Raw genomic sequence first — 55,807 nt, forward strand, 5'->3', positions numbered from 1 at the left:
GAACCAACCCAACCAAAGCCAGGCCAGCCACAATCAATAAGAGCCACATCCCCTGACTGAACAAAACTGACATCTGTCAGAATCATTGTCAAAGAAACCGCGACCCAACCACCCCAACCCCAAAAAAAGGGCCAGAACAGAAGAGCCAACGGGGCATAACAAACTAATTCGTCGACTAATCAAACACACTGTTGAGTTCTCAAGAATCAGACGCACTCACATCGTGATCCGGTGAGGATCTCGGTTGCGTGAGGCAACTGGTCAAACTTAGCGAGCGACTTTCTGTCGTGGCAAATCCTCGACTGTTTCGCTCTTCCCCGGTGGTGTCACCGTGACCGATGACCGCTTCGGGGTGTCCTGCCTGGGGCCGGGAGCCCGGCCTGACCGGCCTTGCTCCCCGCCGCTCCCTGGCGACAAAGAGAACATTAATCACGACTGGCAGAACACGCAAATCGAAACGGTGTGACCGCGGGCACATCCGTGTTTTCGCAGGTCAGAGGCCTGTTGTGACGCGTGGGACGAGCTGGGCGGCGTGGCGAAGGGCGTACGAGCCACTCGCCACGCCGCCCGGGACGTGCTGCGTACGAGCGCTCAGACCGCCTCGACGCCGGCGAACTTCTTCTTGCCGCGGCGCAGCACGAGCCACGACCCGGCGACCAGGTCGATGGCAGTGGGCTGGAACTCGGGGTCCTCCACCCGCACGTTGTTCAGGTAGGCGCCACCCTCGGTGACCGTGCGCCGCGCCTCCCCCTTGCTCCGGGCCAGTCCGCTCGCGACGAGGAGGTCGAGGATCCCGGGAAGCGCCGCGGCCGGGACCGTCGTGCCCCCTGCCTCGCGCAGCGCAGAGGCGAGGGTGGCGGGCTGGATGGAGGCGAGGTCGCCCCCGCCGAACAGCGCAGCGGCCGCCGCCTTGGCGTGCTCGACCTCAACGGTCCCGTGCACCAGCGCAGTGACCTCGTCGGCCAGACGCTTCTGCCCGGCGCGCAGGAACGGCTTCTCCTGCGTCTGCCGCTCGAGGTCCTCGATCTCCTCCCGGGTGAGGAAGGTGAAGATGCGCAGCAGCTCGCCGACCTTCTCGTCCTCGACGTTGAGCCAGAACTGGTGGAAGGCGTAGGGCGACAGCATCTCCGCGTCGAGCCAGAGGGCTCCGCCCTCGGTCTTGCCGTACTTGGTGCCGTCGGCCTTGGTGATCAGGGGCGTCGCGAAGCCGTGGGCGCTGTCACCGGTGACGCGGCGTACGAGCTCGGCGCCTCCCGTGATGTTGCCCCACTGGTCGGAGCCGCCGAACTGGAGCGCGACCCCGTGCTCGCGGTGGAGGTTGAGGTAGTCCATCGACTGGAGCAGGACGTAGGAGAACTCCGTGTAGCTGATGCCCGACTCAAGGCGCCGCTTCACCGTGTCGCGGGCCAGCATCCGGTTCACCGGGAAGTGCTTGCCGATGTCGCGCAGGAAGTCGATGGTCGACAGCGAGGCCGTCCAGTCGTAGTTGTTGACCGTCGTGGCGGCGTTCTCCCCCTCGAAGGAGACGAACCGCGAGACCTGGCGGCGTACGCGCTCGGTCCACTCCTTGACGGTGTCGAGCGAGTTGAGCACGCGCTCACCGGAATCACGCGGGTCCCCGATCATGCCGGTCGCGCCGCCGACCAGAATGAAGGGCGTGTGGCCCGCCAGCTGGAGGCGCCGCGCGGTCACCAGCTGGACCAGGTTGCCCATGTGGAGGCTCGGGGCGGTGGGGTCGAAACCCACGTAGAACCTGACGCTCCCCTCGGCCAGCGCTGCGCGGAGCGCATCGCGGTCGGTGGAGTGGGCGATCAGGCCGCGCCACTCCAGCTCGTCGAGGACGTTGGAGCTCGTCACGTCAGTTCCTTCGGGTGGGGTCGGGTTGGTGGCCGGGCACTAGCCTAGGGCGAGCGCGGAGAGGGGACGGCACGTGATCGCAGGCAGGTACAGGCTCGAGCGACAGATCGGTCGAGGCGGCTCCGGGACGGTGCACCTGGCCATCGACGAGGTGCTGGGCCGCCAGGTCGCCATCAAGCGCATCGGGCTCGTTCCCGGCTCCGACGACGGCGAGCTCGAGCGGGCCGAGCGCGAGGCACGCCTCGCCGCCGCGCTGAATCACCCGCACGTCGTGTCCGTCTTCGACCTGGTCAACGAGGACGACGTCCGCTGGCTGGTCATGGAGTACGTCGACGGGGTGACGCTCAGCGAACGCGTACGCGCCTCCGGTCCCCTCGACGCAGCCGACGCGGCCACGCTGCTGTCGCAGACGGCGGACGCCCTGGTGGAGGCACACGGCCACGGGATCGTGCACCGCGACGTCAAGCCCAGCAACATCATGATCGCCCACGGCGCGGCGAAGCTGAACGACTTCGGGATCGCCCGGGCCGACGACGACCCCTCGTTGACGCAGACCGGCCTGGTGACCGGCTCCCCCGCCTACCTCGCGCCCGAGGTCGCCTCGGGGTCGTCGGCGACGTCGGCCAGCGACGTGTGGTCGCTCGGGGCGACGCTCTACCACGCGGTCACCGGAAGCCCGCCGTACGACGTCGGCGACAACCTCATCGGTGCGCTCTACAAGATTGTGCACGAGGACCCGCCGCGCCTGCCCGACGACCACGAGCTGGCCGGGCTGCTGTCGGTGATGATGCACCGGGACCCGGAGCACCGGTGGCCGATGCCGCGCGTGCGCGACGAGCTCCTCCGGGTGGCACGAGGACGGCGCTCCACCGTGGCCGTGGCGCCCGTCGTTGCCGCTCCCCCGGAGCAGACCGGCGTGCTCCCCCTGGCCCCCACTCCCACAGCGGCGGGGCCTGCTGGGCCTGCCAGGGACCGGCTCCGATGGGCGTGGGTGGCGGCGGCAGCCGCGCTCGCGGTCGCCACGATCGTCACGGCGTACGTGCTCGCCGGCCGCGGCACTCCCGAGGCACAGCCCGCGGCGGGCAGCAGCACGTCATCGGAGCCGTCGGGGACGAGCGAGCCGGAACCGAGCGCCAGCCCGGCGTCGGCGGAGGACACCGAGGAGCAGATGGATGCCTTCATCGCCTCCTACCTCGCGACCGTCACCACTGACCCGCGCGCAGCCTTCGAGCAGCTGACTCCTGAGTTCCAGGAGGCCAGCGACGGCTTCGACGGCTACATGGGGTGGTGGGGCAGGGTCCGCTCGGCCGAGCTCGCCAGCGTCAGCAGCGACCCGTCAGACCTGACGGTCGGCTACACCGTCGACTACGTCATGAAGTCCGGGGAGCGTACCTCCCAGCAGGTGCGGCTGCAGCTGAAGCGAAGTGGCGACCAGCTGCTGATCGCCGGTGAGGGCTGAGCCGGCTCCCCCCGCACTGGTCCCCACGGGTGTGCGGAGATGCCCGGGCACGTGCCTAGCCTGAGGCGGAGTCACGAAAGGGGCATCGACGGTGATTGCAGGCAGGTACACCCTCGTCCGGGAGATCGGGCGCGGCGGAGCCGGTGTGGTCCACCTCGGGCACGACGAGGTGCTGGACCGGAGCGTCGCCATCAAGCGGATGGGGCTGCTCCCCGGCACCACGGAGGATGACGTCGCCCGCGCCGAGCGCGAGGCGCGGCTGGCAGCGGGGATCAACCACCCCCACGTGGTGTCGATCCTCGACCTCGTCAAGGACGAGGACTGCTACTGGCTCGTCATGGAGCACGTCGAGGGACGCACCGTCACCGAGCTCGTGGCGGCCGAGGGGCCGCTCGAGCCCACCCGGGCCGCCGGGATCCTCGCGCAGGCCGCCGACGGCCTCGTCGAGGCCGCCCGCGCCGGCATCGTGCACCGCGACGTCAAGCCGAGCAACGTCATGGTCGACGACCGCGACCACGCGAAGCTGGGCGACTTCGGCATCGCGCGGTCGGCCGACGACGCCGCCCTGACCCGCACCGGTCTCGTGACCGGGTCCCCCGCCTACCTCGCCCCCGAGGTCGCGTCCGGGTCGGTCGCGACCACCGCGAGCGACGTCTGGTCGCTCGGGGCCACGCTGTTCCACGCGGTCGTCGGCCGGGCGCCGTACGACATGGGCCAGAACGTCCTGGGTGGCCTCTACCGGATCGTCCACGACGACCCTCCGCGCCTGCCGGACGACCACCCGCTGGCAGCGGTGCTTGCCGGCATGATGCAGAAGGACCCCGCAGATCGCTGGCCGGTCGAGCGGGTACGCGACGAGCTGCGACGTGCCGCGAGCGGCACCGGGGTCGCCACGTCCGCCGGCGCTCGTCCCGACAGCGAGGCGACCCTCACCCTCGGCGCGGTGCCCGGCGCGGCACCATCGGCCACCTCGCCTGCGTCACCACCTACGGCGCCGGTCGCCGCGGCGACGGGCTCCTCGCGGCGCGGCCGACTCCCGCTCGCCCGGATCGCGACCGTCGTGGCCCTCGCGATGCTGCTCGGGCTGGGCGCATGGCTCCTCCGACCCGGCGACGACAGCAGCGACAGCACCGCCGAGGCGCCCACCGGGCAGAGCCAGGAGCCGGAGCCGTCCGACACCCCGTCGGCCGAGCAGCCCACCGACGACCCGACCACCGAGCCCACCACCGACGAGCCGACGCCCGCGGGCGACGCCTCGTCGATGCGGGCGTTCGTCGACGACTACTTCTCGCGCGTCACGTCCGACCCGGAGTCGACCTTCGAGCTCCTGACGCCGGAGTTCCAGGCCCAGAGCGGCGGCTTCGAGGGGTATTCGGGCTTCTGGAGCACGATCGAGTCCGCCACCGTGTCCGACATCCGCGCCGACGTCGACGCCCTCTCGGTCACCTACACCGTCAGCTACGTCACCACGTCGGGCAGGAGGACCACCGAGCCGGGACGTCTGCTGCTCCAGGAGAGCGGCGACGGCTACCTGATCGCCGGCGAGGGCTGACCGCGCGCACGTGCGTCGTAGGGCGGGTGGGGCTCGAACCCACGACCCAAGGATTATGAGTCCTCTGCTCTGACCGACTGAGCTACCGCCCCTCGGTGCGCACCCTATGCGAGGCGGACCTCGACCTCGTGCATGTGCTCGACCACTCGGAAGCCCATCGCGGTGTTGGTGCGGTGCATCGCGGTGTTGGAGGGCGCGGTCCAGGTGTGGACGAGCGTGACGTTCGGCGGCAGGGCGGCGTACGCGGCGGACTTGAGCGCCGCTCCCAGCCGCCGGCCGCGGTGCTCGGGCATGACCAGCGTGTCGTCCTGCCAGGCGTGATCGGCACCGTGGGGCACGAAGAGGAGCGAGTAGCCGCCGAGGACACCGTCGGACCGACGGCGGGCGGCGGCCACCCGGACGTCGTACGAGCGGGCCAGGCGCTCCTCGGAGGCGGCGAGCCTGGCGTCGTCGAGGACCGTGATCTCGAGGTCGAGCTCTCCGACCGGGACGTCGGCATTCATCTGGTTGCGCATCGTGAGATAGGCGGGGCGGTGCTCGTCGGGGCAGCGACCGCGCCACGTGAGGACGTCGTACGCCGGGTCGGTGGCGCACGGCGACACCGGCAGCTCCGCGACGAGGTGGTCCTCGCGGTGCTTCTCGACCGCCCCCATCGCGGCGGCGAACGCGAAGCCCGCCCCGGCCACCTCGAGGTCCACGCTGACCTCGCCCCCCACGCGGGCCCGACCGTCGGCCCGCGCGCGTTCGGCGATGGCGTCCCACAGCGCGCGGCCGACGCCGCGGCGACGGTCCTCGGGCACCACGTGGACCTCGGCCCACCCGAGGTCGGGGTTCTCCGTCAACGGGAGCTCGAGCTCGGCCACGCCGACCAGGCGGTCGCCGTCGTGGGCCTCCCACCGGACGCGGTCGGCGTACGGTCCCGGCTGCGTCGCGGAGACCTCGAAGGCGTCGAACGCCTCGAGCAGGGCGTGTGGACGGTCGGCCCGGGCGGACCCGGTCCTGCACGTCGTACCAGCGGCGGCGGGCAGCAGGGTCGGTGACGTCGAGCTCGCGGATGTCCACCGGCCCATCCGACCCCACCGTCGCGGCCGGGACAACCGGATATCGGTTTCGACTCCGCCCGCGCGACGGGTCGTGGGACAGTGGTGCGTCTCGGGATGGGAGGACCGCGATGGCCAAGGATCGTGCAGAGCTGCTGAGCCCGTCGCAGCGTCACCTGGTGACGCGCTTCGGCTACGGCGTCGACTCCGCGCTCGCCAGGGACGTACGCCGTGCTGGTGGCGCGCAGGCGTGGTTCGAGCGCCAGCTCACCCGCCCCGGTGCGTTCCCCGACCGCGCGGCCGACCAGGTGCGCGGCTGGTGGCCGGACCTCGACCGCACGCCCGCCGACCTCTGGCAGCGCCAGGTCCAGGAGGTCCGCGGCGGCTGGCAGGTGATGGAGGACTACGGCCGCTGGCTGCTCGTGCGGCGCATCCGCACCCGCCGTCCGGTGCTCGAGAAGATGACCGAGTTCTGGGAGGGCATGCTGCACGTGCCGGTGAGCGGCGACGCGCACTTCACCTGGCGCGTCGACTACGGCGACACGATCCGCCGTCACGCGCTCGGCCGCTTCGACCAGATGCTCGTGGAGACCACCACGCACCCGGCGATGCTCATCTTCTTGTCGGCGGCCACCTCCACCAAGCGTGCCCCGAACGAGAACCTGGGCCGTGAGCTGCTCGAGCTGCACACCGTCGGCGCGGGCAACTACTCCGAGGACGACGTCAAGGCCTCGTCGCGGATCCTCACCGGCTGGCACGTCGACCTCTGGAAGACCTGGGCGGCGTCCTACGTCGAGGACGACCACTGGACCGGAGCCGTGCAGGTCCGCGGCTTCCGTGACAGGAACCGGAAGCCCGACGGGCGCCGCCTGACCAAGGACTACCTGCGCTACCTCGCGCACCACCCGGACACCGCGTACCGGATCGCCGAGCGGCTCGCGACCAAGTTCGTGCGCGACGACCCGCCGACCGCGCTGGTCAGGCGACTGGCGAAGGTCTACCTGAAGAACGACACTGCGATCGCGCCGGTGCTGCGGGCGCTCGTGGCGAGCAAGGAGTTCCGGTCCTCGGCCGGGAAGAAGCTGCGCGACCCCAGCGAGGACGTGGTGGCGACCTACCGCGCGCTCGGCGTCGACGTCGGCCGCCCGTCACAGAACGACTCCGGCGCCAACGCGATGCTCTGGCAGGCCTCCGGCCTGGGCCTGTCGCCACACGCCTGGCCACGACCCGACGGCACGCCCGTGACGGACGCGGTCTGGGCCTCACCGTCGCGGGCGCTGGGGTCGATGAGCATGCACTGGTCGATGGCCGGCGGCTGGTGGCCCACCACCGACCTGCGCTACCGCAGACCCAGCGCATGGGTGCCGGCGAAGAAGCCCATCCGGTTCGAGGACCTGGTCGACGACGTGTGCCGCGACCTGCTCCACCGACGGGCGACCAGGGCGATGGTCGAGACCGCATCCCTGGCGACGGGCTGTCGTCGCCGGGAGAAGATCGACCGCGAGCACGACCTCTACCGATGGGGCTTCCCGCGGCTGCTCGCCGCAGTCCTCGACTCCCCCGACCACCTGGCGTGCTGACATGACGACCCACGACTCGACCTCACCTGCCTCGACCTCCGGCTCCACCCCCGCCTGCGGCTGCCCCGACTACGACGAAGCCCGCCTGGCGCTCAGCCGTCGCGCGTTCCTCGGCGCGACAGCCCTGACCGGGGGCGCGATCGCCCTCGGCTCCGGGCTCAGCGGCTCGGGACCGCAGGCGTACGCCGTCACCGGGCGCAGCGCGGCCGGCCTGGCCTCGACGACCGGCTCGGTGCTGGTGCTGCTGTCCCTGCGCGGCGCGGCCGACGGGCTGTCGTTGGTGGTGCCGCACGGCGACCCCGCCTACTACGCCGCGCGCCCGCGCATCGGCGTACCCCACACGGCGCTGCTGGCGCCGGACGCCATGTTCGGCCTGCACCCGGCACTCGCGCCGCTCCTGCCGATGTGGAAGGCCGGCACCCTTGCCGCCGTGCACGCCACCGGCATGGCGAGCCCCAACCGCTCGCACTTCGCGGCGATGGAGGCCATCGAGGACGCAGCGCCGGGGTCGACGACCCGCAACGGCTGGCTCAACCGCCTCCTGGGCGAGCTGCCCGGAGCCTCTCCCCTGCAGGGCACCGCGATGGGCAACCAGGTGCCGACCTCCCTCTTCGGCACCCACCCCGCCTTCGTGGTCGACCGGGTCGACCGGGCAGAGGTGGCCGGCGCGGACGACGACGGGCGTCGGCTGCGGGCGCTCCAGCACGCGTGGAAGGGCCGCTCCCCGATGGGCCGTGCGGTGCGTGACGCGATCGCGGGGGCCGAGACCTTCGGCGCCGCCCGCGACCTGCCCGCCGGCACCCCCGCCACGGCATACCCGGGCAGCCAGCTGGGCAGGGCGCTGTCCGACGTCTCGCGGATCATCCGCTCCGGCGTCGGCGCCGAGGTGATCACGGTGGACCAGGGCGACTGGGACATGCACACCGACCTCGGGACCCTCGAGTGGGGCGAGATGAAGCGCAACGCCGGCGACCTCGCCTCGTCGATCGCCGCCTTCTTCGCCGACCTCGGGCCGGCGGCCGACCGCGTCACGCTCGTGACGCTGAGCGAGTTCGGCCGGCGGGTCAAGGAGAACGACGACTACGGCACCGACCACGGCTTCGGCAACGTGATGTTCGTGGCCGGCGCGGGCGTGCGGGGCGGGCGCTACCTCGGCTCCTGGCCCGGGCTGACCGACTCCCTCGACGCCGACCTGCTCGTGACCACCGACTACCGAAGCGTGCTCGCCGAGGTCGTCACGCGCCGCTTCGGCGTCTCGGTCGGGCAGGTCTTCCCGGGCTTCGCGCCGCAGACCGTCGGCGTGATGGCCTGACGGGGGCAGACACGCGCGGTCGCGGGTGCGATGCTCGGACCATGAGCGACGCACCTCGCCTCGAGCCCCTCCCGGAGGACTGGCAGACCGCCCTCTTCGTGGTCGCCCACCCCGACGACATCGAGTACGGCGCCGCGGCGGCCGTCGCGCGATGGACCGGCCAGGGGAAGCGGGTCGTCTACTGCATGGTGACCAGCGGCGAGGCAGGCATCGACGGCCTCCATCCCGACGAGTGCGGCCCGCTGCGCGAGGCCGAGGAGATCGCGTCCGCGCGGGCGGTCGGCGTGGACGAGGTGGAGTTCCTGCGGCTGCCGGACGGGATCCTGGAGTACGGCGTCGCGTTGCGCGGCTCGATCGCCGAGGTCGTACGACGCCATCGCCCCGACGTCGCGCTGACCATCAACTTTCGCGAGACCTTCGGCGGAACCAACCTCAACCAGGCCGACCACATCGCGGTGGGCCGGGCGCTGCTCGACGCCGTGCGCGATGCCGGCAACCGCTGGGTCTTCCCCGAGCAGCTCACCGACGGCCTCGAGCCGTGGGGTGGCGTGCGGGCGGTGTGGGCAGGCGGCTCCCCCGACGCCACGCACGCCGTCGACGTGACGGACACCTTCGACGCCGGGGTTGCCTCGCTGAAGGAGCACCGCGCCTACATCGAGGGGCTCGGCTGGGAGGGGTGGGACCCCGAGGAGTTCCTCGACGGCATCCTGCGCGGCGGCGGACAGGGGCTCGGCGTCACCCACGCCGCGACGTTCGAGGTGTTCCCGCTCGGGTGGGGCTGAGCAGGCGTCACGCCCTCCGCCCTCACGGGACGATGTGCTCGCTCTCGCGGATGTCGGTGATCGCCATGTGCCCCGGGGCGTGGCCGATGGCGAGCGCGGGCCGGGACTGCATCACCGCGGCCTGCGGGGTCACGCCGCACGCCCAGAAGACGGGCACCTCGCCCGGACGCACCTCGACCGGGTCGCCGAAGTCGGGGTCGTCGAGGTCCTCGATCCCGAGGTCCGCCGGCGACCCGACGTGCACCGGGGCGCCGTGGACTGCGGGGTAGCGGGAGGTGACGCGCACGGCGGTGGCCACCTGCGAGGCGGGCACCGGCCGCATCGACACCACCAGCGGACCCGACAGCGAACCGGCCGGACGGCACGCCACGTCGGTGCGGTACATCGGCACGTTGCTGCCCTGCTCGATGTGGCGGACCGGCACGCCCGCCGCGACGAGCGCGTCCTCGAAGGTGAAGCTGCAGCCGATGAGGAAGGCCACCATGTCCTCGCGCCACCGCTCGACCACGTCGTCCACCTCGGCGATCAGCTCACCGTGCTCGTAGACGCGGTAGGCAGGGAGGTCGGTGCGCAGGTCGCCGGAGAACCGCGGGCTGTCCACCGCGCCCGGCTCGGTGACGTCGAGGACCGGGCACGGCCCGGGGTTGCGCTGGGCGAACAGCAGGACGTCGTAGGCCAGGTCGCGCGGGACCGCGAGGAGGTTCGCCTGGGTCCACCCGGCACACCAGCCGGACGTGGGCACCCGGAGGCCGGCACGGAACCTCGCACGGGCCTCGTCGGGCGACAGTCGCTCGGGACGGTCGGGGTCAGTCATGGCTGGCTCCTGGGGTGAGGGGTGCGGACGGGACGCGTACGAAGGTGATGCGCTGGCCCGGACGCACCTGGGCGGCGAGCGGGAGGTCGGGACCGACGACCACGGCGATGACCGGGTAGCCCCCCGTCACGGGGTGGTCGGCGAGGAACAGCGTGGGCTGGCCGGACGGCGGCACCTGGAGGGCGCCGCACACCATGCCCTCGGGCGGGAGCTCCTCGTCGCGCTGCCGGGCCAGGACGGGTCCGGAGAGCCGCATGCCGACCCGGTTGCTGTCCGCGGTGACGTCGTACGGCTCGCTCACCAGCGCCTCGCGTGCCCCCGAGGTGAACCAGTCGGCCCGGGGGCCGTCGACGATGCGGAGGGTGACGTCGCCGACCACGGGGTGGGCCACCGGAGCCAGGTCGACGCCCGGGAGCGGACCGGTGGGACTGCCCACGAGCAGCGTGTCGCCGGGCGCGAGCGGTGTGGGGCCCAGGGCAGCGAGGGTGTCGGTCGAGCGGGAGCCGAGCTGCTGGGGACCGCCGATGCCGCCGCGGACGGCGAGGTAGCTGCGCAGGCCGGTGTCCGGCGCGCTGAGTCGCAGGTGCGCACCGTCGGGAACCGTGACGACGCCGAACCCCCAGTGCGCCCGGCCGTCGACGGTCATCGGGCACGGAGCACCGGTGAGCGCCACCGTCACCTCGCCGTGGGCGACGACCTCCAGCCCGCCGAAGGTGACCTCCACCGCGGCTGCGGCCTCGGCGTTGCCGAGCAGCCGGTTGGCCAGGCGCAGCGCAGGCGCGTCGGCCGCACCGGAGTGCCCCACGCCCAGGGCACCGAGACCCGTCCGGCCCAGGTCCTGCACCGTGGCGAGCGGCCCGGGTGCGACGACCTCGAGCCAGGCGCTCATCGGACCTCCAGGAACCGGACGCGGGATCCCGGGACGAGGAGTGCGGGCGGGTCGCGCTCCAGGTCCCAGGGCTCGAGGGTCGATCGACCGATGAGCTGCCACCCGCCGGGGGACTCCCTCGGGTAGACGCCGGTGAACTCACCGGCCAGCGCCACGGACCTCGCCGGGACCCGGGTGCGGGGAACGGTGCGACGTGGCACGACCAACCGGTCGTCGCTGCCGACGAGGTAGCCGAACCCGGGGGCGAAGCCGCAGAAGGCGACCGTCCACTCCTGGGAGGTGTGCGCCTCGACGACACCGCGCTCGCCCAGGCCGGTCAGGCGTCCGACCTCGGCCAGGTCCTCGCCGTCGTAGGTGACCGGCACCTCCACCAGCCCGGCATCGGGACGGTGGCCCCGGCGCGGCTGTACGGCTCGCACGGCCCGGGCGACGCCCTGCGGGTCGGCCCGTGCGGGGTCGATGCGCAGCATCAGCGTGCGGGCGGCGGGAACGAGGTCCACGACACCCTCGGGCGGGTCCTCGACCAGCTCGGCGTAGAGCGCCAGGACGTCGCCGAGGTCCCCGACCTCGACGAGCAGGCCGGAGTCACCGCACGGCAGGAACCTCATCCCGCGTCACCGCCGAGGAACGACACCACCCGCACCCCTGCCTCCTCGAGGCGACGGCGGACCGCGGTCGCCATGGCGACCGCGCCCGGGCTGTCGCCGTGCACGCAGACCGAGCCGGCCCGCACCGCGACGAGCGAGCCGTCGGCGGCCACCACCTCGTGGCGCGTCGCCATCCGGACCGTGCGCCCTGCCACCTCGTCGGGGTCGTGGAGCACCGCGTCGGGCTCCCGGCGCGAGACCAGTGTCCCCTCGGGCGTGTAGGCACGGTCCGCGAAGGCCTCGGCCACGGGCACGAGGCCGGCAGCCTCGGCGACGGCGAGCCACACCGACCCCGGCAGCCCGAGCACGGGGAGCGTCGGGTCGTAGCGGCGTACGGCGTCGGCGACGGCCTCGGCCTGCGCCTCGTGGTGCACGATCGCGTTGTAGAGCGCGCCGTGGGGCTTCACGTAGCGGACCCGGGTGCCTGCGACGCGCGCGAAGGCCTCCAGGGCCCCGATCTGGTAGAGCACGTCGTTGGTCAGGTCGTGGGGATCCATGTCGACGAAGCGCCGGCCGAACCCGGCGAGGTCGCGGTAGCCCACCTGGGCGCCGATCACCACCCCGCGCTCGACGGCACGCTCGCAGGTGCGTCGCAGCACCGTCGGGTCACCGGCGTGGAAGCCGCAGGCGACGTTGGCGCTGGTGATGACCTCCAGGAGGGCGTCGTCGTCGCCGAGGGTCCACCTGCCGAACGACTCCCCGAGGTCGGCGTTGAGGTCGATGCTCGCGGACGTGGTCACAGCAGGTCCGCGATCCCGCCGAGGGAGTTCCAGCCGAGATAGACCGTCAGCACCCACGAGAGCGCGCCGACGACCAGCAGCGCCTTCGGGTAGCGGTAGCCGCGGAGGAGGTCCGTGCGGCGGGCTGCGACCCACAAGATGATGCCGAAGCCCACCGGCAGGATGAGGCCGTTGAGGGCACCTGCGAGGACCAGCAACGTGACCGGCGCCTTGCCGAGGGCGAGGTAGACCACCATCGAGAAGACGATGAAGCCGACGGTCACCCAGCTGCGGCGCTCCTCGAGGCGTCGCGAGAAGCCTGCGAGGAAGGACACCGATGTGTAGGACGCGCCGATGACCGAGGTGATGCTGGCGGCCCACAGGATGATGCCGAAGACGCGGACGCCGACCTCGCCCAGCGCTGCCTCGAACGCCGACGCGGGCGGGTTCTCGACGGCCAGGGTCACTCCTCCGGCGACCACGCCGAGCACGGCGAGGAACAGCAGGGCACGCATCACGCCCGTCACCAGGATGCCGGCCACCGAGCCCCGGGTGATCTCCCGGACGCGGTCGGGCCCGGTGATGCCGGAGTCGACGAGCCGGTGGGCGCCCGCGTAGGTGATGTAGCCGCCGACCGTGCCGCCGATGAGCGTCGTGATGATCAGGAAGTCGATGTCGTCGGGCAGCACGCTCTGGCGCAGTGCCTCCCCGACCGGGGGGCCCGACACGATCGCGGCGTAGAGGACCATCGCGATCATCAGGAGGCCGAGCACCACGACGATGCGGTCCATCGCGATCCCGGCCCGCTTGCTCAGGAAGATCGCGATCGCGATGAGGGCCGAGACCGCGCCGCCGACCTTGACGTCGAGGCCCACCATCGCGTTGGCGCCCAGCGCCGTGCCGCCGATGTTGCCGATGTTGAACACCAGGCCGCCCACGACCACGAGCGCGGCCAGGAAGTAGCCGGCACCGGGCAGCACCGAGTTCGCCAGCTCCTGGGCGCGCATCCCGGAGACGCCGACGACGCGCCACACGTTCAGCTGGACGGCGATGTCGACCAGGATGGACACCAGGATCGCGAAGGCGAAGGCCGCACCGAGCTCCGCGGTGAAGACCGTGGTCTGGGTGATGAAGCCGGGGCCGATGGCGCTGGTCGCCATCAGGAACATCGCACCGAGCATCGTGCCGCGTACGGCGGTCCCGGACGTCGTGCCCTGCCCCACCGTCCGGCGCTCGCGTGGTCGTGTCTCGTCGGTCATGTCTCGTCCGTCCGTGTCGGTCCCGGGCCTCGGCATCGGCGTCAGGAGTGTTCTCCGTCACGCCAGCGTGAAGGATTGTTCAACAATCCGTCAATACCCTCTGTCGGATAGCCTGCGGTCGTGACCACCACCGACTGGCTCGAGGAGCTGCGCGGCGAGCGCCCCGACCTCGGTCGCGCGAGCACGGCAGGCCGGGTGGCCGACGTGCTGCGCACCCGCATCACCGAGGGCCACCTCCGCCCCGGCACGCGGCTGTCGGAGGAGGACATCGGGGCGGCGCTCGGAGTCTCCCGCAACACCTTGCGCGAGGCGTTCCGCCTCCTCGGCCACGAGCGCCTGCTGGTGCACGAGTTCAACCGCGGGGTGTTCGTCCGCCGGCTCACGGTCGACGACGTGCGCGACCTCTACCAGGTCCGACGCATCCTGGAGTGCGGCGCCGTACGACGCCTCGCCGAGCGGCTGGCCTCCGCCGCCGCGCCCTCCCCGACGGCCGACCTGCTGGCGCCGGTGGGGGCAGCCGTCGAGGAGGGCGAGTCCGCTGCCGCCCAGGGCGCGTGGGTGGCCGTCGGCACCGCCAACATGAACTTCCACCAGGCGGTCGCCGACCTGGCGCAGAGCCCCCGCGTCACCGAGGCGATGGACCACCTCCTGGCCGAGCTGCGGCTGGTGTTCCACGTCATGGACGCACCACAGGCCTTCCACGCGACCTACCTGCCGGAGAACCGGGCGATCCTCGAGCTCCTCGAGGCAGGCGACCTCGCCGCTGCGGAGTCGGCGATCGCGACCTACCTCGACGCCGCTGAGGCGCAGCTCGTGGAGGCGTACGCCGCTGCTGCCGCACGCGGCTGACGTCAGTGGACCGTTTCGACGGAGTCGAGGACGAGCACCTCGCCGCCGCGGCGCGGGGAGATGCGGTCGTCAGCGCCACCGAGGCACCCGCGTGAGGACCCGACGTTGAACAGGCCCGTGTGGTCGCCCGCTCCGAGGGCGAAGGCGCCCGCCATGGGGTACATGACCTGCTCGCGACCCACCGTGTGGCCCAGGCCCACGGCATGCATGAGCTCGTGCATCATGATCTGGCCCCAGCCCGCCCGCTCGCTGGTCGGGAACCCGGTCGGCAGCTGCTCCTCGCGGTCGAGGGTGACCCGCCCGCTGGTGATGAGCCGGCGCACGCCGCCGTTCTTCGCGGGATCGACGACGTGGTAAGAAGGTCCGCCGATGCCGACCACGCCCCCGCCGAGGGCCGGGGTCGCGGACGCGTCCGACCAGTCCACGTGCAGCTTGCCACCGCTGGCCCCGACGTAGGAGAACTGGAGGCCGCTGCGTGTGGACACTGCGGCGACGGCGCGGGTCATGTCCGCCAACCCGCCGGCGTACTCCCCGGCTGGAGCATAGGACCAGGGGATCGGCGCGCACGAGTTCCAGGCGATGGGGTCCGTGCCGCCGATGTAGGCCCAGTGTGCGGGGTCGCCCAGCCCGGTCGTCGGAGTGGGGACGGGCGGCGGCGTGCCGGTCGGACCGGTCGTCGGCCAGGCAGTGGGGGTGGGCTCGACGGGGTTCGGCTCCACCGCGACGACCAGGACCTGCACAGCTGCCGAGAGCGCACGTCCACGACGAGGCGTGACCACGACCCGGAGCGCGTGCCGCCCCGGCGCGTCGACGCGGATGGACGTGCGGAAGGCGCCCCGGGCGCTGGTGCGGGCGCGATCGAGGCGGACCCACCGCCGGGCGGCCCGCCGCTGCAGGCTCACCATCGCGCGGCGGTGCTTCGCCCTACCGCGTACGACGATCCGCTCCCCCGCGACGACCTGGGCGTCGGCCCTGACGGTCAGCGCGGGCTTCCTCACCGTGGTCGCGGCCAGCACTCGGGCGGCCGCCGTCGCATCGTGGGCCGACACTGTCCCGGTGGCCGGAGCCGTCCGCGGTGCCTGTCCGGGTCCGGCGGCACCGGTCGGGGCCAGCAGACCGGCGGCGACGACGGTGACGGCGGCCAGGCACACCTTCGTGCGGGGCGCCAGGAGTGATCGGATCACGGTTCGGGGGTCCTGGGTTCGTTCGGGGTGGGACCGCGTCGACGGACGCACGGCGGCTGCACAACTCTGCCCGTCCCGCGGGGTCTTCGCACCGGGAACGGCAAGATCGCCGGGCGCAGATGCGAAGGACCCCGACCCGCGTCGCGGATCGGGGTCCTTCTCTGGCTCCCCCGGTTGGACTCGAACCAACAACCCTCCGGTTAACAGCCGAATGCTCTGCCAGTTGAGCTACAGGGGATCGCTTGTGCAGCGGGGCCAAACACTAGCAAGGCCCCTGCGCGGTGGGGAAATCAGGGCAGGCCGACGTCGCGCCGGGCGAGCTCGAGGGCATCGCGGGCGGCCGCGCGGACGGCTGGGTCGTCGGGGTCGACGCCCTCGTCGTACTCGTAGACCCACTGCACTCCCCCGACCCCGGACGGGGCGCGGCGCGCGATCACGCGCAGGCCCTGACGGCGGCCGAGGCTCACGTGACGCTGCAGCACGATGCTCGCGGTGACGCGCTCGTTGACGAGCTCGAGGAGGCGGCCGGGATGCTCGAGGACGGCACGGTGGACCGGGCGCTCCCTGCCCCAGCTGCCGACCTCCGAGAGCCGGAAGGTCTCGGTGTCGCGGTCCCAGCCGGCGGCCTCGACCTGCTCCCACGGCACGCGCCGGGTGTCGCCGTCGACGACGACGTAGAACGCGTCGCGGGTGCCGGCCATGACGGTGCCGTCGGCTGCGGAGGCCGAGGCCAGCACCTTCTCCCCCGGCGCGACCGCGATCGACGGCGAGGGCGTACGCCTCCAGCGCGGGCTCACGAGGAGGCCCCGGCCTGGCCGACGGCACCCTCGCGCAGCTTGCGGCGGTGCTGCTCGAGCATCACGAGCTCGCCGAACATGCGGTTGTAGTCGAGGGCCTGGTCGACGGGGTTGGTGCGCTGGAGGCGTGCCTTGACGTCGGCGATGCGGCGGGACGTGGTGAGCTCCTGGAGTCGGTAGACGTAGGCCACGGCGAACGTCGGGTTGGGGTCGGAGGTGCCGCGCACGGGCTCGACGCCGAGCTCGGTGATCGCGGCGCTGACGGCCGGCTCGGTCGCGGCCCCGCGCACCTTGTTGGACCAGCCCGGGTCGTCGGCACCGGCCGCCGGTCCCCCGGCCGCCGTCACGGCCTCCCAGACGCCCTGGAAGGTCGGGTGGGTGAAGTCGGACGCGGTGACGTGGGTCGTCGTGCGGCCGACCCCCGAGGGGTGCTGGATCACGAGCTTGAGCAGCTCGCGCTCGATGAGGAACCGCGGGTCGGACAGGCTCGGCAACGTGGGCCGGGGCGGCTGCGGTGCCTCTGTCGGCGCCGTGGCGCGGGACGATCGCCGCTCCTCGGTGCGCGCGGGCCGGCTGGCTGCACGGCGTACCTCCGTGCGGACCTCGTCGACGTCGACACCGACCATGTGGGCCAGCTCGCGGGAGAAGGCCTCGACCTTCGTCTTGTCGCGGATGCTCGCCACCAGGCCGGCAGCGTCGCGCAGCGCGTCGATGCGACCGTCGGCGCGGTCGAGGTCGTGGCGGTTGAGGATGTTGTCGAGGGCGAAGCGGTAGAGCGGCTGCCGCTTGGCCACCAGCTCGCGAACGGCCTCGTCGCCCTCCTGGAGCCGCAGGTCGCACGGGTCCATCCCCTCGGGCGCGACGGCGACGTAGGTCTGGGAGGCGAAGACCTGGTCGCTCTCGAGCACCTTCATCGCCGCCTTCTGGCCGGCCGAGTCGCCGTCGAAGGTGAAGATGACCTCGCCGCTGGTCTCGTCGTGGTCACCGAGGAACCGGCGCAGCACCCGCGCGTGGTCGGTGCCGAACGCGGTGCCGCACGACGCCACCGCCGTGCGTACGCCGGCGAGGTGGCAGGCCATCACGTCGGTGTAGCCCTCGACGACGACGGCCTGCTGGGCGTCCTTCATCGCCGAGCGGGCGAGGTCGATGCCGTAGAGGACCTGGCTCTTCTTGTAGATCGCGGTCTCGGAGGTGTTGAGGTACTTGGCCTCGATGCGGTCGTCGTCGAAGATCCGGCGCGCGCCGAAGCCGATCGTGTCGCCGTTGGCCTCCCGGATCGGCCAGACCAGCCGCCCGCGGAAACGGTCGTAGTGGGAGCGACCGTGCGCGACGAGCCCCGCAGCGACGGACTCCTCGTCGGTGAAGCGTCGCCCCCGCAGGTGGCGGGTGAGTGCCTCGCCGTCCCGGGGCGCGAAGCCGACGCCGAACATCTCCGCAGCGGCCTGGTCGAAGCCGCGCTGGTGGAGGAACTGCCGGGCGACGACCGCATCGGCGGACGCGAGCTGCTCAGCGTAGAACTCCTGGGCGACCTTGTGCGCCTCGATGAGCCGCCCGCGGGCGGGGCCGCGCGGTCGGGCCGGCTCGTCGTCGCCGTCCTCGCGGCGCAGCTGGACGCCCGCCTTCTCGGCCAGACGCTCGACGGTCTCGGTGAAGGTGAGGCCGTCGACCTTCATCAGGAAAGCGATGACGTCACCGCCCTCGCCGCAGCCGAAGCAGTGGAAGAACTGGCGGGCCGGGTTGACGTTGAACGACGGCGTCTTCTCGTCGTGGAAGGGGCACAAGCCCTTCAGCGACCCCCCGCCGGCGCGCTTGAGCGTGACGTACTGGGACACGACGTCGTCGATCCGCGCCTTCTCGCGCACCTCGGCGATGTCGTCGTCGCGAATCCGGCCTGCCACGCCGGGGAGTCTACGGGCGTGCGCCCACCGCCGACGCCGAGTCTCCACATGGGCACGGACGCGCCCGACGTCGCGGACCGCCACCCCTTCGGGCGTGCGCGGGGTTGGTCGCCGGGGTGAGGACTGCCAAGGTCGGATCATGACTCAACAGCACGGAGCGCCGGAGAGTCAGACCCTCGGTGCCCTCGTCCACCAGCTGTCCCAGCAGATCCCTGACCTGGTCCGCTCGGAGATCCGTCTCGCGCAGGCCGAGGTCGCGCAGAAGGGGAAGCGTGCGGGCGTCGGGATCGGGATGTTCAGCGTCGCGGGGCTCCTGGCGTTCCTCGGCGTCGGCACGCTCGTCGCAGCGGCTGTCCTGGGCCTGGCCGACGTCGTCGACGCGTGGCTCGCAGCCTTGGTCGTCGCCCTGGTCCTGCTCGCGGGAGCAGCCCTTGCCGGGCTCGCGGGCAGGAACAAGGTCTCCGAGGCCACGCCCGCAGCGCCGGAGCGGGCGATCCGGGGCATCAAGGACGACATCGCGACCGTCAAGGGAGACCACCATGGCTGACACCCGCACACCGGAGCAGATCGAGGCCGAGATCGAGCTCCAGCGCGCCCAGCTCGCCGGCACCGTCGACGAGCTCGCCGCCAGGCTGGACGTGAAGTCCCGGGCCCGGCAGAAGGCGGCGGACCTCAAGGACTCCGCGACCACCGATTCCGGCAGCCCGCGCCCCGAGGTGCTCGGCGCTGCAGGCTCGCTCGTGGCGATGGCCGTCGTGCTCCTGCTCTGGCGCCGTCGCCGCACCCACTGACCACTCGTTCCAGGGAAGGGAGAACCATCATGAAGAAGCTCATGCTGCTCATCGCCGGAGGTGTCGGCTACGTGCTCGGCGCCCGCGCCGGGCGGGAGAGGTACGACCAGATCAAGCGGACCGCGACCCGCGTCAAGGACGACCCGCGGGTCCAGGAGAAGGCCACGCAGGCGGCCGACCTCGCCAAGGAGAAGGCGCCCGGCGTCAAGGACGCCGTCGTCTCCGCAGCCGGCACGGCGGCGGGTGCCGCGTCAGGAGCCGCCACCGCGGCTGCCGACAAGGTGACGCCGTCGGGCAACGGCGGCCACCGCTCGGACCTCGAGGACCAGCTGCACCCCGAGAGCACCGCGCGCCAGGACAACCCCTACCCGCAGGGCGACCTGCCCTGATCGGGTCCTGCTCGTGGTCGGGTCTCGACACGCCCGCTCGTTGCTCGCGGGCTACTCGACCAACGAGTGGTGGCGCGCGATCGCGCTCGCGTCGGTGAGCGAGGCGACCTGGTCGATGACGACGCGGCGACGCGCCGCGTCGTCGTCGGCGTGCTGCCAGTCGTCGACGAACACCGGGTCGAGCGCATCGACTCCCCGCACCCACATCCCCTCGACGAGCTCGGACACCAGCTCGCGCTGGCGCTGCATCAGGCTCACCCGGTCGTCGGCCTGCATCACGTAGTGCGCCGCGATGCCCTTGAGCACCCCGATCTCGGCCTCCGTCCGGGACGGCACGACCAGGTCAGCACGGTGGCGCACCGGCGACGCCCCGTCCGAGGCGGCGAGGGTGGCCTCCTGCACGCTGCCGCAGAAGCGGCCGATGAGGTCGCTGGTGAGGTTCTTGATCGCGGCCAGGCTGCGCCTGCTGCCGTCGTACGGCGCCTCCGGCCAGCTCGCCACGGACCGCAGGTCCGCCAGGGCCGCGTCGAGCGCGTCGTCGTCGAGGCCGGGGAGGTACCACGACCGCACGGTCTCCCAGAGGGCGTCGCGGTCGAGCCTGGTGAGGTCGAGACGGCCCGCCACGATCCCGTCCTCCACGTCGTGCACGGAGTAGGCGACGTCGTCGGCGAGGTCCATGACCTGGGCCTCGAGGCAGCGCCGGCGACCCTCGACCCCGCTGCGCAGCCAGTCGAAGACGGGGCGGTCGTCGTCGTAGACGCCGAACTTCACCACCACCCGCGGCGTGCCGTCGGCGTGCACCCCGTGGGGGCCGGTGGCGGCGTCACGGGACCAGGGGTACTTCGTGCAGGCGTCGAGCGTGGCCCGGGTGAGGTTGAGGCCCACCGAGCGCCCGTCGGCGTCGAAGGTCTTCGACTCCAGACGGGTCAGCAGCCGCAGCGTCTGGGCGTTGCCCTCGAAGCCGCCGCACTCCGCGCTCAGCTCGGCCAGCACCCGCTCGCCGTTGTGGCCGAACGGCGGATGACCCATGTCGTGGGCCAGCGCCGCGGTCTCCGTGAGGTCGGGGTGGGTGCCGAGGGCGCGCGCGAGGTCGCGAGCGACCTGGGCGACCTCGAGGCTGTGGGTGAGCCGGTTGCGGACGAAGTCGTCGGTCTGCGGGCCGACCACCTGCGTCTTGGCCGCTAGCCGGCGCGAGGCGGCCGCGTGGACCACGCGCGCCCGGTCGCGCTCGAACGCCAGCCGCACGGGCGCGTCCACCCTCTTGGGGGGCTCGGCGACGATGCGCTCGCGCGCCGCGTCGTCGTACAGGTCCTCGATGCTCATCGGCGGCCCAGCCTAGCGAGCGCCACCGACGCAACCGCGCAGCCGGTCGCGGTCGCGGAGGTGATCAGTAGACCGTGACGTGCACGTGGTCGTAGTGGTTGGCGGTGGTCGACCCGCGGTCGGACATGCCACGCCAGCCCTCACCGCTGCGCTCGACCGACCACATCTGCTGGGCGTAGATGATGTACTCGATGCCGAGCGCGGAGTGGTTGGCCCGCAGGAACTCGGCGATGTCCCAACCGGTCTGGCCGCTGACCATGATGTCGATGGCGCGGCCCTGGCCGTGCTCGCCGTCGCTGCGCCACGTGCCGTAGCTGGTGATCTCGGGCCAGTTGGCGCAGACCGCGTCGTGGATCTCGTAGAGGGAGGCGCGACCGGCGTCGATGGAGGAGCCGTTGGCGCAGACACCGCCGAGGCTCGCGCCGGCGGGCTCCTCCGGCTCCGGCTCCGGCTTCGGCTTCTCCTGGGCCAGGTAGGTGGCGGTGACCCATCGCGACTGGCCGTCGACGACGATCTGCGCGCGGCCCATCTGGCGCCGGCCGGTGACCGAGACCTTCGTGAGGGCGTCGACCACGCCGGTCTTCTCGGCCTTCTCGCCCGGGCCGTCCCACAGGTTGAGGGTCTCGGTGGTCCACAGGCGGTTGTCGACCTTCTTGGCCAGGCGGCGTGCCTGGCGGTCGACACTGATGTCCTTGCGGGCAGCCGCCTCGGCCTTGGCCGCGGTCCGGATCTGGGATCGCGACACGATCTCCTCGCGACCGCTCGGGGCCGAGCCGGTCGAGCCTGCGCGGGCGCCGGTCCCGGACGCGGAGCTCGCGCCGTAGAGGGACTGCGACGTCGTGGACGAGGCCAGGAGGTTGGCGTCGGGGGTCGCCGGCTCCGCGCCGAGCACGCCCATGGTCACGGCGGACATGGTCGCCACGACGGCGAGCGGTGCCGACACCAGGACGGAGCGGGAGAGGCGGGACGGGCGGGTGTTGCTAGCAGGGGTTTCCCGCTTGTGGCGATGATGAGCCACAGCGCTGATCCTTTGCGATTGCTGACGGGGGACTGCGCCGGTCCACGAGGTGCTGCGGGGGAAGACCTCGTGCCCACGCCGGCGCGATCATCGAGTGAAGCACAGGATTCGGCGGCTGTCCCAATCTCCCACAGCAAAATTGGGCGTGTTCCGGCTCACGAGACACCGATCACGTGGTCCGGAGGTGTGCCGGATCCGAAGGTGCGGATCAACCGCCGGTCGTCTCGTCCGCGTCCTCACGCAGGTGCGCACCGCGGCCGTCGGTGTCGTCGAGCCAGCCCTCGGGCAGCACGACCTTCTTGCGCGGCGCACCCTGCCGTCCGCGCGGCGTGCCGAGCTCCCGCTCCGGGAAGGGCGCGTCACCGTCGAGGCCGTCCAGCAGCTCGTCGAGGGCGGCCAGCGAGTCGATCAGCGCGAGCTGGTGGCGCATCTCGCCCCCGGCCGGGAACCCCTTGAGGTACCACGTGACGTGCTTGCGGAACTCCTTGCAGCCACGCTCCTCGCCCATGTGCGCAGAGAGCAGCTCGGCGTGCCGGCGCATCATCGTGCGCACCTCGCCGAGGGTGGGCAGCGTCGCCACGTCCTCGCCGTGGAAGGCGGCGGCCAGGTCGCGGAACAGCCACGGTCGGCCGAGGCAGCCGCGGCCCACGACCACACCCGCGGCGCCGGTCTGCTCGACCATGCGCAGGGCGTCGGCGGCCTCCCAGATGTCTCCGTTGCCGAGGACGGGGATGTCCACGTGGTCGACCAGGCGCGCGATGGCGTCCCAGTCGGCCTCGCCGGAGTAGGCCTGCTGCACGGTGCGCCCGTGCAGGGCAATGGCGGCGACGCCGGTCTCCTGCGCGATGCGACCGGCGTCGAGGTAGGTCAGGTGGTCGTCGTCGAGACCCTTGCGGGTCTTCATCGTCACCGGGACGTCGTACGGCGCTGCGGCGGCGACCGCGGCGGTGAGGATCTCCCCGAGCAGGCCGCGCTTCCACGGCAGCGCTCCCCCGCCGCCCTTGCGGGTCACCTTGGGGACCGGGCAGCCGAAGTTGAGGTCGACGTGGGCCACACCGTGGTCGGCGCAGAGGATCTCGACGGCCTTGCCGATGTAGACCGGGTCGGTGCCGTAGAGCTGGACCGAGCGCACCGTCTCGAGCTCGTCGAAGACGAGCATCTTCTGCGTCGTCTCGTCGCCCTCGACCAGCCCGCGGCTGGTGATCATCTCGCTGACGTAGAGGCCGGCACCCTGCTCGGCGCACAGGCGGCGGTAGGCGGCGTTGGTGATGCCGGCCATCGGAGCCAGCACGACCGGGGTCTCGACGCGCAGCGGACCCAGCGTCAAGGAGGTGGGCACGGCGCTCATGGCCCCATTGTCGAACCGCGCACGTCGCGACCCCAAATCAGCCGCGGCGCCGCTGCGCCTCGACGTCACCGGTCCACACGATCGGGTCGTAGCCCTCCGTGGGCTCGAACACGAGGTCGCGGATCCGGCCGCGATCGGGAACGAGGTAGACCAGGCACATCTCCTCCTCGGCCCCGGCGACGAACGGCGTGGGGAGCGGCCCGCTCTGACAGGCGGTGAAGTCACCGCCGAGGGTCCAGGGGGCGCCGAGCGTGCCTCCCTCGTCACGGAGGTAGAGCGGGACCGCCTGCCCCCCGAGGTCTGACTCACCCGTGTTGGCCAGCCGGACGCGTACGAAGTAGGCGCGCGAGGCCGTCATGGTGTCGTCGCGCAGCCAGCCGTCGAAGACCGACGGCCGCGGCTCGACCACGGACTCGACGCTCAGCTCGAGCTCGCCGGTCAGGTCGGCAGTGGGCTGCCAGGCGAGCGTCGCGGGCTCACCGAAGTCCAGCTGCGTGCCGGGCTCGGTGCCCGTGGCCTCCGTCGCAGTGGAGGTGGCGGCGGAGGCCTCCTCGGGCTCGGAGGCGTCAGGAGTGCTTCCCGCGCCGGTGCACCCCGTCAGCGCGAGGGCGAGGACCGCGCCCGCGAGCGGCGCGGGGATCGAGGCACGCCACATGGCGCCATCGTGGCACGCCGTACGCCGCCCGGGCCGCCGAACGGCGTACGTTGCGAGCGACGCTCAGCAGCCGACGAACTTCTCCGCGAACCAGCGCGTGATGCCGTCGAGGCTGACGCGCTCCTGGGCCATCGTGTCGCGCTCTCGGATCGTGACGGCGTTGTCGTCGAGGGTCTCGAAGTCGACCGTGACGCAGTAGGGCGTGCCGATCTCGTCCTGGCGGCGGTAGCGGCGACCGATGGCGCCGGAGTCGTCGAAGTCGACGTTCCAGTTCTCGCGCAGCTCGGCGGCGAGCGCCTTGGCCTTGGGCGAGAGGTCGGCGTTGCGGCTCAGCGGCAGGACGGCGACCTTGACCGGCGCGAGGCGCGGGTCGAGCTTGAGCACGACGCGCTTGTCGACGCCGCCCTTGGTGTTGGGCGCCTCGTCCTCGGTGTAGGCGTCGATGAGGAACGCCATCAGCGAACGGGTGAGGCCGGCGGCGGGCTCGATGACGTAGGGCAGGTAGCGGTCGTCGGCGGCCTGGTCGTAGTAGGACAGGTCCTTGCCGGAGAACTCGCTGTGCTGCTTGAGGTCGAAGTCGGTGCGGTTGGCGATGCCCTCGAGCTCCTCGAAGTCACGGCCGGAGAACCCGAAGCGGTACTCGATGTCGGTCGTGCCCTTGGAGTAGTGCGACAGCTTCTCGGTCGGGTGCTCGTAGTGGCGCAGGTTGTCGGGGTTGATGCCGAGGTCGACGTACCAGCGGGTGCGCTCCTGGATCCAGTAGCGGAACCACTCGTCGTCCTCGCCTGGCTTGACGAAGAACTCCATCTCCATCTGCTCGAACTCGCGGGTGCGGAAGATGAAGTTGCCCGGCGTGATCTCGTTGCGGAAGCTCTTGCCCATCTGGGCGATGCCGAAGGGCGGCTTCTGACGACTGCTCGTGACCACGTTGGCGAAGTTGAGGAAGATGCCCTGCGCGGTCTCCGGGCGCAGGTAGTGCAGGCCCGACTCGTCCTCGATGACGCCGAGGTAGGTCTTGAGCATCATGTTGAAGCTGCGCGGCTCGGTCCACGCGTTGCGGGTGCCGCAGTTGGGGCATGCGACCGACTCGTTGATGTCGACCTCGTCGGGGTCGTCGATGCCCTTCTTGGCCGCGTGGTCCTCCTGGAGGTGGTCCTCGCGGAAGCGCTTGTGGCACGACTGGCACTCGACGAGCGGGTCGCTGAAGGTGCTCAGGTGGCCGGAGGCCTCCCAGGTGCGCGTCGGCAGGATGACGCTCGAGTCGAGGCCGACGACGTCGTCGCGACGGGTGACCATGAACTTCCACCACTGACGCTTGATGTTCTCCTTCAGCTCCACGCCCAGCGGGCCGTAGTCCCACGCGGAGCGGGTGCCGCCGTAGATCTCACCGCACGGGTAGACGAAACCCCTCCGCTTGGCGAGGGAGACGACGTTGTCCAGGGCGGTGGGGGCGGGCTTGGCCACGGTGGTGTTCCTTCGGGTCGCGCCGGCTGGCTGCCGGCTCGTGCGGGCGAGCGGTCACCCTATCGACCGCGGCTGCGCCTCGTTGAGGTCGGTCCCCTCCTCGACGACCTCGTAGGCGCTGGGCTCGTCGAGGGCGTGCACCATCAGCGGCTGGACGTGCATCTTCCCCTCGAAGGAGCCGAGGGCACGGCGGTAGGAGCCGACGTTCTCCCACCGCGTGGTGAGCACCCAGAGGCGGGGGTCGTCGACGTTGCGGCCGACCCCCCCTCCGACATAGCCGGGCTTGGCCGCGAGGACCCCGAGGGCGTGCAGCAGGCCGTGGCGCAGCTCGTCCTCCGCGGCAGCGTCGGGGCGGGGCGTACGAAGGCGGGTGACGACGAGCACGGGGCCAGCGTACGACGACCGTGGGTTTGACAATGGTTCTCAACATCGCTGAGAATCGTTCTCATGTCGACCCGCTCCCGCTCCCTCGCCCTCACCAGCGCCCTGGCCGCCACCGCCCTCCTTGCCGGGTGCGGCCAGTCGGGCGCCGCCGACTCCGACAGTGGTCGTCAGGCAGTCGCGGCGTTCTACCCGCTGGCATGGGCGACGGAGCGGGTGGCGGGCGACGACTGGGAGGTCACCAACCTGACCCAGCCCGGGGGCGAGCCCCACGACCTCGAGCTCGGCATCTCCCAGACGGCCGACCTCGACGAGGCCGACGTGGTCGTCTTCCAGCACGAGTTCCAGCCCGCCGTCGACGATGCGGTCGAGAACGTCTCGGACGCCGTGCTCGTCGACGCCGCCGAGTCCGTCGAGCTCCGCTCGCTCGAGGAGCAGCATGAGGGCCACGAGGACGAGCACGCCGACGACGACGAGCACGCCGACGACGACGAGCACACCGACGAGGACGGCCACGACCACGGCGACACCGACCCGCACTTCTGGCAGGACCCCCTGCTGATGGCCGACCTGGCCGACGCCGTCGCGGAGGGCCTCGCCGAGGTCGACGCCGACGGCGCGGCAACCTACCGGGCCAACGCCGACGAGCTGCGGGCCGAGCTCGAGGCCCTCGACGCCGCATTCACCGAGGGCCTCGCGGAGTGCGAGCGCGACACGGTCGTCGTCAGCCACGAGGCGTTCGGCTACCTCGAGCGCTACGGCATGCACTTCGAGGCGATCGCCGGCCTGACCCCCGACGCCGAGCCGACGCCCGCCGTGCTCGCCGACCTGGAGGAGCTCATCGCCGACGAGGGCATCACGACCGTGTTCTCCGAGCGGCTCGCCTCGCCCGCCATGGCCGAGAGCCTGGCCTCCGACACCGGTGTCGAGACCGCCGTCCTCGACCCGATCGAGGGACCGGGCGATGATGACGGCGCCACGGACTACGTTGCTCTCATGCAGCAGAACCTCGCGGCGCTCCAGCAAGCCAACGGATGCTGAACCCCGCCGGAACCGCGGTCGTCGAGGCCCGTGACGTCACGGTCGCCCTCGGCGGCCGTCCGGTGCTCCGCGGCAACGACCTGGTGGTCCGGCACGGGGAGTTCGTGGCGCTGATGGGCGCCAACGGGTCGGGCAAGAGCACCCTGGTGCGTGCCCTCACCGGGCTGCGGCCGCTCACCCAGGGCTCCGTCCTCCTCTTCGGCACGCCGTTGCAGGACTTCAAGGAGCGTCACCGCATCGGCTTCGTCCCGCAGCGCGGCACTGCCGCGGGCGGCGTGCCGTCCAGCGTGCGCGAGGTGGTGGCCTCCGGCCGGCTCACCCGTCGCCCGCTGCTGCGCCCGGCAGGGAAGGCCGACCGGGCTGCCATCGACGACGCCCTCGAGGTCGTGGGTCTCACCGGCATGGCCAGCGAGGGCGTCTCGACGCTCTCCGGCGGGCAGCAGCAACGTGTCCTCATCGCGCGGGCGCTGGCGGGAGAGCCCGAGCTGTTCTTCCTCGACGAGCCGACAGCCGGCGTGGACCTGCCGAACCAGCTCGCACTCGCCGGTGCCCTGCGGACCCTGTCCGAGCGGGGCGCCACCATCGTCCTCGTCGCCCATGAGCTCGGTCCGCTGGAACCGCTGGTGGACCGGGCGGTGGTGATGCGCGACGGCCGGATCGCCTACGACGGCCCGCCGCTCGCCCACGAGGACGTCCACGGCCACCACCACCCGATCGCCGGCTCGCACGACCACGTGCCGCACGTCGGCTCCCCGTTCGACACCATGTCGCTCGACCCGAGGGAGGATCGCCGATGAGCCCCGCCGAGCTCCTCGACCTGCTGGGTCGCGACTTCATGCAGCGCGCGCTCCTCGCCGCCCTGCTCACCGGTCTGGCCGCACCCGCGATCGGCACCTTCATCGTGCAGCGCCGCCTCGCCCTGCTGGGTGACGGCATCGGCCACGTCGCGGTGACCGGCGTCGCCCTCGGGCTCCTCACCGGAACCTCCCCCACGTGGACCGCGGTCGTCGTCGCCATCCTCGGCGCCGTGCTCATCGAGGTCATCAGGGAGAAGGGCCACACCAACGGCGACGTCGCTCTCGCCCTGCTGTTCTACGGGGGGCTGGCAGGTGGAGTCCTCATCACCGGACTCGCCGGTGACGGAGCTGCCGGCCTGCAGGTCTACCTCTTCGGGTCCGTGACGAGCATCAGCTCCACCGAGGTCTGGTACACCGCCGGGCTGGCGCTCGTGGTCCTGACCGTCACGCTCGGCCTCCTCCCGCAGCTGTTCGCGGTCGCCTCCGACCCCGAGTTCGCGAAGGTCGCCGGCCTCCGGGTCCGCGCCTACAACCTCCTCGTCGCCGTCCTCGCCGCCGTCAGCGTGACCGTCGCCATGCGCACCGTGGGGCTGCTGCTCGTCTCGGCACTGATGGTGGTGCCGGTCGCCACCTCCCAGCAGCTCGCGCGTTCCTTCCGCTCGACACTGCTGTGGGCCATGGTCCTCGGCGGCGTGGCCGCGGTCGGCGGGCTGGTCGTCGCGGCATGGCTCTCGGCCCGGGCCACCGTGGCACCGGGGCCGTCCATCGTGCTCCTCGCGCTGGCGATGTTCGCCGCGACCTGGCCGGTCGGCGTCTGGGCACGTCGCCGTCGCCGGCTCGCAGAGCCGTTCCCGGCCCTGGGCACCGGCACGCCGGGTCCGCACGAGGTGGACGAGCACCCGCACCAGCACGGCGACGACTGCGGCCACCCGGCGGTCCCGCACGACGACCACCTCGACTACGTCCACGACGGTCACCGGCACGCCCCGCACGGAGAGCACTATGACGAGCACTGACGCCCCCGGCACCACCCAGACGCAGCAGCGGCGTCCCACCCGCCAGCGCCGCGCGGTCGCAGCCGCCCTGGCGGGCTTCGACGACTTCCGCAGCGCCCAGGAGATCCACGACCTGATCTCGCGCCAGGGCGACTCCGTCGGCCTGGCCACCGTCTACCGCACCCTCTCGTCGCTCGCCGAGGCCGGCGAGGTCGACATGCTGCGCAACGAGGACGGCGAGGCCATCTGGCGCAGCTGCTCCGACACACACCACCACCACCTCGTGTGCCGCACGTGCGGCGCCACGGTCGAGGTGGAGGGTCCGGCCGTCGAGCGCTGGACCAACGCCATCGCCGCCGAGCACGGCTATGCCGACCTCAGCCACACGCTGGAGATCTTCGGGACCTGCCCGACCTGCCGCTGAGGCAGCGCGCGGTCAGGCGTTGGGGAGCGCGCCGCCGTAGCGGCGGTCGCGCCGGGCGTACGTCTCCACCGCGGCCCAGAGGTGGCGGCGGTCGACGTCGGGCCACAGCACGTCGGTGAAGACCATCTCGCTGTAGGCCGCCTGCCACAGCATGAAGTTGGACAGCCGCTGCTCCCCCGACGTGCGCCAGACGAGGTCGGCGTCGGGGAGCTCGGGGACGTAGAGGTGCCGGGCGAAGGTGCGCTCGTCGATCTTGTCGGGGTCGATCCGCCCGGCCGCGACCTCGCGACCGATGGCGCGCGCGGCGTCGGCGAGCTCGGCACGACCGCCGTAGTTGACGCACATGGTCAGGGTCAGGACGTCGTTGTCCTTCGTCATCTCCTCCGCGACCTGGAGCTCCTTGATCACCGACCTCCACAGCCGGGGGGCCCGCCCGGCCCAGCGCACGCGTACGCCGAGCTCGTGCATCTCGTCGCGGCGGCGCCGGATCACGTCGCGGTTGAAGCCCATCAGGAAGCGGACCTCGTCGGGCGAGCGTGACCAGTTCTCGGTGGAGAACGCATAGGCCGAGATCGCCTTGACGCCCATCTCGATCGCGCCCTCCACGACATCGAAGAGCGACGACTCGCCCTCCTCGTGTCCCTTCGTGCGGGGCAGCCCCCGGTCCTTGGCCCAGCGGCCGTTGCCGTCCATGACGATGGCGACGTGCTCGGGGACCAGGCCGCGCGGGATGGGCGGGGGCGTAGCGCCACTGGGGTGCGGAGTGGGCTGCTTCACCGGTCGCTTCACGTCCGCCAGCGTAGTGCTGGACGATGGCCGCCGACGGGGGACCGGCCTACTCCAGCTCGCGCGCCAGGACCACGGTCAGGCCCATGGCCAGCATGATGGCCACGGCGACGAGAACGGCCAGCCAGAGCGCGCGCGCGGCGTCGGGACCGCTGAGCGCCGGGGCCGGAACGCCCTCCCCCGGCAGGACGAACCCCCGGAAGCCGTCGGACCTGTCAGCAGACCGTCCGTCGGTCCAGCCGGGCTCTGCCGCGTCGCTGGAGCGGACGTCCTGGCGGACCTGGACGGCGGGAGTCGCAGCTCCGCGTGCCGGGAGGTCGCCGACCCCGTCGCAGGACGCCGGTGACGGGCGCTGCCCTCCGCGTGTGCGATCGGCCACGGCGGTCCCCGGTCCGTCCCGTCGACCCGGCGCGCCGGTGTCGTCGCCGCTGCCCTGTCCGGCAGGAGCGGCCGACGAGGTCGCGCCGGGAGGCTGGGACCCGGTCACGGACCCGACGGCCGACACGCCGTCCCCACCGGCTGCCGGGCCACCCGAACCGCCGCCCGAACTGTCGTCCGAACCGCCGCCCGAACCACCGCTCGCACCACCGACCGGACCGTCCTCCGGCCCGCCGCTCGCTGCCTCGCCGGCGTGCTCCACCTGGGACAGCGCCGGCTCGACGACGTGCGCCGTGACCGGTTCGACGGCGTGCTCGACCGGTGGGACCACCGTCTGGACGGCCGCGTGCACCGGTTCCACGACGGGCTCGACGACGGGTTCGGTCACCGCTCCCGCGACGTCGGTGAGGTCGCCCAGATGCCCGCCGTCCGTGGCGTGCGACGCTGGGGCGAGGGACAGGGACATCGCGAGGACGACGCCCAGCAGGACGGTCCAGCGCACCGCCCGGTGTCGCAGCAGCAGATCTGTGGGGTCTGACATGATGATCGCCTCCGGAGTCCGCAGTGGTGTGGAGGGGGCCGACCTGCCCCCTTCCGGCCCAACGAGGTTCCGATCCGGTGGGGTATGCAGATGACGCAACATCCCCTATCGGGGGGTGCCGCCGCGCGAGGTCGGACATGTCCGACCCAGTTCTCGGCGCTGCCCGTCGGCCGTCGTCAGTAGCGCTCGACGTACGCCATCGAGCGCAGGCCACGCTCGAGGTGCCAGGCGAGGTAGGCCGAGACGAGGTTGCTGGCCTCTCGCAGGTGGCGGGGGTCGGCCGCGTGGACGACGGGCCAGTCACCCACGAGCAGCGCGCCCAGGACCAGCACCGTCTCGGCGGCGGGCGTGGCGGAGCCGGGCAGCTTGTCCGAGGTGCAGAGCACGCCCCCGGCCGAGGGGTTGAAGAAGCGGTGCGGGCCCTCGACGCCGCACTGCACGCAGTGGTCGAAGGAGGGCGCGTAGCCGGCGACCGACAGCGAGCGGAGGAGGTAGGAGTCCAGCACCTGCTTGGCCCCGTGCTGGCCGGTCGCCATGACCCGCAGCCCGCCGACGAGGAGGAGGAACTGCTGGACCGCCGGCTCTCCTTCCTCGGTGACGAGACGGTCGGCGGTCTCCAGCATCACGGTGCCCGCGGTGTAGCGGTCGTAGTCCATGCCGAGGCGGGAGTTGAACGGATCGAGCGTCTCGGCCTGGGTGATCACGTCGAGGCTTCGTCCCTCGGCGAGCTGGAGGTCGACGTGGGCGAACGGCTCGAGTCGCGATCCCCAGCGCGACGTCGTACGCCGCACTCCCTTGGCGACGGCGCGCACCTTGCCGCGCTGTCGCGTCAGCAGGGTGATGATGCGGTCGGCCTCGCCCAGCTTGTGGGTGCGGAGCACGACCGCCTCGTCGCGGTAGAGGGGCACGGCTACATCCTCCCCCACACACCCCGCTGGAGACGGTCGGCGCTCAGCGTTTCCGCGCCCGGGCGGTGGTGGCGGGCGCCGCGGCCCGCCAGCACTCGAGCGCGAAGTCCGCGGCGGCCGCGGTGAGCCGGTCCGGCCGGAAGCGCCACTCCAGGATCGAGGTGGCGCGCTCGAAGCGGACGTTGGGCAGCTCGGCGGCGAGCATGTCGGCGTCGACGAACGGGTGGATGGGGTCGATCGGGTGGCCCACGAGGAACACCGGGGCGTGGATCCGGCGGCGCTGGCTCGACGACGGCGCCAGGCGACCGAAGATCACGCCGTGCAGCACCGAGGCGACCGAGTCGGCGCGGTGGTCGACGGTGTCGAGGCCGATCCCGGCCCAGAAGGGGACGATGCCGCGGGGCACCGACCGCGACAGCTTCTGCAGCGTGTTGGCGGTGAAGGGCAGGTAGCGCGCGGCCAGCATGATCGGCACGAAGGCGAGGATCCCGGCCACGAGCGCGTGGTTGAGCACCGGCATCTCGACGATCAGGCCCTTGACCCGCTCGGGGGCGATCACCGCGACCTCGAGGGACACGTTGGCGCCCAGCGAGGTGCCGCCGATGACGGCCTGCTCAGCGCCGAGATGGTCGAGAAGTGCGACAACCTGCTCGCCGAACGACGTCATCGAGTAGACGAGCGGGTCGGCGGGCTGGTCGGAGCGGCCGTGGCCGAGCAGGTCGAGCGTGACCACGTGCAGGCCCTGGGCGGCCATCGCCCGCGCCAGCGGCTGCTGCATGCGTCGCGGCATGAGCAAGCCGTGGAGCAGCACCACCCACTCGTCGCCCGAGCCGTACTCGGTGTACTCCAGCCGGTCGCGCCCGCCGTCGGACTCGACGAAGAACTGTCCGATCCGCTCGCTGACCAACATGGAGGGAATCTAGCCGGTCACGCGCGGTTGACGGCGCTGATCACGGCCTTGAGCGAGGCGGTGACGATGTTGGCGTCGAGGCCGACACCCCAGAGCAGCTTCTCGCCCACGGCGCACTCGACGTACGCCGCGGCGATGGCGTCGCCGCCGGCCGACAGAGCGTGCTCGGCGTAGTCGAGGACCCGCACGTCGTGGCCGAGCCCGGAGATGGCGTCCACGAAGGCCGCGATCGGGCCGTTGCCCTCGCCGGACAGCTCCCGGCGCTCGCCGTCGACGAACACCCCGACGGTGAGCCGGTCCTTCTCCCCCGCCGCGCTGGAGGTGTGGACGGAGTCGAGCTCGAGCGGGGCGGTGCGGTCGAGGTACTCCGCACGGAAGACCGACCAGATCTCCTCGGGGGTGATCTCGCCGCCCTCGGTGTCGGTGCGCTGCTGGACGACGCGGCTGAACTCGATCTGTGCGCGACGCGGCAGGTCGAGCTTGTGCTCGGACTTCAGCACGTAGGCCACCCCACCCTTGCCGGACTGGCTGTTGACCCGGATGACCGCCTCGTAGGTGCGGCCGACGTCCTTGGGGTCGATGGGCAGGTACGGCGCCTCCCACGGCAGCTCCCCGACGGGCACGCCGAGGGCCGCGGACTTCTTGTCCAGGTCCTCCAGGCCCTTCTTGATCGCGTCCTGGTGGGAACCGGAGAACGCGGTGTAGACGAGGTCGCCGGCGTAGGGGTGGCGCGGGTGGACCGGCAGGTTGGTGCAGTACTCGACCGTGCGCCGGACCTCGTCGATGTCGCCGAGGTCGACCTGCGGGTCGATGCCCTGGCTGAAGAGGTTCATCGCCAGCGTCACCAGGTCGACGTTGCCGGTGCGCTCGCCGTGGCCGAACAGGCAGCCCTCGACGCGGTCGGCACCGGCCATCAGGCCCAGCTCGGTGGCCGCGACCGCGGTGCCGCGGTCGTTGTGGGGGTGGAGGCTGATCGCGGAGTGCGCGCGGCGGGTCAGGCCGCGGCCGAAGTACTCGATCTGGTCGGCGTAGGTGTTGGGCGTCGACATCTCGACCGTCGCTGGCAGGTTGAGGATGATCTCGCGCCCCGCCTCGGGCTGCCACACGTCGGACACCGCCTCGCACACGCTGAGCGCGAAGTCGGTGTCGGACTGGGTGAAGATCTCCGGGCTGTACTGGTAGCCGAAGTCCTGGGTGCCGACGATCGAGCCGAGCCGCTCCTCGGCGTACTTCATCACCATCTCGGTGCCGCGCACGGCGATGTTGCGGCACTCGTCGGGGGTCACGTTGAAGACGACGCGCTGGAAGAGCGGCGCGGTGGCGTTGTAGAGGTGGACCGTGGCGCGAGGGGCGCCGACGAGGGAGTCGACGGTGCGCTCGATGAGGTCCTCACGGGCCTGGGTCAGCACCGAGATCTGCACGTCGTCGGGGATCCGGTCCTCGACGATGAGCTTGCGCACGAAGTCGAAGTCGGTCTGGCTGGCGCTCGGGAAGCCGACCTCGATCTCCTTGTAGCCCATCTTCACCAGCAGCTCGAACATGGTGAGCTTGCGGGCCGGGGTCATCGGGTCGATGAGCGCCTGGTTGCCGTCACGCAGGTCGGTGGAGAGCCAGCGCGGGGCCTTCTCCACCTTCTTCGTCGGCCACGTGCGGTCAGGCACGTCGACGGGCACGAACGGGGTGTAGCGGCCGAACGGCATCGGGCTCGTGCCCTGCTGGTTGGCGGTGTTGCTCAGGTTGGTCATGGTGTCCTCGTGTCGGTCGTTGTCGGGCGACCGGCGCGCGCCGCACTCCGCAACGAGGGGGCCGGTTCAGGCCTCGCTGCGGCAGCCAAGGAGGAGGGTGCGTGTCATGACGTCAACCAGCGTACGCCGCCGCGCGGACGAGCACAGCGTCCCGTCCGGTCCGCGGACCACGGGCACCTCAAGCGCGGCCGCGGACGGCGTACGCCACGGCCGTGAGGTCGAACGGACCCGCCCCCAGCCGGTCACGGCACAGCTCCTCGATCCGCTCGCGGTCGGTGGCATCGAGCGCCGCGAGCTCCGCGCCGATCGGGCCGACGCCCTCGAGGTAGGGCGTCCACCACTCCTCGAAGCTGTCGTGGGTGACGACGACCGGCATCTCCAGCGACTCGATGTCACGGACACCAGCGACCCCGAGCATCCGCCGCAGCCCGTCCTCGGTGCCGGCGGGCAGCCTCTCCTCGGCGAGCCCGCCCGGACGGATCACGCCGAACGCCTCCCACACCGGCCACATCGGCGCACGCGCGCCGGCCAGGTCCCAGACCGTCGCGGCGATCCACCCGCCGGGGCGGGTGACGCGGACCATCTCGGTGAGGCCGGCCACTGGGTCGGGCATGAAGTGGACGACGAGGCAGGCCGCTGCCACGTCGAAGGTGTCGTCGTCGTAGGGCAGCGAGTCGGCCGTTCCCTGCCGCACGTCCACCCCGGGGAGGCGGGACCGGACAGCGTCGACGAAGGGGGCCGAAGGATCGACGGCGGAGACACGATCGGCACCCAGCCGGTCGACGAGCGCCCCGGTCAGGGCTCCGGGTCCGCAGCCGACGTCGACCGCACGCTGGCCGTACGTCGGCTCCAGCCAGTCGGCGAAGTCGGCCGCGAGCGGCCGGGAGTAGCGACCCATGAACCGGTCGTACGCCTCACCAGCCACCTCGAACGACACGATGCGACGCTACCGCTGCGCGGTCCGGACGAGAACCCCGTTCAGGCCAGGTCCCGCTCGGCACTGGTGATCGCCTCGAACTCCTCCTCCGGGGCGCTGGCGACGAGGTGGTGGCGGCTGTAGAACCAGAAGTAGGCCAGGGCTGCGACGAATATCGCGGCGGTCCAGCCGGCTGCCACCTTGTCGACGAAGAACGTCGCGATCACCGCGGTGATGGCGAGGGCCAGCGCCACACCCGTCGTCACGATCCCGCCCGGGGTGCGGTACGGACGCGGCAGGTCCGGCTGCCTCATCCGCAGGAGGATGTGCGACACCATCATCAACACGTAGGACACCGTCGCGCCGAAGACGGCGATGTTGATCAGCAGTGCGCCGTCCTGGGTGACGGCCGCCAGGATGAACCCGATGGTGCCCGGCACGATCAGCGCCAAGGTAGGTGTCTTGCGCGAGTTGGTCACCGAGAGCCAGCGCGGCAGGTAGCCCGCCCGGGACAGGGCGAACAGCTGGCGTGAGTAGGCGAAGACGATGGAGAAGAAGCTGGCGACGAGCCCGGCCAGGCCGACGTAGTTGACGAAGTCCGCGACCCAGCTGCCCTCGCCGAGGGCGGTGCGTGCAGCGAGCGGCAACGGGTTGTCCGACTCGGCGATGACCGAGCTGCCGGCCCCTCCCGGCGCGAGGGTGAGCATGAGAGCGGCTGTGACCAGCAGCACCGCCATGGCGGTGATGAGGCCCCTGGGCATGTCCTTCTGCGGGTTCTTCGACTCCTCGGCCGCGAGCGGCACGCCCTCGATCGCGAGGAAGAACCAGATGCCGTAGACGAGGGCGGCGAGCACTCCGGCATATCCGTAGGGAATGAAGTCGCTGGCGCCCGCTGCGGAGGTGGGGGCGATGTCGAAGAGGTTGGACGTGTCGAACTTCGGGGCCATCGCGACCACGAAGACGATCAGCGCGACGACGGCGACCGCGGTGATCGCGAACATGAACTTGAGCGCCTCGCCGACGCCGTAGAGGTGGATCCCGACGAAGACGGCATAGGTCGCGAGGTAGGTCGGCCAGCCCGCGGTGAGCCCGAAGAGCCCCAGCGCCTCGATGTAGCCGCCGATGAACACCGCGATGGCAGCGGGAGCGATGGCGTACTCGATGAGGATCGCAACACCGGTGGCGAACCCTCCGAGGGGTCCCATCGCGCGGCGTGCGAAGCCGTAGCCTGCGCCGGCGACCGGCATCGCCGAGGCCATCTCGGCGAGGCCGAAGACCATGCAGGTGTACATCGTGGCCATCAGCACGGTGGCGATCAGCAGGCCGCCCCACCCGCCTTCGGCGATGCCGAAGTTCCAACCGGCGAAGTCGCCGGAGATCACGTAGGCGACACCCAGGCCGGCCAGCAGCACCCAGCCGGCGGCTCCCTGGTTGAGCTGTCTCCTGGCGAGGTAGTCGCTCTCGACGTTCTCGTAGTCCGCACCGCGCACACGCCGTCGCTCGCTGGTCATGTCATCCTCCGGTCGTGCGGTCGTCTGCCCGAGACGCAGAAGGGGATTGGGTCGTCAGTGGACCTTTGGGATCGCTTGAACGATTGTGAATCGGCCGGGATCTGTCAAGACCCCCTCGCTCATTGACACGGCATCCAACGGGGTGTTGCATGGCGGAAATGGCCTGACAGTGACCCAAATCCCGCGAGGAGACCCGATGGGCAGCACCCCAGGAATGCTCGATCTCGACACGCTGCGGACCATGGTCGACGCAGGCGAGATCGACACCGTGCTCGTCGCGATCACCGACATGCAGGGTCGGCTGCAGGGCAAGCGCTGCGGTGCGCGCTACTTCCTCGAGGAGGTCGCCGGGCACGGGACCGAGGGGTGCAACTACCTCATGGCCGTCGACGTGGACATGAACACCGTCGAGGGCTTCGAGATGTCCTCGTGGGAGCGCGGCTACGGCGACCTGCTGATGCACCCGGACCTCGACACCCTGCGGCTGATCCCCTGGTTCCCGGCCACTGCGCTGGTCATGTGCGACGTGCAGTGGCTCGACGGCTCGGCCATCCCCGTCGCCCCCCGGCAGGTCCTGAAGCGGCAGCTGGAGCGCCTCGACGACCTCGGGCTCGAGGCGCACTCCGCCACCGAGCTGGAGTTCATGCTCTTCAACGACACCTACGAGGAGGCGTTCGACCGCGGCTACCGGGGCCTGGACAACGGCAACCAGTACAACATCGACTACTCGCTCCTCGGCACCGGCCGGGTGGAGCCACTGTTGCGCGACATCCGCAACTCGATGACGGGCGCGGGGCTCTACGTCGAGACAGCGAAGGGCGAGTGCAACCCGGGTCAGCACGAGATCGGCTTCCGCTACGAGACGGCGCTGGCGACCTGCGACAACCACGTGCTCTACAAGACCGGCGCCAAGGAGATCGCGGCGGCACACGGCAAGAGCATCACGTTCATGGCCAAGTACGACGAACGCGAGGGCAACTCCTGCCACATCCACTTCAGCCTCCGCTCCAAGGCCGGCGAGGCCGTGTTCGCCGGCGACGAGGAGCACGGGTTCTCCCCACTCATGCAGCACTTCCTGGCCGGCCAGGTCGAGCACCTGCACGAGCTCGCCTACTTCTTCGCCCCCAACGTCAACTCCTACAAGCGCTTCGTGCCAGGAAGCTTCGCGCCGACCGGCATCGCCTGGGGGCTCGACAACCGCACGTGCGCGTTGCGCGTGGTCGGCCACGGCGAGTCGCTGCGCTTCGAGAACCGGGTGCCCGGCGGTGATGTCAACCCCTACCTCGCGACCGCCGCGATGATCGCCGCCGGCCTCGACGGCGTGGAGCGCGAGCTCCCCCTCGACGCGGCGTTCGGCGGCAACGCCTACACCTCGGACGTGGCGAAGATGCCGACGACCCTGCGCGATGCGAGGCAGGCGCTCGCCGACTCCTCGTTCGCCAGGAAGGCCCTGGGAGACGACGTGGTCGACCACTACCTCAATGCTGCTGCCGTAGAGCTCACCGCGTTCGACGCCGCGGTCACCACGTGGGAGAGGGAACGTGGCTTCGAACGTCTCTGAGGCGCGCGGACCCGCCCGCCGACCTCGCATCGGCCTCACCACCTACCTCGAGACGGCCAGCTGGGGCGTGTGGCACCGGCCCGCCGCCCTCGTGCCGGCGGTGTACGTCGATGCCGTCACCCGGTCGGGCGGCGTACCGCTGCTGCTTCCTCCGGCGGGCACCGACGAGGGCGTCCTCGAGGTCCTCGACGGGCTGCTGCTGATCGGGGGCGCCGACCTCGACCCGCCCGGCTACGGCGCGGCGGCGCACGCGGCCACGGCGGGCACGCGGCCTGACCGCGACCACCACGAGAAGAGGCTCCTCGCCGCCGCCCTGGATCGAGGCACCCCGGTGCTCGGCGTGTGCCGGGGTGCGCAGCTGATGACCGTGGCGCTCGGCGGGTCCTTGCACCAGCACCTCCCCGACCTGCTCGGGCACACCGGGCACGGTCCCGCGCCCGGGTCGTTCGGGTCCACCGCCGTCACCACCGTCGCCGGAAGCCTCGTGGCCGGGATCGTCGGCGAGCGCACGCAGGTGCCCTGCCACCACCACCAGGGGCTGGACACGGTGCCCACCCCCCTCGTCGCCACCGCGCGGGCGGCGGACGGCCTGGTGGAGGCCGTGGAGCTCCCCGGCGACAGCTGGGTCGTGGGCGTGCAGTGGCACCCCGAGGAGGACCAGACGGACCTGCGACTCTTCGAGGCGTTCGTCGCCGCGGCGGGTCGCTGGAGGGAGAAGGAGTCGTGACCGAGACCTACGACGTGCTCAACCCGGCCACCGAGGAGGTGGTCGAGACCGTCCACCTCGCCGACGTGGAGGAGACCGACGCAGCCATCGCGGGCGCGGCAGCGGCCTACCCGGCCTGGCGCGACGTCGCGCCGGCCGACCGGGGTCGCCTGCTGCGCCGATTCGCCGAGGCCGTCGACGACGACCTCGAGCACCTGGCCCGCCTGGAGGTGCGCAACGCCGGTCACACGATCGGCAACGCCCGCTGGGAGGCCGGCAACGTCCGGGACGTGCTGCACTACTACTCCGCTGCCCCCGAACGTCTGAGCGGGCGGCAGATCCCGGTGGCCGGCGGCCTGAACGTGACCTTCCACGAGCCGCTCGGGGTCGTCGGGATCATCGTCCCGTGGAACTTCCCGATGCCGATCGCCGGTTGGGGCATGGCTCCTGCGCTCGCCGCGGGCAACACCGTGGTGCTGAAGCCCGCGGAGATGACCCCGCTGACGGCGATCCGTCTCGGCGAGCTCGCGCTCGAGGCGGGGATCCCCGAGGGCGTGCTCACGGTGCTGCCCGGCCAGGGCAAGGTCGTCGGCGAACGGTTCGTCACCCACCCAGCGGTGCGCAAGGTCGTGTTCACCGGCTCGACTGCCGTGGGCAAGGCGATCATGGCGGGGTGTGCCGAGCAGGTGAAGCGGGTCACCCTGGAGCTCGGCGGCAAGAGCGCCAACATCGTCTTCGCCGACGCCGACCTCGAGCGGGCAGCGGCCGCCGCCCCCGGCGGGGTGTTCGACAACGCGGGGCAGGACTGCTGCGCGCGCTCGCGGATCCTCGTCCAGCGCAGTGCCTACGACCGCTTCATGGAGCTGCTCGAGCCCGCGGTCGCGGGCTTCGCCGTCGGTGACCCGTCCGCGGAGACCACGCAGATGGGACCGCTCATCTCCGCGTCCCACCGCGACAAGGTGGCCTCCTACGTCCCGTCGGACGCGCCGGTCGCGTTCCGCGGCTCGGCCCCCGACGGCGACGGCTTCTGGTTCCCGCCCACGGTGCTCGCTCCTACCCGCGCGGACGACCCGAGCATGGTGGAGGAGATCTTCGGACCGGTCGTCTCGGTCTTCCCCTTCGACGACGAGGCGGACGCCGTGCGGATCGCGAACAGCAGCGAGTACGGCCTGTCCGGGTCGATCTGGACCCGCGACGTCGGCCGCGCCATCCGGATGTCGCGAGGAGTGGAGGCCGGCAACCTGTCGGTGAACAGCCACGCGTCGGTCCGCTACTCCACGCCGTTCGGTGGCTTCAAGCAGTCCGGGCTCGGTCGCGAGCTCGGACCGGACGCCGTCGAGGCGTTCACCGAGACCAAGAACGTCTTCATCTCGACCGAGGAGTGACATGACCCACGCATGCAGGAGACTGGAGGGGCGGGTGGCCGTGGTCACCGGGGGCGCCAGCGGCATCGGGCTGGCCAGCGTACGCCGACTCGCCGCCGAGGGAGCCCACCTGGTGATCGCCGACCTGGACGTCGAGGCCGGGACCGCTGCTGCCGAGGAGGTGGAGGGACTCTTCGTCGAGGTGGACGTCACCGACCAGGAAGCCGTCGAGGGCCTCTTCCACCAGGCCCGGGAGACCTACGGGCGCATCGACGTGGCCTTCAACAACGCCGGGATCTCCCCGCCGGAGGACGACTCGATCCTCGTCACCGGGGTCGAGGCGTGGCGCCGGGTCCAGGAGGTGAACCTCACGTCGGTCTACTACTGCTGCAAGGCGGTCCTCCCCTACATGCTCGAGCAGGGCAAGGGGTCCATCATCAACACCGCCTCCTTCGTCGCCGTGATGGGTGCAGCCACCTCCCAGATCTCCTACAGCGCCTCCAAGGGCGGCGTGCTCTCGATGACGCGCGAGCTCGGTGTGCAGTTCGCCCGCCAGGGGGTCCGGGTGAACGCGCTGTGCCCGGGCCCGGTAAACACCCCGCTGCTGCAGGAGCTGTTCGCCTCGGACGAGGAACGCGCGCAGCGCCGGCTCGTGCACGTGCCGATGGGACGCTTCGGCGAGCCGGAGGAGATGGCCGCGGCGGTCGCGTTCCTGGCCAGTGACGACTCGTCCTTCATGACCGCTTCCTCCTTCCTCGTGGACGGTGGGATCGCCGGTGCGTACGTCACGCCGGTGTAGGTCGGTCGAGGTGTCGTCGTCCGTACGCCCACCACCCGTGCGTCGGCCGAGGGGGCAGGGGTGAGCGACGCAGGCCCGGGGGCGTCCCCCCGCTCGCCGGCGGACGAGGCGGTGTTCCGCCCGGTGCGGGCCGGCAACGCGTTCGAGGAGACGGTCGAGCGCCTGCTCCAGGCGATCAAGCTCGGCGTGGTGCCCCCGGGAGGCCGCCTGCCGGCGGAGCGGGACCTCTCGGCCCGGCTCAACGTCTCCCGGGCCACCCTGCGGGAGGCCATCCGCGAGCTCGCCCGTGCCGGGTTCGTGGAGTCGCGCCGCGGGCGGCACGGCGGGACGTTCGTGCGTGCCCAGCAGACGACCGAGCCGCTCCGCCCGCTCGGGCTGCAGGCTGTCTCGGCCCAGGAGGTCGAGGACGTCCTGACGATGCGACACGTGCTGGAGGTCGGCGCCGCTGAGGCGGCCGCCGGAGCCGCCCTCAGGCAGCAGGACCGGTCCCACCTGCGCGCGTGCCTCGACGAGTGCTCCGCCGCGACACTGACCGACTACCGCCGGATGGACTCCCGCCTGCACCTGGCGATCGCGGAGATGACCGGATCGGCCTCGCTCACCGCCGCGGTCGCCGACGCCCGGAGCCGGCTCAACGTCCTGCTCGGTGCCATCCCCCTGCTCGAGCGCAACATCGCGCACTCCAACGAGCAGCACACCCGCGTGGTCGCCGCCATCCACGACGGGGACCCGGCGCGGGCGCGCTCGGCCATGGCCGAGCACCTGGCGGGGACGTCGGCGCTCCTCCACGGGTTCCTCACCTGACGACACGTGACGGGCGGCGTTCGACGCCCACGCTAGCCTCGGTCGCGTGCCTCGCCTGCTGGTGGTCCACCACTCCCCGACGCCGTCGGTGCGTGCCCTGACCGACGCAGTGGTCGCCGGAGCCTCGGACGACGCGATCGAGGGGGTCGAGATCGTGGTGCGGGCGGCGCTCGAGGCCGACGCGGACGACGTCCTCGCCGCCGACGGCTACCTGCTCGGCACCCCGGCGAACTTCGGCTACATGAGCGGTGCGCTCAAGCACTTCTTCGACACGATCTTCCTCCAGGCCGGTGGGGCGCTGGCCGACGACGGCGGTGCCGCCGGCGCCGAGGGCGGCCGCCGGCCCTACGGCCTCTACGTCCACGGCCGCTACGACACGACGGGCGCGGTGCGCTCGGTGCAGTCGATCGTCGGGGCGCTCCCCTGGCGCCAGGCGGCGCCGGTCCTGGAGGTGCTGGGCGAGGTGGGCGAGGCGGACCGGGAGTCGGCGTACGAGCTGGGTGGGACGCTCGCGGCCCTGGTGATGCCGTGAGGCGCCTCGTCGCCGCGGCCGCCGCCGTGCTGGCGCTGTCCGGGTGCACGTCCCCCGCGCCCGCGGACGACCCAGGCCCCTCGTCGAGCCCTACGACGACCCCGTCCACACCCCCGGAGCCTCCGCCCGACCCCGGCCCGACGCCCGAGGTGGGCGAGTGCCACGCCCTCACCTTCCGTCAGGCCGTCGCGGTGGTCGGGCGTACCGCCCCCGTGGCGTGCGGCCGACGGCACACCGCCCAGACCTACTCCGTCGGCCGACTGCGACTGACCACTCCTGCGGGTCGGACGCGGAGCGTGGACTCAGAGGCCGCCCAACGCCAGGCACGTACGACGTGCACGGCGCGGCTGCCGCGGCACCTCGGGGTGACACCGCGCGACCTGCGGCTCACGATGGTCAGGGCCGTGTGGTTCACGCCGAGCCCGGCCCGCGCCGAGGCCGGCGCCGACTGGTTCCGCTGCGACGTCGTGGCGGTCGCCGGCCCTCGGGAGCTGCTGGCGCTGCCGCGCCGGACGAAGGGCTGGGGCGACGCTCCGGTGATCGAGATGTGCGCCACCGCGGCGCCCGGCAGCCCGGCCTTCCGACGGGTGTCGTGCAGCGAGCGGCACACGTGGCGGGCGACGTCGACGGTCGACCTGCCCGGTGGTCGGCTGCCGCGACCTGCCGCGGTCGCGGCGCGCATGGACCCGACATGCCGCGACGACGCCCGCGCGGCCGCGACGGACCCGCTCGACTTCACCTGGTCGCAGGAGGCCCCCACCCGCGAGCAGTGGGACGCCGGACAGCGCTACGGCATCTGCTGGGTGCCCGTCACGGGTTGAGGCAGTCCGGGATGGAGTTCCCCGGCCCGGTCGCGTCGGCGGTGGCCCCGGAGGGATCCAGGACCTTGACCCGGTCCACCGTGTCGAACTGCCGCAGCGTCGGGATGATCTCGCCGGCGATGGTCACGGTCGAACCGCCGCTGCTGCACCCGCCCCGCAGCCGCACGCGCGCGATGCCTCCGGCGATGGCGAGGTCCGCGAAGCCGGTGGCACGCGAGCGCACGAGGCGCAGGCCGCGGACGCGCTCCCGGTCGAGGGGGCCGGCGAAGAGCCGGTCCATCGCGCCCGTGGCCGGTGAGCCGACCGGGACGGGCCGCAGTCGGGGGACGAAGAACGGCTCCTGGTTGGCGACCAAGCGGTCCTCGTCGAGGAAGAACACCCGGCGCTGCACGGTGCGGAACCCGGCGCCCACGGTCACGACGACGCGGTCGCGGGCGGGCTGCCGGACGACGTCCACCGGGGCGCGCCGGGCCAGCCCGACGCCGTACGTCGTCCAACCCTCGAACATGCCCGAGCGCACGACGGTCATGACGTTGGGCGTGGCGAACGCCCGCCGGGCCGGGGCGCTCGAGACGCGGTCGGTCCGGGTCAGGTGCAGCCCGACCTGGAGGATCGCGCGGCCGGCGATGCGGATCGGCAGGCCCGACCCGTCGCCGCGGAGCCGGTCGACGTAGCGCACGTCGACGCCCGCCGGGATGCCGTCGTCGAACTGCAGGACCACGCGATCGACACCGTCGCGGTGCACGGCGCGTACGTCGACCAGCTGGGGCAGCGCGGCGGGCCGTGCGCCCGGAGCAGGCACCACGGCGACTCCCGCCGAGGCGGGAACGGGGACGAGCAGCGCCACCAGCAGCGACGTCGAGGACAACAGGCGCGGGATCCTCATGGCGGACCTCCAGTGTCGGGCGACCGTGCACCCGAACCTAGACCCGGTGCAGCGCGTCGGCCAGTGCCGCAGGTCCCTGCCCCGACCGGCCGTCAGAAGCCGAGCTTGCGCAGCTGGCGCGGGTCGCGCTGCCAGTCCTTGGCGATCTTGACCTGGAGGTCGAGGTAGACCGGGGTGCCGAGCAGCGCCTCGATCTGCTTGCGCGCAGCGGTGCCGACCGAGCGCAGCCGCGATCCCTTGTGGCCGATCATGATGCCCTTCTGGGAGTCACGCTCGACGTAGAGGTTGGCCACGATGTCGAGCAGCGGCTTGTCGGCCGGGCGCCCCTCGCGCAGGCCCATCTCCTCGACCACCACCGCGATGGAGTGCGGGAGCTCGTCCCGCACCCCCTCCAGCGCCGCCTCGCGGATCAGGTCGGCGGCGAGCGCCTCCTCCGGCGCGTCGGTGAGATCGCCGTCGGGGTAGAGCGGCGGGCCCTCGGGCAGGAGGCCGACCAGCAGGTCGGCGAGCAGCTGGACCTGGTCGCCCGAGACCGCCGACACCGGCACGATCTCGGCCCACTCGGTCGAGGTCTCGGCCCCGAGAGCGGCGATGTCGAGCAGGTGCTGGCCGAGCTGCTCGGGGGTCACCAGGTCGGTCTTGGTGGCCACCGCGATGCGGACGGTGCGGCGCACCTTGGCAAGCTCGGTGACCAGGAAGCGGTCGCCGGGGCCGATCTTCTCGTTGGCGGGGAAGCAGACGGCGACGACGTCGACCTCGGCCCACGTCGTGCGGACCAGGTCGTTGAGCCGCTCCCCCAGCAGGGTGCGGGGGCGGTGGAGGCCCGGGGTGTCGACGAGGATCAGCTGGGCGTCGTCGCGGTGCACGATGCCCCGCACGACGTTGCGCGTGGTCTGCGGCTTGGAGGACGTGATGACGATCTTCTGCCCGACCAGCGCGTTGGTCAGCGTCGACTTGCCGGCGTTGGGCCGACCGACGAAGGAGGCGAAGCCACTGCGGTAGCCCTCGGGTGCGGAGTAGAACGCGCCGGCGGGCGCGACCCCGGAGAGGTCGAAGTCCTCGTCGTCCTCGTCGTCGAGGTCCTCGTCGAGCTCGACGTCCGTCTCGTCGACCGTCTCCTCCACCACGTCCTGGTCGGTGCGGTCCTGCTCGTCAGCCATCGCTCGCCTCTCGCGCTGCGTCGTACTCGGCCCAGATCTGCTCGTCACTCTTCCCTGCCGCCTTGCCCGCGCGCCAGAGCGGACCCGGATCGACCGCCCGCGGCTGCCGGCCGGTCGTGGCGCGCCAGTAGCCCATGACGTCGTAGTGACTGGTGGGCAGGCCCACCACGCGCATCAGGTGCTTGCGGATCGCCCGCATCTGCGCCGACTCCCCCGCCATCCAGAAGTAGCCCTCACCCGTGGGCCACTCGATGCCCTCGACGACCTCGGCGAGCGCGCTCTGGCCGGGGGACGGCGGGCTGAGCCAGGTGACGTCGGGGCCCTCGGGGAGGTAGCCGGCCAGGTCGTCGGGGACCTCCGCGAGGACGTACGTCGTCAGGTCGGGGCGGGCCTCGACGATGCGCGCCATCGCCGGCATGGCGGTGAGGTCGCCGACCAGCATCAGCCACGTCGCCCCGGCCGGGGGGGCGAAGGACGACTTCGGCTCGGTGATCGTCACGGTGTCGCCCACGCAGTCGCGCATCGCCCACTCGGTGACGAGGCCGATGTCGTGGACCACCACGTCGAGGGTCAGCTCGCCCCCGGAGAAGTCGCGGACGGTGTAGTAGCGGCTCTGGAACTGCCCCGGCACCACGAGACCGACCCACTCGTCGGGCACGCCGGTGCTGGCGAACCCGTCGGGACCGTCGAGGCCGTCGAGGACCAGCCGGACCAGGTGGTCCGACAGCGGTTCGCGGCGACGTACGGTCGCCTGGAACTGGGCTGCGCGGGTGCTCACCCCAAGAGGCTATCGGTGGCTCACCAGTGCGGGCGCATCGGGAAGTCGGAGCGTCCGTCGGCGTGGTTGCGGGTCGCCAGCACCTGGTGGAGCTCCACCTCGTCGCGCTCGAAGCCGATGCGGGAACCGGCGATGTAGAGGCCCCACACCCGTGCCGTGCCCTCCCCGACCTCGGCCACGCACTCGTCCCAGTGCTCGACCAGGTTGCGGTTCCAGTCGCGCAGCGTGGCGGCGTAGTGCGGTCGGAGGTTCTCGCTGTGCTGGACCTCCAGGCCCTGGTCCTGCGCGGCGGCGATGATCGTGCCCGACCCGATCAGCTCACCGTCGGGGAAGACGTAGCGGTCGATGAAGGCGCCGGTCTCCTGACGCGTGTTGCGCGGGCGCGTGATGCAGTGGTTGAGCAGCCGCCCGCCCGGTCGGAGCCGGTCGCGCAGGTGGGCGAAGTAGGCGGGGTAGTTGCGCACCCCGACGTGCTCGGTCAGCCCGATCGAGCTCACCGCGTCGAAGCCGGTCTCCACGACGTCGCGGTAGTCGAGGTGGCGCACCTCGGCGAGGTCGCCGAGGCCTTCGCGCTCGATCGCCTCGTTGGCCCACTGGGCCTGCTCCAGCGACAGCGTGACGCCGACGGCGCGTACGCCGTGCTCGCGCGCCGCGTGGCGCACCATCGTGCCCCAGCCGCAGCCCACGTCGAGCAGGCGCTGGCCGGGCTGCAGGTCGAGCTTGCGGCAGACCAGGTCGAACTTCGCCGCCTGCGCCTGCTCGAGGGTGGCCTCCGGTGTCTCGTAGAGGGCGCAGGTGTAGGCCATCGACGGGCCGAGCACGAGCTCGTAGAAGCGGTTGGAGACGTCGTAGTGGTGCGAGATCACCTCCGCGTCGCGCGTCATCGAGTGACGCACACCCTCCACCGCGCGCCGCCACCGGGGCAGGTGCTCCTGCGGCGGCGGGGGTGGCGGTCGCAGGCGGGACACCCCCAGGCTGCGGGCGATGAGCACGGCCTCGGACGGCGTCGGCACCCGGAACCTCGTGTGGTCCTTCAGCAGCACGAGCGCGTCGTACGGGTCGCCGGGGTGGACCCCTGACAGGTCCAGGTCGCCGCTGACGTAGGCGCGCGCCATGCCGAGGTCGCCGGGTGCGGTCATCAGGAAGGCCAGTCCGCGCTCGGTGCGCAGGTGCATCCCGAGGTCGGCGTCGGTCGGCCCGGCGCTGCTGCCGTCGTACGCCGTGAAGCGCAGCGGCAGCCCGCCCCGCACGAGCCGGTCCATCGCCTCGCCGATCGAGACGCGGCGCTCGGGACCGTGACGGCTGTCGGTGTGGAAGAGGGAGCTCATCGTCGGTGCACCACCTTGTCGTAGAGGGACGTCAGCCGGTCGTCGGGATCGTGGAGCGCCTTGACCCGCGCGAGGTGCTCGCCGCCGTAGAGACGGTCGAAGTCCCCACGGTCGTAGAACGCCTCGGAGTAGAGGCTCTTGTGGCCGCCGAGCTCGGAGACCTTCGCCTCGATCGCACGGTTGCGGGGCGACCGGGGCGCGTCGGGACCGACGTTGACCACGCCCCAGAACCCGACGTTGACGTAGGTCTCGCCCGCACTGAGGGGGTAGCCGGGCCACGGCCGCTCACCGGCGTCGTCGCGCCGCAGCCGCAGCGGGCACAGCCAGACCGGGCGCATCCCGACCTCGCGGTCGAACCAGTCGAGGAACTCCGGGAGCCGACCCACCGGGACCTCCACGTCCTGCACGACCCGCTCGCCCTGCGGGCGGCCGGCCAGCCGGTCCAGGCGGTCGCCGACCCCGAGGCGCCGGTCCAGCGCGACGAGCCTCCAGTAGACGTCGGAGCGACGCAGCCGGCGCGGCCACACCCGGCGTACGAGCGGGTGCTGGGCGCCGAAGGCCCGCGAGCACCAGAACCAGTCGGTGTCCCAGCGCCACAGGTAGTCGTGCACCGTGAGCCGGTCGGTGGTGCGCTGCTGGAGCGAGCGGTAGAACACCTGCTGCCCGGTGTAGTCGGAGGTCTCCCCCGGCTCGTCGGTCCAGCGGGCGAGGGTGAGGTAGAGCTCGGTCGGGCTGAAGGCGACCCCGTCGAGGCCGTCGACGCGCTCGCCGTCCCACGCCCGGTCCTCGACGATCCGCGTGACCACCGCAGCGAGCGAGGCGGGGTCGTGCAGGCGGACGTGGCGCAGCGCGACGAAGGCCGGCACCGGCTCGAGCTCGATGCGCAGCCGCGTGGCGTAGCCGAGCGAGCCGTAGGAGTTGGGGAAGGCGTCGAAGAGCGCGTCGCCCGGCTTGCTGGTGACGACGTCGCCGGAGCCGGTCAGGACGTCCATCTCGATCACCGACTCGTGCGGCAGGCCGTGGCGGAAGCTGGTGGACTCGATGCCCAAGCCGCTCACCGCGCCCCCGAGGGTGATCGTCCTCAGCTGCGGCACGACGAGTGGGATGCGGCCGTGGGCCAGCGTGACCTCGACGAGGTGCTCGTAGGTGCACATGCCCTGCACGTCGGCCACGTCACCGTCGACCTCGACGACGCCCGCCAGGCCCGAGACGTCGAGGCCGGCGGAGGTGCCGTCACGGCCCCGGAACAGGTTGCTGGTGCGCTTGGCCAGCCGGACCGGCGCATCCTGCCCCAGCGCAGCGTAGGAGGCCCGGAGCCTCGCGACCCCCTGCTGGTGCTGCTCACGTCCGACCGGCGTCTGCACCCCTCCACGCTAGCGAGCGGCAGGCGGCCCAGCGAGGGTCTAAGTGCCCGTGGTCGTGCGGGTGTGGATGCGTCCGCCCGGCTCGCCGACGAGGACCGGGACACCTGGGCCGGCGAGGTCGGCCACCGCACCGAGGTCGGGAACGGAGTCCGGACCTGCGTCGGTCAGCACGACCGCGGCCTCGAGGCCGGCCGCCGCGGAGGCCACCGCCATCGCCACGCAGGCCTCCAGCGCCGACAGGCCGAGGTGCTCCAGGCGCACGCTCGCGGCGGCGTACGTCCGGCCGTCGAGGTCGCGGACCGCCGCGCCCTCCTCGGCCCGGGCGCGCACCCGGGTGGCGCGGGCGAGCGTCACCAGCTTGGCGTCCTCGGGGCTGAGGTCGGCGGGTTCCGGCGCGTGGGTCATGGTCGACAGCCTAGTGAGCCGTCAGCGGCCCGAACCCACGGCATGCCCCGGTGCGTCGTCGTCCTCGGAGTCCTCGGCGGCGAGCACCGAGACGAGCACGGCCTCGATCTTGTTGCGGCGACCGGTGGCGCGCTCGGCCTCCAGTCGCAGGCCCTGGCACTCCACGACCGAGCCGGGGATCGGGACCTTGCCGAGGTGCTTGGCCATCAGGCCGCCGACGCTGTCGACGTCGTCGTCCTCGACCGTGAAGCCCACCAGCTCGTCGAGGTCGTCGACGGGGTAGCGCGAGGAGACCCGGATGGTGCCGTCCTCGAGGTGCTCGACCTCGACCTCCTCGACGTCGTACTCGTCGGTGATCTCACCGACGATCTCCTCCAGCACGTCCTCGATGGTCACCAGGCCGGCGGTGCCGCCGTACTCGTCGACGACGACGGCGATGTGCTGGCGGCGCGCCTGGAGCTCGGAGAGCAACGAGTCGACCGGCTTGGAGTCCGGGACGTAGTGCACCGGTCGCATCACCTCGTCGACGCGCTGGGTGAACTCGACGTCCGGCGCCTCGAAGTCACGGCGGACCAGGTCCTTGAGGTAGGCCATGCCGACGATGTCGTCGAGGTTCTCGTCGACGACGGGGATGCGGGAGTAGCCACTGCGCAGGAAGAGCGACAGGGTCTGGCGGATGTTCTTGTGGCGCTCGATGTAGACGACGTCGGGCCGCGGCACCATGACCTCGCGGGTGATGGTGTCGCCGAGCTCGAAGACCGAGTGGATCATCCGGCGCTCGCCGGACTCGATGACGGCCGACGCCTCAGCCAGGTCGACCAGCTCGCGCAGCTCGGTCTCGGTGGAGAACGGACCCTCGCTGAAGCCACGGCCGGGGGTGATCGCGTTGCCGAGCATGATCAGCAGCGCCGGGATCGGGCCCAGGATCGTGGTGACCCGCGACAGCGGCCCGGACGACAGCAGCGCGACCTTGGCGTCGTGCTGGCGACCGATGGTGCGCGGGGCCACGCCGATGACGACGAAGGACACCACCAGCATCACGCCGATCGTGGTGAGGACGCTGGGCAGCAGCGAGTCCTGGAAGGCGTCGCGCGCCCACGTCGAGACCAGCACGATGGCGCTGATCTCGCACAGCAGCCGCAGCAGGAGCGCGGTGTTGAGGTAGCGCGCGGGGTCGTCGAGGATCATCACCAGGCGGGTGGCACCGGGGCGCCCGTCGGCCTTGAGCTCCTCGGCGCGGGCGCGGGAGAAGCCGCTGAGTGCGGCGTCGGCGGCGGAGAAGAGGCCGGCGAGCAGGACCAGGAGGGCAGCCGAGCCGAGCTGCCAGATGTCGGCGGTCATCTCAGGCGGGCTCGGGTGCGGAGCGCCACTGCTCCAGCAGCTCGCCCTGGAGGCCGAACATCACGGCGTGCTCCTCCGGCTCGGCGTGGTCGTAGCCCAGCAGGTGGAGGATGCCGTGGACGGTGAGCAGGTCGATCTCGGCCTCGCGGCCGTGCCCGGCCTCCTCGCCCTGGCGCGCGGCGACGGACGGCGCCAGCACCAGGTCGCCGAGCACGCCCTCCTCGGGCTCCTCGTTGACCTTGCCGGGGCGCAGCTCGTCCATCGGGAAAGCCAGCACGTCGGTCGGGCCGTCCTTCTCCATCCACTGGCCGTTGAGCTCGGCGATGGTGTCCTCGTCGACGGCCTTGATGCACAGCTCGGCCTGGGGGTGGACGCGCATCTGCTCCATGACGAAGCGCGCCAGGCGGGAGAGGCGGCGTACGTCGAGCTCGAGGCCCGACTCGTTGAGGACCTCGATGCTCATCGCGGGCCCCGCTCGGCCGGGGCGGGCGCGGTGCGCGGGCGCCGGGCGTGCTCGGCTGTCTGGTCCTGGGCGTCGAAGACCTCGTAGGCCTCGACGATGCGGCCCACCAGGCGGTGGCGTACGACGTCGGTGCCCGTGAGGCGGCAGAAGGAGATGTCGTCGACGCCGTCGAGGATGCCCTCCACGACGCGCAGACCGGACTTGGTCCCCGACGGGAGGTCGACCTGGCTGGTGTCGCCGGTGACCACGATCCGCGAGCCGAAGCCGAGGCGGGTGAGGAACATCTTCATCTGCTCGGGCGTGGTGTTCTGCGCCTCGTCGAGGATGATGAAGGAGTCGTTGAGCGAGCGACCGCGCAGGAACGCCAGCGGCGCGACCTCGATGGTGCCGGCAGCCAGCAGCTTGGGGATCGTCTCGGGGTCGACCATGTCGTGCAGCGCGTCGTAGAGCGGGCGCAGGTAGGGGTCGATCTTCTCGCTCAGGGTGCCGGGCAGGAAGCCGAGCCGCTCCCCCGCCTCGACGGCCGGGCGACTCAGGATGATCCGGTTGACCTCCTTGGCCTGCAGCGCCTGCACCGCCTTGGCCATCGCGAGGTAGGTCTTGCCGGTGCCGGCCGGACCGATGCCGAAGGTGATCGTCGAGGTGTCGATCGACTCGACGTAGCGCTTCTGGTTGAGCGTCTTGGGCCGGATCGTGCGGCCGCGGTTGGACAGGATGTTGAGGCTCAGCACGTCGGCCGGGCGCTCCTGGGTCTCGGTGCGCAGCATCTGGATGATCCGCTCGACCGTCTCGCCGGTCACACCCTGACCGGTCCGCACGAGCGTGACGACCTCGTCGAGCAGCCGCTCGGCGGTCGCGACCTCCGCGGAGTCCCCGCTCAGGGTGATGCGGTTGCCGCGGACGTGGACGGTGGCGTCGAAGGCCCGCTCGATCAACCGGAGGTGCTCGTCGCCCGGCCCCAGCACGGAGACCATGTCGATGCTGTTCGGCACGACGACCGTGTGGGTCGGCCGGTCCTGCTGGGAGTCGGTGTCGGGGCGGGACGAGCGGCGCGTGTTGTCAGTCATGGATGCCCGGGTCGGGCGGCCTTCCGAGTCGGTGGCGGGGCCCTCCATGCTAGCGAGCGTGCCGCGGAGGGCCCACTCCGTTCGGGGTCGGGGAGGGTGGCACCCGCTCAGGGCCGGGTGACCTGCACCATCCCGAGGCACATCTCGTCGGTGGTGCCCTCGCCCCACACGACGTAGCGGTCGGGCTGGCCCTCGAAGGCGGGGAGCTTGTCGCGCAGCCACTGGACGTGCGTGCACGTGACCTTGACGCTGTCACCCGGCTCGAGGCGGATCGGCGACACCGGTCGCCCACCCTGGTCGTCGAAGTCCCACACGTCGATGTCGAGGATGGTCTGCGCGCGTGCGGTGTCGGGGTTCACCTCGATCGAGATCTCGCGACCCAGGAGATGCATGTGGCCGGCCACCCCGTGGATCGTCAGGGGCTCCTGCACCGTGCGCACGCAGGACTGGACCTCACCCGGCGTCGGGACCGTGTTGCAGAGGATGTGCAGAGCGTTGGCGGTGTTGCCGTCGGCCCCGAAGCGCTCCTGGACGTCGGCCACCGCAGCGGAGCGACCACACATCTCCCCGAGGGCGTACTCCTCGCGGCACGGCAGCTCCACCGGCGCGGGCAGCAGCATCGTGCTCAACGCCTCGTAGGGCCGCTTGCCCGGGGCGAGCCGCAGCTGGGCGGCACTGGTGTCGGGCTCCTGGCCGGCCAGCAGGTTGTAGTGGACCTGCATCACCACGCGGCTGCCCTTCGCGAGCCTGGTGCCGAAGCCGGGCTTGACGACCGACTCCTCGCCGCCGGGCGCCCACGCGCCGATCCACGCAGCGTCGTCGACGTCCTGGAACCGGTCGAGGCCGGTGCCACCGAAGCAGGTCCACCCCTCGCCCTCCTCGGCGGCGTCCTTCGCCTCGGCCGCCGCGACCTGCTCCGGCGGGACCTTGAAGAGGATGACGTGGTGCACGACCTCGGGGTTGCCCGGCAGCACCTGCGTGCCCGTGAGCCACGCGTCGCGCTCGAGGCCCGGGTCGAGCAGGAAGCACCGGTAGTCGTCGGTGCCGGCGCCGTAGGGCGCCGACGGTGTGTAGCTGCCGGGCATCGCGATCGTCGTACGCGTCTCACCGGCACGCAGCGGCTTCGACCTCGCGGGCTCCGCGTCGTGGCCGCCACCGTGCCCCCCGGCCGCCTGCTCGGCCTCCTCCGCCGCCGGCACGGGCGGCTCGACCGGCTGGGTGGCGCTGCGCTCGGCGCTGGCGTCGGCCTCGGCGCCGGGGTCCGTGCCGCCGCAGGCGGACAGGGTGAGGAGCGCGGATGCGAGGAGCGCTCCGAGGACGGTGCGGGTGCGGGTCATGGAGGTCTCAGATCAGGGACTCGGTCATGCCGGGCGCCTGCCCGAGCACGTGGAAGTGGGTGTGGAAGACGGTCTGACCGGCCCCGGCGCCCGTGTTGGCGACGAGACGGTAGTCGTCGACGCCGGCGGCCCGAGCCACCTCGTCGGCCAGCGCCACGGCGTGGCCCACGCTGGCGGGGTCTGCTGCGGCCGACGCGGCGGCGTACTCGTGGTGGTCGAGCGGCAGGACGAGGACGTGGAAGGGCGCCTGGGGGTTGAGGTCCTTGATCGCGATCGCGTGCTCGGTGCGACCGAGCACGTCGGCGGGGATGTCGCCCGCGACGATCTTGCAGAAGACGCAGTCGTCGGAGGTCACGCTCATCCCACCAGCCTAGGGTCTGCGGACGCGGCGTGTAACCGGATGACCGACCCGCTCGTCCAACTACCGTGAGCGACATGACCTTCCCCACCACCCCGGCCCGACGCGTACGCCGCTGGACAGGCGCGGGCGCTCTGGCGCTGGCTGCCACGCTCGTGCTGACCGGCTGCACCGGTGACGGGCAGCGCCCGGTGTCCGACGAGACCAGCGAGCCGACCGGCACCGCCAGCCCCGAGCCCACGGAGGAGCCGATCGCGGAGCCGACGGGCGAACCGACGACGGACCCCACGACCTCCCCCGACAGCACGGTCGTGCCGCTCTACTTCGCCGGTGACGGGCCTGCCGGCACGGCGCTGTTCCGGGAGTTCCGGCGCGTCGAGGGCGACCCGCTGACCGAGGCCGCGCGCATCATCGCCGGTGGCGACGAGCCGGGCGACCCCGACTACCGCACGCTCTGGCCCCTGGTCGAGATCACCTCGGTGCAGGCGACCGACGGTGTGCTGCTCGTCGACATCCCGTCCGACGGCTTCACCGAGCGCCCCGACGGCATGTCCAGGCGGGATGCTCGGCTGGCGCTCCAGCAGCTCGTCTACACGCTCCAGGGCGTCCAGCAGGAGCGGGTGCCGGTGCAGATCCGGCGCGAGGGCGATGCTCCGCTCTTCGGACTCCCCACCACGACGCCGTACGAGGCGGGCAACGCGCTGCGCACGCTCAACCTGGTCAACATCACGTCTCCTGCCGAGGGCGACGCCGTCACCGGCGACACGCTGACGGTGACCGGCGTGGCGAACTCCTTCGAGGCCAGCGGACCGTGCCGCCTGCTGCAGGACGGGCAGGAGATCGCGCTCGAGGCCTATCAGTCCGAGGGCTGGATGGAGGAGCGGCTCTTCCCGTTCGAGGTCGACCTCCCGCTCGACGGCGTCACCGGCGAGGTCGTCGTGCAGTGCGAGACCGACGACCCGAGCGGCGGCACGGAGGGCAACGGCCCGGCCGTCGACACCAAGACCGTCACCGTGCGGTAGGCGTCGGACCGCGCTAGGACCAGCGGGCGGTGCGGCTCAGCAGCGCCGCCACCGCGACGACGCCGGCGGTGGACGTGCGCAGCACCTCCGCGCCCAGGCGTACGGACACCGCGCCCGCCGCGACCAGGGCCTCCAGCTCCTCGGGCGCGATCCCGCCCTCGGGGCCGACGACGACCACGATCCGCCCGGAGGCGGGTACGTCGACGACGCTGAGCGGGGCGCTCGCGTCCTCGTGCAGCACGACGGCGAGGTCCGCCTCGGCCACGAGCGCGGCAACGTCGGCGGTGGAGGCCAGCGGCGTGACCGTGGGCAGCCACGAGCGCCTCGACTGCTTGGCGGCCTCGCGGGCGGTCGCCTGCCACCTGGCGTGCGACTTCGTGGCCCGCTCGCCCTTCCAGACCGCCACCGAGCGCGACGCCGCCCACGGCACGACGCGGTCGACGCCGACCTCGGTGAGCACCTCGACGGCGAGCTCGCCGCGCTCACCCTTGGGCAGCGCCTGCACCACGGTGACGGCCGGCTCGGGACGCGGGACGACGTCGACGGACCGCACCGAGACCGCGAAGACCCGCTTGCCCGTGGAGGTGATGGCTCCGGTGACCGAGGTCCCGAGGCCGTCGGTCAGCACGACGTGCTCACCCTCGCGCAGGCGGCGTACGGCGACGGCGTGGTGGGCCTCGTCGCCGCTCACCTCCACGACGGAGCCGACCGACACGTCGGCCAGCGACTCGACGAGGTGGACCGGCAGGGAC

Annotated in this window: 56 protein-coding genes and 2 tRNA genes (1 of these 58 cut by a window edge); 21 read left to right on the forward strand and 37 right to left on the reverse strand. The window is 72.0% G+C overall.

What is annotated here, in order from left to right; genetic code table 11:
• Positions 1-591: 591 nt before the first annotated feature.
• Positions 592-1,857: a tyrosine--tRNA ligase gene (tyrS, locus tag K4G59_RS15925; RefSeq protein ID WP_231252050.1), complete on the reverse strand. Its 1,266-nt coding sequence runs from the start codon at positions 1,855-1,857 to the stop codon at positions 592-594.
• Positions 1,858-1,930: 73 nt separating this feature from the next.
• On the opposite strand from tyrS, the gene K4G59_RS15930 reads away from it, so the two are divergent.
• Complete coding sequence (locus K4G59_RS15930; protein ID WP_231252051.1) at positions 1,931-3,316, forward strand: serine/threonine-protein kinase; 1,386 nt, start codon at positions 1,931-1,933, stop codon at positions 3,314-3,316.
• Positions 3,317-3,407: 91 nt separating this feature from the next.
• The gene (locus K4G59_RS15935) at positions 3,408-4,868 is read left to right on the forward strand and encodes a serine/threonine-protein kinase (protein ID WP_231252052.1); all 1,461 of its coding nucleotides are present in this window, start codon (positions 3,408-3,410) and stop codon (positions 4,866-4,868) included.
• 18 nt (positions 4,869-4,886) lie between these two features.
• On the opposite strand, the gene K4G59_RS15940 is transcribed toward K4G59_RS15935, so the two are convergent.
• A tRNA-Ile gene (locus K4G59_RS15940) sits at positions 4,887-4,960 on the reverse strand.
• A gap of 12 nt (positions 4,961-4,972) precedes the next feature.
• Entirely contained in the window at positions 4,973-5,938 is a 966-nt protein-coding gene (locus tag K4G59_RS15945; RefSeq protein ID WP_231252053.1) for a GNAT family N-acetyltransferase, read from the reverse strand.
• Between the two features lie 101 nt (positions 5,939-6,039).
• Here K4G59_RS15945 and K4G59_RS15950 point away from each other — a divergent pair, with 101 nt between their 5' ends.
• Genes K4G59_RS15950 through K4G59_RS15960 form a run of 3 tightly spaced genes read left to right on the forward strand, consistent with a single transcriptional unit; the run spans position 6,040 to position 9,582 of the window.
• Positions 6,040-7,488 (forward strand): DUF1800 domain-containing protein, encoded by a 1,449-nt coding sequence (locus K4G59_RS15950; RefSeq protein ID WP_231252054.1) that lies wholly within the window; start codon positions 6,040-6,042, stop codon positions 7,486-7,488.
• A gap of 1 nt (position 7,489) precedes the next feature.
• Positions 7,490-8,800 carry a DUF1501 domain-containing protein gene (locus K4G59_RS15955; RefSeq protein WP_231252055.1) on the forward strand — a complete coding sequence of 437 codons (1,311 nt, stop codon included), beginning with the start codon at positions 7,490-7,492 and terminating at the stop codon, positions 8,798-8,800.
• A gap of 41 nt (positions 8,801-8,841) precedes the next feature.
• On the forward strand, positions 8,842-9,582 hold the full coding sequence (locus K4G59_RS15960; protein ID WP_231252056.1) for a PIG-L deacetylase family protein: 741 nt from the start codon (positions 8,842-8,844) through the stop codon (positions 9,580-9,582).
• 22 nt (positions 9,583-9,604) lie between these two features.
• Here the strand turns inward: K4G59_RS15960 and K4G59_RS15965 are convergent, their stop codons facing one another.
• Genes K4G59_RS15965 through K4G59_RS15985 form a run of 5 tightly spaced genes read right to left on the reverse strand, consistent with a single transcriptional unit; the run spans position 9,605 to position 13,910 of the window.
• Positions 9,605-10,396: a putative hydro-lyase gene (locus K4G59_RS15965; RefSeq protein ID WP_231252057.1), complete on the reverse strand. Its 792-nt coding sequence runs from the start codon at positions 10,394-10,396 to the stop codon at positions 9,605-9,607.
• Complete coding sequence (locus K4G59_RS15970) at positions 10,389-11,285, reverse strand: 5-oxoprolinase subunit C family protein (protein ID WP_231252058.1); 897 nt, start codon at positions 11,283-11,285, stop codon at positions 10,389-10,391. The genes K4G59_RS15965 and K4G59_RS15970 overlap by 8 nt, the downstream gene beginning before the upstream one ends.
• A complete protein-coding gene (locus K4G59_RS15975) occupies positions 11,282-11,893 on the reverse strand; it encodes a 5-oxoprolinase subunit B family protein (RefSeq protein ID WP_231252059.1) in 612 nt (203 codons plus the stop codon). The genes K4G59_RS15970 and K4G59_RS15975 overlap by 4 nt, the downstream gene beginning before the upstream one ends.
• On the reverse strand, positions 11,890-12,672 hold the full coding sequence (locus tag K4G59_RS15980) for a LamB/YcsF family protein (RefSeq protein ID WP_231252060.1): 783 nt from the start codon (positions 12,670-12,672) through the stop codon (positions 11,890-11,892). The genes K4G59_RS15975 and K4G59_RS15980 overlap by 4 nt, the downstream gene beginning before the upstream one ends.
• Positions 12,669-13,910 carry an NRAMP family divalent metal transporter gene (locus K4G59_RS15985; protein WP_231252061.1) on the reverse strand — a complete coding sequence of 414 codons (1,242 nt, stop codon included), beginning with the start codon at positions 13,908-13,910 and terminating at the stop codon, positions 12,669-12,671. The genes K4G59_RS15980 and K4G59_RS15985 overlap by 4 nt, the downstream gene beginning before the upstream one ends.
• A 120-nt stretch (positions 13,911-14,030) precedes the next feature.
• Here K4G59_RS15985 and K4G59_RS15990 point away from each other — a divergent pair, with 120 nt between their 5' ends.
• Entirely contained in the window at positions 14,031-14,759 is a 729-nt protein-coding gene (locus tag K4G59_RS15990; RefSeq protein WP_231252062.1) for a GntR family transcriptional regulator, read from the forward strand.
• Positions 14,760-14,761: 2 nt separating this feature from the next.
• Here K4G59_RS15990 and K4G59_RS15995 read toward each other — a convergent pair whose 3' ends face one another.
• The 4 genes from K4G59_RS15995 to dnaG all read right to left on the reverse strand — a co-directional run bounded on the left by K4G59_RS15995 (position 14,762) and on the right by dnaG (position 18,638).
• The gene (locus K4G59_RS15995) at positions 14,762-15,943 is read right to left on the reverse strand and encodes a matrixin family metalloprotease (RefSeq protein ID WP_231252063.1); all 1,182 of its coding nucleotides are present in this window, start codon (positions 15,941-15,943) and stop codon (positions 14,762-14,764) included.
• A 162-nt stretch (positions 15,944-16,105) separates the two neighbouring features.
• Positions 16,106-16,181, reverse strand: a tRNA-Asn gene (locus tag K4G59_RS16000).
• A 52-nt stretch (positions 16,182-16,233) separates the two neighbouring features.
• Positions 16,234-16,740: a hypothetical protein gene (locus K4G59_RS16005; protein ID WP_231252064.1), complete on the reverse strand. Its 507-nt coding sequence runs from the start codon at positions 16,738-16,740 to the stop codon at positions 16,234-16,236.
• Positions 16,737-18,638 (reverse strand): DNA primase, encoded by a 1,902-nt coding sequence (gene dnaG / locus K4G59_RS16010; protein ID WP_231252065.1) that lies wholly within the window; start codon positions 18,636-18,638, stop codon positions 16,737-16,739. Before dnaG ends, K4G59_RS16005 begins: the two co-directional genes overlap by 4 nt.
• 139 nt (positions 18,639-18,777) lie before the next feature.
• Here dnaG and K4G59_RS16015 point away from each other — a divergent pair, with 139 nt between their 5' ends.
• The 3 genes from K4G59_RS16015 to K4G59_RS16025 are packed head-to-tail and all read left to right on the forward strand — an operon-like array spanning position 18,778 to position 19,818.
• Positions 18,778-19,185: a phage holin family protein gene (locus K4G59_RS16015; protein ID WP_231252066.1), complete on the forward strand. Its 408-nt coding sequence runs from the start codon at positions 18,778-18,780 to the stop codon at positions 19,183-19,185.
• Complete coding sequence (locus K4G59_RS16020) at positions 19,178-19,429, forward strand: DUF3618 domain-containing protein (protein WP_231252067.1); 252 nt, start codon at positions 19,178-19,180, stop codon at positions 19,427-19,429. Before K4G59_RS16015 ends, K4G59_RS16020 begins: the two co-directional genes overlap by 8 nt.
• A 29-nt stretch (positions 19,430-19,458) precedes the next feature.
• On the forward strand, positions 19,459-19,818 hold the full coding sequence (locus tag K4G59_RS16025; protein ID WP_231252068.1) for a hypothetical protein: 360 nt from the start codon (positions 19,459-19,461) through the stop codon (positions 19,816-19,818).
• Between the two features lie 51 nt (positions 19,819-19,869).
• On the opposite strand, the gene K4G59_RS16030 is transcribed toward K4G59_RS16025, so the two are convergent.
• From K4G59_RS16030 to K4G59_RS16055, 6 genes are all read right to left on the reverse strand, one after another.
• A complete protein-coding gene (locus tag K4G59_RS16030) occupies positions 19,870-21,141 on the reverse strand; it encodes a deoxyguanosinetriphosphate triphosphohydrolase (protein WP_231252069.1) in 1,272 nt (423 codons plus the stop codon).
• A 64-nt stretch (positions 21,142-21,205) separates the two neighbouring features.
• Positions 21,206-22,159, reverse strand: coding sequence for a VldE C-terminal domain-containing protein (locus tag K4G59_RS16035; RefSeq protein WP_231252070.1), 954 nt, complete (start codon positions 22,157-22,159; stop codon positions 21,206-21,208).
• Positions 22,160-22,367: 208 nt separating this feature from the next.
• Entirely contained in the window at positions 22,368-23,507 is a 1,140-nt protein-coding gene (gene dusB, locus K4G59_RS16040; RefSeq protein ID WP_231252071.1) for a tRNA dihydrouridine synthase DusB, read from the reverse strand.
• Between the two features lie 37 nt (positions 23,508-23,544).
• A complete protein-coding gene (locus K4G59_RS16045) occupies positions 23,545-24,162 on the reverse strand; it encodes a hypothetical protein (RefSeq protein WP_231252072.1) in 618 nt (205 codons plus the stop codon).
• A 63-nt stretch (positions 24,163-24,225) separates the two neighbouring features.
• Positions 24,226-25,626 carry a glycine--tRNA ligase gene (locus K4G59_RS16050; protein ID WP_231252073.1) on the reverse strand — a complete coding sequence of 467 codons (1,401 nt, stop codon included), beginning with the start codon at positions 25,624-25,626 and terminating at the stop codon, positions 24,226-24,228.
• 54 nt (positions 25,627-25,680) lie between these two features.
• On the reverse strand, positions 25,681-26,010 hold the full coding sequence (locus K4G59_RS16055; RefSeq protein WP_231252074.1) for an antibiotic biosynthesis monooxygenase family protein: 330 nt from the start codon (positions 26,008-26,010) through the stop codon (positions 25,681-25,683).
• A 63-nt stretch (positions 26,011-26,073) separates the two neighbouring features.
• Here K4G59_RS16055 and K4G59_RS16060 point away from each other — a divergent pair, with 63 nt between their 5' ends.
• The 4 genes from K4G59_RS16060 to K4G59_RS16075 are packed head-to-tail and all read left to right on the forward strand — an operon-like array spanning position 26,074 to position 29,264.
• A complete protein-coding gene (locus tag K4G59_RS16060) occupies positions 26,074-27,048 on the forward strand; it encodes a metal ABC transporter substrate-binding protein (protein WP_231252075.1) in 975 nt (324 codons plus the stop codon).
• The gene (locus tag K4G59_RS16065) at positions 27,042-27,845 is read left to right on the forward strand and encodes a metal ABC transporter ATP-binding protein (protein ID WP_231252076.1); all 804 of its coding nucleotides are present in this window, start codon (positions 27,042-27,044) and stop codon (positions 27,843-27,845) included. The genes K4G59_RS16060 and K4G59_RS16065 overlap by 7 nt, the downstream gene beginning before the upstream one ends.
• Positions 27,842-28,861 (forward strand): metal ABC transporter permease, encoded by a 1,020-nt coding sequence (locus tag K4G59_RS16070; protein WP_231252077.1) that lies wholly within the window; start codon positions 27,842-27,844, stop codon positions 28,859-28,861. Before K4G59_RS16065 ends, K4G59_RS16070 begins: the two co-directional genes overlap by 4 nt.
• The gene (locus K4G59_RS16075) at positions 28,848-29,264 is read left to right on the forward strand and encodes a Fur family transcriptional regulator (RefSeq protein ID WP_231252078.1); all 417 of its coding nucleotides are present in this window, start codon (positions 28,848-28,850) and stop codon (positions 29,262-29,264) included. Before K4G59_RS16070 ends, K4G59_RS16075 begins: the two co-directional genes overlap by 14 nt.
• A gap of 12 nt (positions 29,265-29,276) precedes the next feature.
• Here the strand turns inward: K4G59_RS16075 and K4G59_RS16080 are convergent, their stop codons facing one another.
• From K4G59_RS16080 to eat, 7 genes are all read right to left on the reverse strand, one after another.
• Positions 29,277-30,053, reverse strand: a complete 777-nt coding sequence (locus K4G59_RS16080; protein WP_372461827.1) for an isoprenyl transferase — start codon at positions 30,051-30,053, stop codon at positions 29,277-29,279.
• Between the two features lie 46 nt (positions 30,054-30,099).
• Positions 30,100-30,969: a hypothetical protein gene (locus K4G59_RS16085; protein ID WP_231252079.1), complete on the reverse strand. Its 870-nt coding sequence runs from the start codon at positions 30,967-30,969 to the stop codon at positions 30,100-30,102.
• Positions 30,970-31,145: 176 nt separating this feature from the next.
• The gene (gene recO / locus K4G59_RS16090) at positions 31,146-31,877 is read right to left on the reverse strand and encodes a DNA repair protein RecO (RefSeq protein ID WP_231252080.1); all 732 of its coding nucleotides are present in this window, start codon (positions 31,875-31,877) and stop codon (positions 31,146-31,148) included.
• A gap of 43 nt (positions 31,878-31,920) precedes the next feature.
• The gene (locus K4G59_RS16095; protein WP_231252081.1) at positions 31,921-32,787 is read right to left on the reverse strand and encodes an alpha/beta fold hydrolase; all 867 of its coding nucleotides are present in this window, start codon (positions 32,785-32,787) and stop codon (positions 31,921-31,923) included.
• A 17-nt stretch (positions 32,788-32,804) separates the two neighbouring features.
• The gene (gene leuA / locus K4G59_RS16100) at positions 32,805-34,532 is read right to left on the reverse strand and encodes a 2-isopropylmalate synthase (protein WP_231252082.1); all 1,728 of its coding nucleotides are present in this window, start codon (positions 34,530-34,532) and stop codon (positions 32,805-32,807) included.
• A 178-nt stretch (positions 34,533-34,710) separates the two neighbouring features.
• Positions 34,711-35,469, reverse strand: coding sequence for a class I SAM-dependent methyltransferase (locus tag K4G59_RS16105; RefSeq protein ID WP_231252083.1), 759 nt, complete (start codon positions 35,467-35,469; stop codon positions 34,711-34,713).
• 41 nt (positions 35,470-35,510) lie between these two features.
• Positions 35,511-36,959, reverse strand: a complete 1,449-nt coding sequence (eat, locus tag K4G59_RS16110; RefSeq protein ID WP_231252084.1) for an ethanolamine permease — start codon at positions 36,957-36,959, stop codon at positions 35,511-35,513.
• Between the two features lie 196 nt (positions 36,960-37,155).
• Here eat and K4G59_RS16115 point away from each other — a divergent pair, with 196 nt between their 5' ends.
• From K4G59_RS16115 to K4G59_RS16145, 7 genes are read left to right on the forward strand one after another with little or no spacing between them, the layout of a single operon-like run.
• Entirely contained in the window at positions 37,156-38,520 is a 1,365-nt protein-coding gene (locus K4G59_RS16115; protein ID WP_231252085.1) for a glutamine synthetase family protein, read from the forward strand.
• On the forward strand, positions 38,501-39,247 hold the full coding sequence (locus tag K4G59_RS16120; protein ID WP_231252086.1) for a gamma-glutamyl-gamma-aminobutyrate hydrolase family protein: 747 nt from the start codon (positions 38,501-38,503) through the stop codon (positions 39,245-39,247). Before K4G59_RS16115 ends, K4G59_RS16120 begins: the two co-directional genes overlap by 20 nt.
• Positions 39,244-40,611 carry an aldehyde dehydrogenase family protein gene (locus K4G59_RS16125; protein ID WP_231252087.1) on the forward strand — a complete coding sequence of 456 codons (1,368 nt, stop codon included), beginning with the start codon at positions 39,244-39,246 and terminating at the stop codon, positions 40,609-40,611. The genes K4G59_RS16120 and K4G59_RS16125 overlap by 4 nt, the downstream gene beginning before the upstream one ends.
• A gap of 1 nt (position 40,612) precedes the next feature.
• Positions 40,613-41,389 carry a 3-oxoacyl-ACP reductase gene (locus tag K4G59_RS16130; protein ID WP_231252088.1) on the forward strand — a complete coding sequence of 259 codons (777 nt, stop codon included), beginning with the start codon at positions 40,613-40,615 and terminating at the stop codon, positions 41,387-41,389.
• A 60-nt stretch (positions 41,390-41,449) separates the two neighbouring features.
• The gene (locus K4G59_RS20575) at positions 41,450-42,193 is read left to right on the forward strand and encodes a FadR/GntR family transcriptional regulator (RefSeq protein WP_231252089.1); all 744 of its coding nucleotides are present in this window, start codon (positions 41,450-41,452) and stop codon (positions 42,191-42,193) included.
• A 46-nt stretch (positions 42,194-42,239) separates the two neighbouring features.
• Positions 42,240-42,725, forward strand: a complete 486-nt coding sequence (locus K4G59_RS16140) for an NAD(P)H-dependent oxidoreductase (RefSeq protein WP_231252090.1) — start codon at positions 42,240-42,242, stop codon at positions 42,723-42,725.
• Positions 42,722-43,546 carry a septum formation family protein gene (locus K4G59_RS16145; protein WP_231252091.1) on the forward strand — a complete coding sequence of 275 codons (825 nt, stop codon included), beginning with the start codon at positions 42,722-42,724 and terminating at the stop codon, positions 43,544-43,546. Before K4G59_RS16140 ends, K4G59_RS16145 begins: the two co-directional genes overlap by 4 nt.
• Here K4G59_RS16145 and K4G59_RS16150 read toward each other — a convergent pair.
• The 11 genes from K4G59_RS16150 to K4G59_RS16200 all read right to left on the reverse strand — a co-directional run bounded on the left by K4G59_RS16150 (position 43,536) and on the right by K4G59_RS16200 (position 54,036).
• Positions 43,536-44,432, reverse strand: a complete 897-nt coding sequence (locus tag K4G59_RS16150; protein ID WP_231252092.1) for an AMIN-like domain-containing (lipo)protein — start codon at positions 44,430-44,432, stop codon at positions 43,536-43,538. The two genes, K4G59_RS16145 and K4G59_RS16150, sit on opposite strands and share 11 nt — an antisense overlap.
• 92 nt (positions 44,433-44,524) lie before the next feature.
• Positions 44,525-45,592, reverse strand: coding sequence for a GTPase Era (gene era, locus K4G59_RS16155; protein ID WP_231252093.1), 1,068 nt, complete (start codon positions 45,590-45,592; stop codon positions 44,525-44,527).
• Complete coding sequence (locus K4G59_RS16160; RefSeq protein ID WP_231252094.1) at positions 45,585-46,370, reverse strand: siderophore-interacting protein; 786 nt, start codon at positions 46,368-46,370, stop codon at positions 45,585-45,587. Before K4G59_RS16160 ends, era begins: the two co-directional genes overlap by 8 nt.
• 20 nt (positions 46,371-46,390) lie before the next feature.
• The gene (locus K4G59_RS16165; RefSeq protein ID WP_231252095.1) at positions 46,391-47,698 is read right to left on the reverse strand and encodes a class I SAM-dependent methyltransferase; all 1,308 of its coding nucleotides are present in this window, start codon (positions 47,696-47,698) and stop codon (positions 46,391-46,393) included.
• The gene (locus tag K4G59_RS16170; RefSeq protein WP_231252096.1) at positions 47,695-49,062 is read right to left on the reverse strand and encodes an FAD-binding oxidoreductase; all 1,368 of its coding nucleotides are present in this window, start codon (positions 49,060-49,062) and stop codon (positions 47,695-47,697) included. The genes K4G59_RS16165 and K4G59_RS16170 overlap by 4 nt, the downstream gene beginning before the upstream one ends.
• A 39-nt stretch (positions 49,063-49,101) precedes the next feature.
• A complete protein-coding gene (locus K4G59_RS16175) occupies positions 49,102-49,467 on the reverse strand; it encodes a cytidine deaminase-like protein (protein ID WP_231252097.1) in 366 nt (121 codons plus the stop codon).
• Between the two features lie 21 nt (positions 49,468-49,488).
• A complete protein-coding gene (locus K4G59_RS16180) occupies positions 49,489-50,808 on the reverse strand; it encodes a hemolysin family protein (RefSeq protein ID WP_231252098.1) in 1,320 nt (439 codons plus the stop codon).
• 1 nt (position 50,809) lies between these two features.
• Positions 50,810-51,271 carry an rRNA maturation RNase YbeY gene (ybeY, locus tag K4G59_RS16185; RefSeq protein WP_231252099.1) on the reverse strand — a complete coding sequence of 154 codons (462 nt, stop codon included), beginning with the start codon at positions 51,269-51,271 and terminating at the stop codon, positions 50,810-50,812.
• Entirely contained in the window at positions 51,268-52,338 is a 1,071-nt protein-coding gene (locus K4G59_RS16190) for a PhoH family protein (RefSeq protein ID WP_231252100.1), read from the reverse strand. Before K4G59_RS16190 ends, ybeY begins: the two co-directional genes overlap by 4 nt.
• 107 nt (positions 52,339-52,445) lie before the next feature.
• On the reverse strand, positions 52,446-53,675 hold the full coding sequence (locus tag K4G59_RS16195; protein ID WP_231252101.1) for a hypothetical protein: 1,230 nt from the start codon (positions 53,673-53,675) through the stop codon (positions 52,446-52,448).
• A 7-nt stretch (positions 53,676-53,682) separates the two neighbouring features.
• Positions 53,683-54,036 carry an HIT domain-containing protein gene (locus tag K4G59_RS16200; RefSeq protein WP_231252102.1) on the reverse strand — a complete coding sequence of 118 codons (354 nt, stop codon included), beginning with the start codon at positions 54,034-54,036 and terminating at the stop codon, positions 53,683-53,685.
• Positions 54,037-54,110: 74 nt separating this feature from the next.
• On the opposite strand from K4G59_RS16200, the gene K4G59_RS16205 reads away from it, so the two are divergent.
• Positions 54,111-55,055 carry a Gmad2 immunoglobulin-like domain-containing protein gene (locus K4G59_RS16205; RefSeq protein ID WP_231252103.1) on the forward strand — a complete coding sequence of 315 codons (945 nt, stop codon included), beginning with the start codon at positions 54,111-54,113 and terminating at the stop codon, positions 55,053-55,055.
• A 13-nt stretch (positions 55,056-55,068) separates the two neighbouring features.
• Here the strand turns inward: K4G59_RS16205 and K4G59_RS16210 are convergent, their stop codons facing one another.
• Positions 55,069-55,807: the 3' portion of a 16S rRNA (uracil(1498)-N(3))-methyltransferase gene (locus tag K4G59_RS16210; RefSeq protein WP_231252104.1), read on the reverse strand. It continues 2 nt past the right edge of the window; 739 of the gene's 741 nt are visible here — the last part of the coding sequence; the start codon is cut by the window's right edge — 1 of its three bases falls inside, at position 55,807; the stop codon is at positions 55,069-55,071.

This window comes from Nocardioides furvisabuli (assembly GCF_021083185.1).
Classification (GTDB): Bacteria; Actinomycetota; Actinomycetes; order Propionibacteriales; family Nocardioidaceae; genus Nocardioides; species Nocardioides furvisabuli.

Coding starts and splice junctions, on each gene's coding strand:
- K4G59_RS16020 (WP_231252067.1), top strand. CDS start 19,178: ATGGCTGACACCCGCACACCGGAGCAGATCGAGGCCGAGATCGAGCTC.
- K4G59_RS15965 (WP_231252057.1), bottom strand. CDS start 10,396: ATGACTGACCCCGACCGTCCCGAGCGACTGTCGCCCGACGAGGCCCGT.
- ybeY (WP_231252099.1), bottom strand. CDS start 51,271: ATGAGCATCGAGGTCCTCAACGAGTCGGGCCTCGAGCTCGACGTACGC.
- K4G59_RS16180 (WP_231252098.1), bottom strand. CDS start 50,808: ATGACCGCCGACATCTGGCAGCTCGGCTCGGCTGCCCTCCTGGTCCTG.
- K4G59_RS16195 (WP_231252101.1), bottom strand. CDS start 53,675: ATGACCCGCACCCGCACCGTCCTCGGAGCGCTCCTCGCATCCGCGCTC.
- K4G59_RS16075 (WP_231252078.1), top strand. CDS start 28,848: ATGACGAGCACTGACGCCCCCGGCACCACCCAGACGCAGCAGCGGCGT.
- K4G59_RS16030 (WP_231252069.1), bottom strand. CDS start 21,141: ATGAGCATCGAGGACCTGTACGACGACGCGGCGCGCGAGCGCATCGTC.
- eat (WP_231252084.1), bottom strand. CDS start 36,959: ATGACCAGCGAGCGACGGCGTGTGCGCGGTGCGGACTACGAGAACGTC.
- K4G59_RS15950 (WP_231252054.1), top strand. CDS start 6,040: ATGGCCAAGGATCGTGCAGAGCTGCTGAGCCCGTCGCAGCGTCACCTG.
- K4G59_RS15955 (WP_231252055.1), top strand. CDS start 7,490: ATGACGACCCACGACTCGACCTCACCTGCCTCGACCTCCGGCTCCACC.
- K4G59_RS16175 (WP_231252097.1), bottom strand. CDS start 49,467: ATGACCCACGCGCCGGAACCCGCCGACCTCAGCCCCGAGGACGCCAAG.
- K4G59_RS16085 (WP_231252079.1), bottom strand. CDS start 30,969: ATGTCAGACCCCACAGATCTGCTGCTGCGACACCGGGCGGTGCGCTGG.
- K4G59_RS16115 (WP_231252085.1), top strand. CDS start 37,156: ATGGGCAGCACCCCAGGAATGCTCGATCTCGACACGCTGCGGACCATG.
- K4G59_RS16150 (WP_231252092.1), bottom strand. CDS start 44,432: ATGAGGATCCCGCGCCTGTTGTCCTCGACGTCGCTGCTGGTGGCGCTG.
- leuA (WP_231252082.1), bottom strand. CDS start 34,532: ATGACCAACCTGAGCAACACCGCCAACCAGCAGGGCACGAGCCCGATG.
- K4G59_RS16190 (WP_231252100.1), bottom strand. CDS start 52,338: ATGACTGACAACACGCGCCGCTCGTCCCGCCCCGACACCGACTCCCAG.
- K4G59_RS15985 (WP_231252061.1), bottom strand. CDS start 13,910: ATGACCGACGAGACACGACCACGCGAGCGCCGGACGGTGGGGCAGGGC.
- K4G59_RS16165 (WP_231252095.1), bottom strand. CDS start 47,698: ATGAGCTCCCTCTTCCACACCGACAGCCGTCACGGTCCCGAGCGCCGC.
- K4G59_RS16045 (WP_231252072.1), bottom strand. CDS start 24,162: ATGTGGCGTGCCTCGATCCCCGCGCCGCTCGCGGGCGCGGTCCTCGCC.
- K4G59_RS16130 (WP_231252088.1), top strand. CDS start 40,613: ATGACCCACGCATGCAGGAGACTGGAGGGGCGGGTGGCCGTGGTCACC.
- K4G59_RS16205 (WP_231252103.1), top strand. CDS start 54,111: ATGACCTTCCCCACCACCCCGGCCCGACGCGTACGCCGCTGGACAGGC.
- dusB (WP_231252071.1), bottom strand. CDS start 23,507: ATGAGCGCCGTGCCCACCTCCTTGACGCTGGGTCCGCTGCGCGTCGAG.
- K4G59_RS15945 (WP_231252053.1), bottom strand. CDS start 5,938: ATGGGCCGGTGGACATCCGCGAGCTCGACGTCACCGACCCTGCTGCCC.
- K4G59_RS15975 (WP_231252059.1), bottom strand. CDS start 11,893: ATGAGGTTCCTGCCGTGCGGTGACTCCGGCCTGCTCGTCGAGGTCGGG.
- K4G59_RS15960 (WP_231252056.1), top strand. CDS start 8,842: ATGAGCGACGCACCTCGCCTCGAGCCCCTCCCGGAGGACTGGCAGACC.
- K4G59_RS16095 (WP_231252081.1), bottom strand. CDS start 32,787: ATGTTGGTCAGCGAGCGGATCGGACAGTTCTTCGTCGAGTCCGACGGC.
- K4G59_RS16060 (WP_231252075.1), top strand. CDS start 26,074: ATGTCGACCCGCTCCCGCTCCCTCGCCCTCACCAGCGCCCTGGCCGCC.
- K4G59_RS16200 (WP_231252102.1), bottom strand. CDS start 54,036: ATGAGCGTGACCTCCGACGACTGCGTCTTCTGCAAGATCGTCGCGGGC.
- K4G59_RS16025 (WP_231252068.1), top strand. CDS start 19,459: ATGAAGAAGCTCATGCTGCTCATCGCCGGAGGTGTCGGCTACGTGCTC.
- K4G59_RS16065 (WP_231252076.1), top strand. CDS start 27,042: ATGCTGAACCCCGCCGGAACCGCGGTCGTCGAGGCCCGTGACGTCACG.
- era (WP_231252093.1), bottom strand. CDS start 45,592: ATGGCTGACGAGCAGGACCGCACCGACCAGGACGTGGTGGAGGAGACG.
- K4G59_RS16015 (WP_231252066.1), top strand. CDS start 18,778: ATGACTCAACAGCACGGAGCGCCGGAGAGTCAGACCCTCGGTGCCCTC.
- K4G59_RS16070 (WP_231252077.1), top strand. CDS start 27,842: ATGAGCCCCGCCGAGCTCCTCGACCTGCTGGGTCGCGACTTCATGCAG.
- K4G59_RS15970 (WP_231252058.1), bottom strand. CDS start 11,285: ATGAGCGCCTGGCTCGAGGTCGTCGCACCCGGGCCGCTCGCCACGGTG.